This window comes from Streptomyces sp. NPDC037421 (assembly GCF_055602105.1).
The window spans coordinates 1-55,932 of the sequence record NZ_JBVJWV010000029.1 but is presented as its reverse complement, the minus strand read 5'-3'; the positions used below and the strand labels follow the sequence as shown (position 1 = coordinate 55,932).

Sequence of the window (55,932 nt, the reverse complement as noted above, 5' to 3'; positions counted from 1 at the left end):
CGCGCGCAGCACCCCCATCTGGCCCGGCCGCTCCGGCGGCCGGGCCTCCTGGGCCACCCCTCGACCACTCCACCCGGAGTTCCCTTTGGCCACAGGCACGGAACCACCCCAGCAGCGGCCCGGCGGGGTCCACGGCCCCTCGCGGGCCGCGATCGCGGCCCGGCACCTTCGCACCGACCGGTGGTGGCTGTCGCCCGCCGGCACCGCGGCCGGGCTGCTCGCCTTCATCGCGTACTCGACCTGGCGGGCCTTCGCCAACGACCACTACTACGCGGCCCCGTACGTCTCCCCCTTCTACTCCCCCTGCCTGGCGGAGAACTGCCAGACCATGCGCGGCGGCCCCAACCTCGACCTGTTCGGCAGCTGGTGGGGCCTGTCCCCCGCCCTGCTGATCCTGGTCTTCCCGCTCGGCTTCCGGCTGACCTGCTACTACTACCGCAAGGCCTACTACCGGGGCTTCTGGGCCTCGCCGCCCGCCTGCGCCGTCGCCGAGCCGCACGCCTCGTACACGGGTGAGACCCGCTTCCCGCTGATCCTGCAGAACCTGCACCGGTACTTCTTCTACGCGGCGGTCCCGGTCGCGGGCATCCTCACGTACGACACCGTGCTGACCTTCCGCGACGAGCACTACGCCTGGGGCCACATGGGGCTGGGCACGCTGGTATTCCTGGCCAACATCGTGCTGATCTGGGCCTACACGCTGTCCTGCCACTCCTGCCGGCACATCATGGGCGGCCGCCTCAAGCACTTCTCCCGGCACCCGGTGCGCTACCGCCTGTGGGGCTGGGTCAGCCGGCTCAACGCCCGCCACATGCAGCTCGCGTGGGCTTCCCTGATCAGCGTGGCCCTGTGCGACTTCTACGTGTACCTGCTGGCCAGCGGCACCATCACCGACCCGAGGATCTTCTGAGATGGCTCAAGTGGAACGGCAGCAGTGGGACGTGGTCGTGGTCGGCGCGGGCGGTGCCGGGCTGCGGGCCGCGATCGAGGCCCGCGAGCGCGGCGCCCGTACGGCGGTGATCTGCAAGTCCCTCTTCGGCAAGGCCCACACGGTGATGGCGGAGGGCGGGATCGCCGCCTCCATGGGCAACGTCAACGAGGGCGACAACTGGCAGGTCCACTTCCGCGACACCATGCGCGGCGGCAAGTTCCTCAACCAGTGGCGGATGGCCGAACTGCACGCCAAGGAGGCCCCGGACCGGGTCTGGGAGCTGGAGACCTGGGGCGCCCTCTTCGACCGCACGCCCGACGGGCGGATCTCCCAGCGCAACTTCGGCGGGCACGAGTACCCGCGCCTCGCGCACGTCGGCGACCGGACGGGCCTGGAGCTGATCCGCACCCTCCAGCAGAAGATCGTCCAGCTCCAGCAGGAGGACTTCAAGGAGTACGGGGACCACGAGGCCCGGCTCAAGGTCTTCCAGGAGTGCACGGTCACCAGGGTCCTGAAGGACGGGGAGAAGGTCTCGGGCGCCTTCTGCTACGAGCGCGAGACCGGCCGCTTCTTCGTCCTGGAGGCCCCGGCGGTGGTGCTGGCCACGGGCGGGATCGGCAAGTCCTTCAAGACCACCTCCAACTCCTGGGAGTACACCGGCGACGGTCACGCGCTGGCCCTGCTCGCCGGCGCCCCGCTGCTGAACATGGAGTTCGTCCAGTTCCACCCCACCGGCATGGTCTGGCCGCCCTCGGTGAAGGGGATCCTCGTCACCGAATCCGTGCGCGGCGACGGCGGGGTGCTGCGCAACTCCGAGGGCGAGCGGTTCATGTTCGGCTACGTCCCGGACGTCTTCAAGGAGAAGTACGCCGAGTCGGAGGAGGAGGGCGACCGCTGGTACGAGGACCCGGACCACAACCGGCGCCCGCCCGAGCTGCTGCCCCGCGACGAGGTGGCCCGCGCCATCAACGCGGAGGTGAAGGCCGGCCGCGGCTCCCCGCACGGCGGGGTCTTCCTCGACGTGTCCACCCGGATGCCGGCCGAGAAGATCAAACGCCGGCTGCCCTCCATGTACCACCAGTTCAAGGAGCTGGCGGACGTGGACATCACCGCCGAGCCCATGGAGGTCGGCCCGACCTGCCACTACGTGATGGGCGGGATCGCGGTCGACTCCGACACCGCCGCCACCGTCGGCGTACCGGGCCTGTTCGCCGCCGGCGAGGTCGCGGGCGGCATGCACGGCTCGAACCGGCTCGGCGGCAATTCCCTCTCCGACCTGCTGGTCTTCGGCCGGCGGGCCGGGCTGCACGCGGCGGAGCACGCGGCCGGGTACGCGGCGGTGCCGGGACAGCGCCCCGCGGTCTCGCAGCAGCAGATCGACGGAGCGGCCGCCGAGGCGCTCGCCCCGTTCCACGCCGACGAGGGCGCGGAGAACCCGTACACCCTCCACCAGGAGCTCCAGACCGCGATGAACGACCTGGTCGGCATCATCCGCCGCGAGGGCGAGATGGCCGAGGCCCTGGAGCGGCTGGCGGCCCTGCGCGTACGGGCGGCCCGCGCCGGGGTCGAGGGGCACCGGCAGTTCAACCCGGGCTGGCACCTGGCGCTGGACCTGCGCAACATGCTGCTGGTCAGCGAGTGCGTGGCCCGCGCCGCACTGGAGCGCACCGAGAGCCGGGGCGGGCACACCCGCGAGGACTGCCCGGCGATGGAACGGCAGTGGCGGCCGGTCAACCTGCTGTGCCGCCCCGTGGATCCGGCCCCCGCCGATCCCGCCGCGGCGCGGATCGCGCTGGAGCGGGTCCGTACCGAGCCGATCCGCCCCGACCTGCTCGCGCTCTTCGAGAAGGAAGAGCTGGCCAAGTACCTCGCCGAAGAGGAGCTGTACGGGTGACCACATACGACGCACGCTTCCGGGTCTGGCGGGGCGACGCGGAGGGCGGCGAGCTGCGGGACTTCACCGTCGAGGTGCACGACGGCGAGGTGGTCCTGGACATCGTGCACCGGCTCCAGGCGACCCAGGCGTCCGACCTCGCGGTCCGCTGGAACTGCAAGGCGGGCAAGTGCGGCTCGTGCAGCGCGGAGATCAACGGCCGGCCGCGGCTGATGTGCATGACGCGGATGTCCGTCTTCGGGCGGGACGAGACCGTCACGATCACCCCGCTGCGCGCCTTCCCGGTGATCCGCGACCTGGTCACGGACGTGTCCTTCAACTACGCCAAGGCCCGCGAGGTCCCGGCCTTCGTGCCCCCGCCGGGGGTCGCGGCGGGCGACTACCGGATGCAGCAGGTGGACGTGGAACGCTCGCAGGAGTTCCGCAAGTGCATCGAGTGCTTCCTGTGCCAGGACACCTGCCACGTGGTGCGCGACCACGAGGAGAACAAGACCGCCTTCGCCGGCCCCCGCTTCCTGATGCGGGTCGCCGAGCTGGACATGCACCCGCTGGACGCGGCCGCGGACTCCGGCCTGGACCGCAAGCGCACCGCCCAGGAGGAACACGGGCTGGGCTACTGCAACATCACCAAGTGCTGCACGGAGGTCTGCCCCGAGGGCATCAAGATCACCGACAACGCCCTGATCCCGCTGAAGGAGCGGGCCGTGGACCGCAAGTACGACCCCCTGGTGTGGCTGGGGAACAAGATCCGGCGCCGTTCGGCTTCCGACCCCCGTTAGTTCACTCGGCGGTGGACAATGCCCCCTGGATGACCGTCGGACGACGTGATCTCAGGGGGCTTCGCGGTGCGGGTGGGGGAAGTACTGGCGGACCGGTACCGGCTGGACCAGCGGCTCGGCGCCGGCGGCATGGGCGAGGTGTGGCGCGGCCACGACCAGGCCCTGCACCGGGCCGTGGCGGTCAAGGTGCTGCTGGACGCGGCGACCAACGACGAACTGATCGCCCGGTTCCGGCGGGAGGCCACCATCGGGGCGCGCCTCCAGCACCCGGGCATCACCGTCGTGCACGACGTGGGGCAGCACGAGGGGCGGCTGTTCATCGTGATGGAGCTGCTCTCCGGGGAGGACCTGGGGGCGCGGCTGGCCCGTTCCCCCGGCGGACTGCCGGTGGCCGAGGCGGTCGGGCTGGCCGCGCAGACGGCGGATGCCCTGGCCGCCGCGCACGAACAGGCCGTGGTCCACCGGGACCTGAAGCCCCAGAACCTCTTCCTGCTGCCCGGCGGCCGCCTCAAGATCTGCGACTTCGGCATAGCCCACTCCGCCGACGCCACGGCCGGCTGGACGGTGACCGGGCGGATGTTCGGCACCCCGCCGTACATGGCGCCCGAGCAGTGGCGCGGCGAGCACGTGGACGCCCGCTGCGACCTGTACGCGCTGGGGTGCGTGCTGTACGCCCTGCTGAGCGGGGAGCCGCCCTTCGGGTCGGCGGAGCCGATGTACGTCCTGATGCGCCGCCACGTGGAGGACGCGCCGGCGCCGCTGGAGGTACCGGGGATGTCCGGGGAGCTCGGCCGGCTGGTGCTGGCCCTGCTGGCGAAGGACCCGCGGGACCGGCCGGTTTCGGCGCAGTGGGTGGCGGGGGCACTGCGGGGGCTGGACGGCGGGGTTCCGGAGGAGGGCTCCGGCGGGGTGCGGGGTGCGGGTGCGGGTGCGGGTGCGGATCCCGTCGCGGACGACGCGCCGCGGGAGCCGCGGCCGCGGGCCGAGCCGGGGCCGAGGGCCGAGCCGGAGGCGGGTGTCGTTCCCGCCCCGGTACGGGAGTTCGTACGGGAACTGCTGCTGGAGGCCGAGGAGACGCTGACCTCCCTGCCGCCCGGAGCCGGGGAGGCGCGCACCGAGGGGCTCGCCCTGGCGGCGGAGGCCGCGGCGCGCTTCGACGCGGGCCTCGCGGGCCGGCTGCTGGCGGACGCCGAGCTCTGGGCCTGGACCGACGGGGACGGCGACGGCGCCCGGGTGGCCGCTCTGCTGACCGGGCTGGCCCGGCGGATCTCGCGGGACGCCCCCGCCCGCACCGAACGGGTGCTGACCGACGCGCAGCAGGCCCTCTTCACGGTGCCCGACCCGAAGCGGACGGCCCGGCTGCGCAAGGTCGCGGAGGAACTCGCGGCGGTCGCCCCCGAACGCGGGGTCCGGCTGGCCCGGCGCTACCTCGCCGGCAGCTCGGCGGAGGAGGCCGTACTGGCGCGGGCCGTACTGGCGAGCGCCCCGGCCGACCTCCCCCGGGCCGAGGGGTACCTGTCCCTGATCCAGAGCCCGGTGGTCCGGGCGGCCACCGAGTCCAAGGCCGTCACCGCCGTCGCCCGGCAGGACCTGGCCGCCGCGCTCCGGCTGGCCGCGCGGATCCCGGGCGGCGGGGCCCGGGTTCGGGCGCTGTGCCGGGTGGCGGGCGAACGGTCCGCCGTCGGGGACCGGGCGGGCGCGGCCGAGGCACTGGCCCTGGCGGAACAGGCGCTGGCCGACACCGGGGACGAGGAGCAGGACGCGGCCCGCGCCGCCCTGGACGCCGCCCGGGACCTGAGCGCGCAGGGCCACCGGTCCGTGCTGGATCCGGCCGTCGCCCGGGAGCGGGCGGCCGCGGCGCGGGGGCTCGGCGAACCCGCCGAGCGGGGCCGGGAGCTGGCCTGGATCGCCCGGGACTGCACGGCGGGAGCGCCCTGGCTGGCGTCCGCCGCGGCGGACCCCGGCACGCCGCCCCCGCGCGGGGTGACGCTGCGCCCCGACGCGGCCGGATCCCGGCCGTCGGCGGGCTGGCACACCGGGGACCGGCCGGACGCGCTGTACGCCGCCGGGGAGCGGGTGGTGTGGACGGCGGGGGCCGAGGTGGGCTGCGTGGGCGCCGCGACGGGGGCCGGGCGCTGGACGGCCTACGCCGACGAGGGGGTGCGGGCCCGGCCGCTGCCGGAGCCGGAGCGGGTGTGGTGCGCGGCCGACGCGGACACCGTGTGCGTGGTCGTGGGGTCGGGCGGCGGGTCGCGCGGGCGGCTGGTGGTCCGGGATCCGGCGGACGGGCGGGTGCGGTGGTGGCGGGAACTGGCGGAGCCGGCGTCGCTGACCCCGGCGCCGGGGCTGGTGCTGCACGCGGCGGAGGGCGAGCTGACCGCCCTGGACAAGGCCGCCGGGGAACCGGTGTGGCGGCATCCGCTGCCGGGCGGGGCGGCGTTGACCGTCGCGGGCGAGTGCCTGGTCCTCGGGGACGGCGGCCGGCTGCGGGCGCTGCACCTGCCGAGCGGGACCCCGCTGTGGTCGTGGCCGCGCGGCTACGACGCCGCCGCGCGGCCCGCCCCCGACCACCTGCCGGGCGGGCCGGTGCACGTGCTGGACGGCGGTGTCCTGCGCGGCCTGGACCGGCGCAAGGGCTACGAGCTGTGGCGCTTCGAGCCGGGGGCGCCGGCGGCGGGGCTGCTCGTCGAGGACGGGGTGGTGTACGTGGCCGCGTACCGCTCGGAGCAGGGCTGGGACGTGGTGTTCGCCCTCGACGCGGAGAGCGGCGCGGTGCGGTGGCAGCGGCCGGTGACGCGTCGGGAGGGCACGGCGTGCGTGCTGGAGCTGCTGGGGGTGCGGCGCGGGGTGCTGTACGTGAGGTCCTCCCACGGCGGGCGGCGGGGGCTGCTGGGGCGCACGGCCCTGCCGTTCGTGACGGGCCTGGACGTCACCACGGGCAAACCGCGCGGCCACTGGGACCACCCGGCCGACGGCCCGTCCCCGCTGGTCGCGTCCGACGCCCTGGTCCTCCCCCACCCGTCCCTGACGGGCGTGCCGCTGCTTTCCTCCTGACGCGGGCTTCGGACCGGTGGGTCGGCTGCGGGTGGGGGGCCGCTGCGCGGAGCGGAGTCCCCTGCCCGCCCTTCCACCCTTCCTCCCCCGGCTACCGCTGGGAGGTGCCCCCGTCGCGGTCCGGGGCGGAGCCCCGGGATCCTGGAGCCGCGCCGGCGGTTGAGGCGGGAACGGAGGAAGGGCGGGCAGGGGACGGCACCGCGCAGCGGCGACCACCCGCGGACGGGCCACCGGACGGGCGCGGCCGGACTTCCAGGTGCGGGGGCGCACAGGGGCCCATAGCCTCCCAGATGTGTATCCGCTGAGAGGCACCGCCGCCCTCCGGGCCCTGCTCATCGCCGCCGTGCTGCTCGCCCTCGGCGGGCCGCCGGCGCCGGCCCGCGCCGAGGATCCCGTCACGCTCTCGCGGCAGGGGCAGGTCACCGACCGCGTCGGCGCCCTCGGCGACCGGGGGCCCGCCGTGGCCGCCGCCCTCGACCGGCTCTACGCCGACCGGAAGGTCCAGCTCTTCGTGGCGTACGTCCGCGACTTCTCCGGCCGTGCCGCGCAGAGCTGGGCCGACGCCACCGCCCAGAAGAACGGCCTCGGCCAGGACGACGTCCTGCTCGCGGTGGCCACCGGCGACCGGCAGTACGCCTATTCGGCCGATGTGGACTCCGGTTTCACCGAGGCGCAGCTCGCGGACGTCGCCCGTACCGCCATCGAGCCCGCCCTGCGCCAGAACGACTGGGCGGGTGCCGCCATCGGCGCGGCGAACGGCTACGACGCCGTGCTCGGCGGAAAGCCGGTGCCCGTGCCCGCCGTCACCCCCGGCACCGCCGACCCCGGCGGCGCGCCGGAAGGGGCGAGCGGAGCCGGGGACTTCGTGCTGCCGGTGGTCGCCGTCGGCGCGGCCGGGGCGCTCGGGGCGTACGCGTACCGGCGCCGCAGGAAGCGCGACGGGACGGGCCGGGGCACCACCACCGCCCACGCCGGCTGGGACGGGGCGCGGGCCGAGCCCACCCCGCTGCCCGAGCTCGACGCCAGGGCGAAGGCCCTGCTCGTGGAGACCGACGACGCCGTCCGCACCAGCACCGAGGAGCTCGGCTTCGCCACCGCGCAGTTCGGCGATGACGCGGTCGGCACCTTCACCGCGGCGGTGGCGCACGCCAAGGACGAGCTGACGCACGCGTTCCGGCTGCGCCAGCAGCTGGACGACGCCTACCCGGAGGACGACGCGGCCCGGCGGCGGATGCTGGAGGAGATCGTGGCCCGCTGCGCGGAGGCGAACCGCAGGCTCGACGCCGAGTCGGCGGACTTCGACCGGCTGCGGGACCTGGAGAAGAACGCCTCGCAGGCCCTGGCCACGGTGGAGGCGCACTTCCGTGCGCTGACCGGCCGGACGACGACCGCCCGGGCGACCCTCACCGCGCTGGCGGGCCGCTACGCGGACTCCGCGGCCGCGCCGGTGGCCTCCAACCCGGAGCAGGCCGAGGACCGGCTGCTCTTCGCGACGACCAGCCTCGGTGAGGCGCGGGCCGCCCTCGGTGCCGGGGACAACGGCCGGGCCGCCGTGCACGTACGGGCCGCCGAGGGGGCGGTGGACCAGGCGGCGACCCTGGTGGACGCTGTCGAGCGGCGGGCGCAGGAGCTGGCGGAGGCGGCCGGGAAGCTGCCGGGCGCGCTCACCGAGACGGAGACGGACCTCGCCGACGCGCGCGGCCTGCTCACCGGTACCCAGGCGGGCTCCGCCACGGGCGACCTGCGGGGCCGGATCGGCCGGGCCGAGTCCGTACTGGCCGACGTGCGGCGGGAGCTGGCGGCCGGCCGGTACGACCCGATCGACGCGCTGCGCCGGGTCGAGGAGGCGGACGCGGCCCTGGACGAGGCCCTGGCGGGGGCGCGGGAGCAGGAGTCGGGGCGGCGGCGGGCGGCGGCGCTGCTGGACCAGGCCCGGCTGTCGGCCCGCAGCGCGATCGGCGCGGCGACGGACTACGTGACCACCAGCCGGGGCGCGGTCGGCAGCCAGGCCCGGACCCGGCTGGCGGAGGCACAGCGGCACCTGGAGCGGTCGGCGTCGCTGGCCGGCCAGGATCCGGCGGGCGCGCTGGCGGAGGCGCAGCAGGCGGACTCGCTGGCCCGGCAGGCGCAGCAGCTGGCGGAGGAGGACGTACGGGCGTACCGGAACCCGTACGCGGGCCGGCGCGCCGGCGGCGGCCGGGGCGGTGCCGTACTCGGCGGGATCATCCTCGGCGAGATCCTCCGGGGCGGCGGGGGCCGGGGCGGCTTCGGCGGCGGAGGCGGCTTCGGCGGAGGCGGCTTCGGCGGGGGCGGGTTCGGCGGCGGGCCCGGCTCCTACGGGGGCGGCGGCACCCGCGGCCGCATGGGCGGCGGCGGCCGCTTCTGAACGACGAGGCACCAGACCCCACCAGGAGGGACCCCGATGAGCAAGCAGACCGTCCTCGGCCGTGTCACCCAGCTCGCGAAGGCCAACGTCAACGCGCTGCTGGACCAGGCCGAGGACCCGCAGAAGATGCTCGACCAGCTGATCCGCGACTACTCGAACAACATCTCGGAGGCCGAGCAGGCGGTGGCCACGACCATCGGCAACCTGCGGATGCTGGAGGCCGATCACAAGGAGGACGTGGACGCCGCCGCCGAGTGGGGCGGCAAGGCCCTCGCGGCCAGCCGCAAGGCGGACGGGCTGCGCGCGTCCGGCGCGGCGGCGGACGCGGACCGCTTCGACAACCTGGCGAAGGTGGCCCTGGGCCGGCAGTTGCAGTCGGAGAAGGAGGCGGCGACGGCGGAGCCGGTGATCGCCGCTCAGACGGAGGTCGTCGACAGGCTCAAGGCGGGCCTGGGTTCGATGAAGGACAAGCTGACGGAGCTCCAGGCCAAGCGGGACGAGCTGGTGTCGCGGGTGAAGACGGCTCGGGCTCAGAACACGATGCTGGACGCGGTCAAGAACATCGACGTGCTGGACCCGACGAGCGACCTGAACCGCTTCGAGGAGAAGGTGCGGCGGGAGGAGGCGATGGCCATGGGCAAGTCGGAGCTGGCGGCCTCCTCCCTGGACTCCCAGTTCGAGGCGCTGGACGACCTGGGCAAGGCCTCGGAGATCGAAGCCCGCCTGGCCGCCCTCAAGGCGCGGGCGGCTTGAATCCCCCTCAGCCGTACATGCTCAGCAGCTGTTCCGCCGACAGCTCGGTGACCGCCTCTCCCGGTGTGCCGCCCGGCATCGGGAGCGGGAGTTCGAACCAGACGGTCTTGCCCCGGTGGGTGCGGCGGGTGCCCCAGCCGGCCGAGAGCAGGCCGACGAGCTGGAGGCCGCGGCCGCCCTCGTCGGTGTCCCGGGCGCGGCGGCGCCTCGGCTGGGCGAGGTTGCCGTCCCAGACCTCGCACACCAGGGTCCGGTCCAGCAGCAGCCGCAGCCGGATCTCGCCCTCCCCGTACCGCAGGGCGTTGGTGACGAGTTCGCTGACCAGCAGTTCCGTGGTGTCGAGCAGGCCTTCCAGGCCCCAGCCGGGCAGCTTGGCCCGGGCCAGTTCCCGGGCCCGGCCCACCGAGCGGGCCTCGCGGGGCAGCTGCCAGTCGCCGACGGCGCCGGCGGGCAGCCCCTGGACCCGCGCCATGAGCAGGGCGATGTCGTCCTCGCCGTGCCGGGTGTGGAGGGTGTTCAGGACGTGGTCGCAGACCTCCTCCAGGGGGCGGGACGGATCGGCGACCGCCCCGCGCAGCCCGCGCAGGCCCTCCTCCAGGGGGTGGTCGCGGGATTCGACCAGCCCGTCGGTGTAGAGGGCGAGCAGCGCGCCCTCGGGGAGTTCGACCTCGACCTCCTCGAAAGGTTCGCCGCCCACCCCGAGCGGCATTCCGGTCGGGATCTCCAGCAGCAGCCCGGGGCGCGGCCCGGCGCCGTCCTCGGCGGGTTCGACGAGTACGGGCGGCATGTGGCCAGCGTTGGCGATGGTGCAGCGCCGGGTGACCGGGTCGTAGACGGCGTACACGCAGGTGGCGAGGTAGACCTCGGAGCGGTCGGCGTCGCGGGAGTGCAGGGCGGCGCGCGAGGCCTGCTGGGCCCCTCCGGGGGCGCCGAGGCCGCGGGCGACCTCGTCGAGTGCGGTGAGCACCTCGGCCGGTTCCAGGTCCAGCAGGGCGAGGGTGCGTACGGCGGTGCGCAGTTCGCCCATGGCGACGGCGGCGCGCAGGCCGCGGCCCATGACGTCGCCGACGACGAGGGCGGTGCGGTGCCCGGGGAGTTCGATGACGTCGAACCAGTCGCCGCCGACCTCGGTGGCGGCGTTGCCCGGCAGGTAGCGGCAGGCGATGTCGAGGCCGGCGGCCTCGGGGTCGCCGGGCGGGAGCAGGCTGCGCTGGAGGATCAGCGCCCGTTCGTGCTCGCGCCGGTAGAGGCGGGCGTTGTCGATGCAGACGGCGGCCCGTGCGGCGAGTTCCACGGCGACGGCCCGGTCGCGTTCCCCGAAGGGCTCGCTGCCCTTCGTACGGGAGAACTGGGCGAGGCCGACCACGGTGTCGTGGGCGACCATGGGGACGATCAGCGTGGACTGGACGAGGTCGTCGGGACCTGCGGCGTCGACCAGCCGGGGCCGTGCGGTGCGCAGGACCATCGCCCCGGGGGAGGCGGCGGGGTAGCGGTGGGTCTCCCCCACGGCGACCAGTGCGCCGGGCCCGGACAGGGGGGCGTCGGAGACGGCGGAGGCGAAGGCCACCCTGCGCAGTTTCGCGGAGGGGGCGCGGTGGGCGCCCTGGCCGGGCAGCGGGGGCACGCCGGGCCCTCCCCCGGCTGCCCCCAGGGGGCGGCCGGCGGGGCGGTCGTCGTCGCCGAGCAGCAGCCCCTGGTAGAGGTCGACGGCGGCCAGGTCGCAGAAGCCGGGGACGGTGACGTCGAGGAGTTCGCGGGCGGTGGTCTCCAGGTCGAGGGAGTTGCCGATGCGGTGCCCGGCCTCGTTGAGGAGGGCGAGGTTGCGGCGGACCCCGGCGGCCTCGCGGGCGGCGAGGTGGCGGCGGGTGACGTCGGTGCCGAGGCCGGCGACGCCGATGGGGCGGCCGGTGCCGTCGTGCACCCGGTAGAGGTTGATGGACCAGTGGCGGTCGTCGCGGCTGCGGGGGGTGGCGCCGGTGATCCGCAGGTCGGTGACGGATTCGCCGGTCTCCAGTACCCGGCGCAGGGCTTCGGCCATCCGGTCGGCCTCGTGGGGCGGCAGGTAGTCGTGCACGGTCCGGCCGCGGTGCTCCTCGACCGCTCCTCCGAAGACGGTCGCGAAGCGCCGGTTGGCCCGCTGCACGGTGAGGTCGGTGCCGAAGAGCAGGAACCCGAAGGGAGATTGACCGAATATGGCCTGTGATGCGGCGAGGTCGGATTCGATGCGGCGCAGCGCGCGTACGTCGACGACGACGCACAGTGCGGCCCGCTCGGCGCTCTCGGTCTGGGTGGGCATCACATAGATCTCGGCCACCCCGTGGGCCCCCTTGCCGCCCGGGATGCGGAAGGGGATCAGGCCGGTCCACTCCTTGCCGTCGAGGATCTCGGCGACCTTGCGGTGCCCGCCCTCGCGCAGCTCGGGCGGCATGAAGGCCTCGACCGGATCGCGCCCGACGGCTTGCGCGGCGCCGAGCCCGAACAGTTCTTCGGCGCGCAGGCTCCACTGGTCGATGAGCCCGTCAGGGCCGATCGAGAAGGAGGCGACCTTTATGTAGTCGTATATCGAGCCAGGCGGACTGCTGTGCCACAGGGAGTCGTGCAAAGGCTCCCCGGGCACACGGGCCTGATGTGTCTGCGCAGGTATCTCGCTCACGCGACCGTCCCCTCCAGCTCACCGCAACCGGACCGGCCATGACCGAAGTATTCAGCACCACGGCCCCGTACGGCACGGCGTTCACGATCACAAAAGGGTCCCGTTGTTTTCCGGCCATGTCCGGTGGTCTCCCCAGACGCCGTCCGGGAGACCCACTGCCGCCCTTCTCCTTGTTACTCACCAGGAAGAGCCAACTCGAACCACACGGTTTTCCCCGTCTTCCCGTGCCGGGTCCCCCAGCGGCGCGCGGAGACGGCGACGAGGTGCAGGCCGCGCCCTCCTTCGTCGTCCGGCTGCGCTACGCGCTCGCGGGGCGGATCCGGAAGCGGATCGGAGACCTCCACGAGCAGGGCCGGGCCGCCGGCCAGGTCCGGCGCGGCCGGATTGCGCCGTACCAGGCGGACCCCGATCGGGCCGGACGCGTACCGCAGGGAGTTGGTGACCAGCTCGCTGACCAGCAGGACGGTCACATCGCCGACGGATTCCAGGCCCCAGGAGCGGAGGGTGCCGCGCACGGCGTGGCGTGCGGTGCGGACGGCACCGGGCTCGGCGGGAAAGGCCCACTCGGCGCATTCACCGTCTGTGTCGATCACGCCGATCACTTCCCGGGCCACCAGCGACCCCAGTCAGGTTCGTCGGGACGAAAGGGGGACGAGACAGGGACTAATAGCGACATACCCGATATTTGGGGCGCCGTACCACCCGATCCCCCACGCACCGGCGCACTGTGGCGCAGACGGCCTAGAGCGGGAGCGTCACGCGCCCCGGTGCGCCCCGCCGTGCGACTCGGCGCCCGCCCCGCCGCCTTCCCCGCGGCCCGCCCCGCTCCTACCCCGCGCCCGCTCCGGCACGCAGCCGGCGGGCGGCCTCCTCGACGAAGGGCCGGTCCTGGTCGAGCCAGTCCACCGAGTCCAGCTCGTGCGGGGCGAGCCAGCGCAGCTCGTCGTGGTCCTCCAGCGGCTCGGGCTCCCCCGAGACCAGCCGGGCGGTCCACACGTGCAGGACCAGGCCGGGCTTCAGCTGCCACTCACCCGGGATCCGCTCCAGCGCCTCGGTCTCCACGCCGAGCTCCTCGCGAAGTTCGCGCACCAGCGCCTCGGGCACGGTCTCGCCCGGCTCGGCCTTGCCGCCCGGGAGCTCCCACCGGCCGGCCAGCTCGGGCGGCGCGCTGCGCCGGGCGGCCAGCAGGCGCCCGTCATGACAGAGGGCTCCGCCCACGACCACTCGTACAGTCATGGACGGAGCCTATGCCAGCGCCTTCAGCCGATTCAGTTGGTGGTGGCGGTCTGGCTTTCCTGTCCGATCCGCTCGACCCAGTAGAGCTGCTTGTGTCCCCGGTCGTCGAGGCTGTCGACGACCTTCTGGGCCTCGGCCCGGGTGGGGTAGCGCCCCACCCGGTAGCGGTTGCCGTTGTCGTCCTGACGTATGACCAGCCATGGAAGCAGGGCACCGCTGTCGGTCATCGCGCTTCACCCTCCGCCGCTGTACCTGCCCAGGAAACCGCATTGCGCATATGCCCGAGCTTACGCCCGACCTTTACTGAGCGGATACGGTTTTTCACGAAGAGGTACCTGGGGGGCGTACGCATCCGGCCAGGCGTACGAGCGGGCCGTGCGCGCCGGTCCGGACCCGGCGCACGGAGCGCACCGGCGGGTGGGCGACGTGGGAGCGGCGGCCGCGCCCTCCGGGCGCGACTCGAACAAGGGTCCGGGGTGCGCCCCGGACCCTTGCGAAACGGCTGAAAACCCCGCGCGTGCCCTGTTACCGGACAGGCAGGTGGTACGAGAGGCGGTAGCGGTCCGCCGGCACGACCACGTCCGCGGTCTCCACGGCGCGGCCCGACGCGAAGTACGTACGGCTCACCACCAGCACCACGTGCCCCGGGACCCCGCCCAGCGACATGATCTCCTCGGCCAGGCCCGGGCGGGCCCCGACCTCCTCGACGACGTTGTCCACGACCACGTCGATGGCGGCCATCCGGTCCACCACCCCCGAGCCGCCCAGGGGCCCCTCCTCCGGAAGCATCACCGGGGTCCGGCCGGTCACGGCCAGCGGCTCCCAGGAGGTGGAGAGCATCATGGCCTCCCCCGCGTCGCGGAAGACGTACCGGGTGCGCATGACCCGGTCCCCCGGCTCGATGCCGAGGCGCTCCGCGATCCGGTCCGGCGCGGCCGTCTGCTCGCTGCTGGACTCCCACGTGCCGCGCGTGCCCGCCTCCGCCTGCTCCTGGCGGAACGGCGTCGAGGCCCCGGACGAGCGGTAGCCGGAGCGGGCGACCCGGCGGGGCACGGGCTGCTCGCGCACGTACGTGCCCGACCCGGAGCGGCCCTCCACCAGCCCCTCGGCCATGAGGACCTTGCGCGCCTCCAGCGCCACGGTGTCGGACACCCCGTACTCCTCGCGGATCCGGGCCTGGGAAGGGAGCCGGGCGTGCGGGGGCAGGGAGCCATCGACGATCTTCCGTCGCAGATCCCCGGCGACGCGGAGATAGGCCGGCTGCTCACCGAAAGTCACGAGCCACTCCCATCAGGTTGACAGACAGCTACACCCTGGCAACCGACGGTTGAGCAGCGCAAGCACGGGCCAGAGTTTCACTCGATGTGATGAACCCAGGTCACTCAAACCCCTTACCGCGCGTTACCCACAGGACCTCAGACGGACTCCGACGAAGGCCCCCGCCCGGACCCCGCCCCCGGCCCGCCCGGACCCGGCTCCAGCCACTCCGGCACCCGCGTCGAGAGCCCGTACGACCCGCGCAGCGCCTTCTCCGTCTCCACCGACAGCGCCGCCAGCGCAGCGTCCCACGCCCGCTGGAAGTCGGCCGGCCGGGTCGCCCGGGCCGCCCGCTGCCACTCCCTGCGCGCGGCGGCGACCTCCTTGAGCTGGGCGCCCGCCGCCGGGCCCGCGCCCTGGCGCGAGGTGACGCCCTGGAGCATCCGCTCCTCCGCCGCCAGCGCCTCGTCCACGCCCCGCGCCCACTTCTGGTGCTCGGGCAGCGCCTCGTCGAGGTCCCGGTCGGGGGCGCGCCCCAGCGCCTGGTCCACCGTGTTCAGTGCGCTCAGCAGGGTCACCTGGTCGGGCGTCAGCATGCCCGCATCCTTGCGCAGACTGCCCTTGTGCTCCTCCGTCGACGTGCCGATGAGGCACAGGAGCCGCCGGTCGCCGGTCTGCCAGCTCTCCGGCGAGGGGGTGAAGTAGAACATCTCCGCGTACCCGGGCAGCGCCCACGAGTCCATCGCGTACGCGTCCTGCGCCTTCCAGCAGGTGTCCGTGGCGGTCACCTTCAGCCACCCCTTGCTGGGGTAGGCGCCCGGCCCGAGCGTCGTCGCGGACGTCACCTCGGCGTCGTGCACCCGGTCGCAGCCGACCCGGTAGGTGAAGCGGGCCTCGTCCAGGAGGTCGCCGCCGGGGACGTTGAAGCAGTCGCCCACGCGCAGCTCGTCCATCCCCGTCAGCTGGCCCTCGACCTCCTCCGGCTCCCGCGCCCCGGCCAGCGCGCCGGTGAAGTGCTCCGCGTACCGGGTGACACCGGTGACCAGGACCGCGGTCGTCAGCAGCGAGACCACCAGGCCCACGACGGCCAGGGCGCGGCCCCGCTCCCCCTTGCGCGCGATCTGCACCAGCGCCACGACGCCGAAGACGATCCCGAGCGGCGGGAAGCACAGCAGCCCGACCAGCAGGGAGGCCAGCGCGAATCCGTTGAGCGCGGGCGGGTGCCCGTACGCGGGCGGCGGTCCCCACACCGGCGGCGGCGACGGCGGGGGCCAGGAGTGGCCCGGGCCGGCGGGGGGATGTTGCGGGGGCGGGGTGCTCACAGGGTGAGTGCTCCATCGGGGCGGCGCGAACGAATGCGCGAAATAGTACGCAGCGGGGGCGACCGACTAGTCGGTCGCCCCCGCGTTCATCGCGCGATCCAGCCTGTTATCGCGCCCCTCGCCACCCGGTCGCCCGGGCGGAGGACCTCGGTGCCGTGCCCGGCTTCAGGGGCGTCAGAACTGCAGCGCCCAGGAGTCGATCTTGCCGGTGTCGATGTTGGCGTTGTCGTTCACCCGCAGCTTCCACACCCCGTTGGCCACCTCGGACGAGGCGTTGACCGAGTAGGAGCGGATGATGTTGTCGGCGCTGCCGCCGCTGCGGTTGTGCAGGTTGTAGAGCGTGCCGTCGGGGGCGACGAGGTCGACCTTCAGGTCGCCGATGTAGGTGTGCTTGATGTCGACCGAGACGTTCAGCGCGGCCGGGGCGTTGCCGGAGATCCCGCTGACGGTGACCGGCGACTCGACGGTGGCGTTGTCGTTGACCGCGTAGTCGGCGGTGTTCTCGAACTTGGTGCCCGGGTTCGGCGGCGTGGTGCTCGCGCCCACGTTCAGCAGGCGGTTGGGGGATCCGGTGCCGGGGCTGGTCACCACGTTCGGGGTGGCCGCCGCGACGAGGCCGTCGCGGACCTGCGCCGGGGTGCTCGCCGGGTTCTGCGAGAGGTAGAGGGCCGCCGCGCCGACGACGTGCGGGGTGGCCATCGAGGTGCCCGAGATGGTGTTCGTCGCGGTGTCCCCGGTGCCCCAGGCGGAGGTGATGGAGGAGCCCGGCGCGAAGATGTCCAGGATGCTGCCGTAGTTGGAGAAGCTGGACTTCGCGTCGGTGTTGGTGGTCGAGCCGACGGTGATGGCCTCGGCCACGCGCGCCGGGGACTTGCTGGAGGCGTCCGTGGACTCGTTGCCGGCCGCGACGCCGTAGGTGATGCCGGCGGCTATGGAGTTGCGCACGGCGGTGTCGAGCGCGGAGTCCGCGCCGCCGCCGAGCGACATGTTGGCCACGGCCGGCTTGACGGCGTTGCGGGTGACCCAGTCGATGCCGGCGACCACCTGGGCCGTCGTGCCGGAGCCGTTGTTGTCGAGGACGCGGACGCCGACGATCTTCGCCTTCTTGGCCACGCCGTACGCACCGCCGGCGACGGTGCCGGCGACGTGCGTGCCGTGGCCGTGGCCGTCCTGGGCGGTGTTGTCGTTGTCGACGGCGTCGTAGCCGTCGGAGGCGCGGCCGCCGAAGTCCTGGTGCGTCTTGCGGACGCCGGTGTCGATGATGTACGCGGTGACGCCCTCACCCGCCTTGTCGGGGTAGGTGTAGCTCTGGTCCAGCGGGAGGGCCCGCTGGTCGATGCGGTCCAGGCCCCAGGACGGCGGGTTGGGCTGGGTGGCGTCGACGGTGAAGGTGCGGTTCTGCACGACGGACTGGACCGCCGGGTCGGCGGCGAGCTTTCTGGCCTGCGCCTCGGAGACCTCGACCGAGTAGCCGTTGAGGGCCGCGCTGTAGGTCCGGTCGATCTTCGCGCCGTACCGCTTGGCGACGGCCTTGCCGCTGTCCGCGGTCGAGCGGGCGGCGGAGTCCTTCAGGGTCACGATGTAGCTGCCGGGGACGGCCCCGGCGACGCCGGCGTTCTCGATGACGCCCTGGGGGCCGCCGTCGGCCGCGGAGGCGGGTAGGGCGGCGGCCGCGCCGAGCGCGAGGGCCACGACGGCGGTCGCGCTGACGCCGGCGATCCTCCGGCGGGTGTGACGCATCACGGACATGTGGGGGGTCCTCCTCGTAGGGGTGGTTTTTGCGGGTGCCGAGCGACGGTGCGCGGACACGCGGAAGAACTTGTTTTAAGCATGTCCATGACAACGAATCCCGCCCCAACGGGCCGTCGTCCCCGAAAGGTTGACCCACCCCCGCGCCATCCCACAAGAGCACAACGGACGCACAACGGACGCGTAACATCCGTGGCATACAACGGCCATGAACGAGCAAAGGTGCTCAGCACATGACGCACGCACTTCCTGGTTACGTCTGCCCCGAGGACGGCACGCGCGCGGACGTGCGGACCGCGCCGTGGTGCTGCCCCCTGTGCGGCGGCCCCTGGGACCTCGACTTCACACCCGATCCGGCCATCCCCCTCGAACCGGCGGCGGGACCCCACTCGCTGTGGCGGTACGCGCCCGCGCTGCCGCTGCCGGGGGCGTTCTCGGTCTCGCTCTCGGAGGGGCACACCCCGCTGGTGCCGCTGGCGGAGCGGATTCACGCCAAGCTCGACTTCCTGATGCCGACGCTGTCCTTCAAGGACCGGGGCGCGGTCATGCTCGCCGAACTGGCCCGGCGGCTGGCCCCGGAGCGGGTGATCGCCGACAGCAGCGGCAACGCGGGGACGTCCGTGGCGGCGTACTGCGCGCGGGCCGGGCTGAGTTGTGAAGTTTTCGTGCCGGAGGGCACCTCGGAGAAGAAGACGGAGCAGATGCGGGCGCACGGGGCGGCCGTACGCGTGGTCGCGGGCGGCCGCGAGGCCACGGCGCGGGCCGCGCGGACGGCGGCGGACGAGCCGGGGGTCTTCTACGCCAGCCACGTCTTCAACCCGTACTTCCTGCACGGCACCAAGACGTACGCGTACGAGATCTGGGAGGCCCTCGGCGGGCGGCTGCCGGAGGCGCTGGTCGTACCGGTCGGCAACGGCACCCTGCTGCTGGGCGCCGCGCTGGCGGTGGAGGAGCTGGCCCGGCACGGGGTACGGCCGCCCGCGCTGATCGGGGTGCAGGCGGAGGCGGTGTCCCCGCTGGCGGCGGCCTTCGCGGCCGGCGCCGAGGACGCCGCGGCGGTGCCGCAGCTGCCGACGGCGGCGGAGGGCATCGCGATCCCGGCCCCGCCGCGGGCCCGGCAGATCCTGGCGGCGGTCCGCAAGTCCGGCGGCACCTTCGTCACGGTCCCGGACGACCGGCTGCGCGAGGCGCAGCGGGACCTGGCGCGGCGCGGCCTGTTCGTGGAGCCGACGGCGGCGGCGTGCTGGGCGGCGGTGGCCCCCACCGCCCCCGGCGACCCCCTCCGCGGCCGCACGGCGGTCATCCCCCTGTGCGGCGCGGGCGCGAAGGCGGGGTAGGTGTCGGAAAACCGCCAGCCGGACGGGGCCCGGTCTGATCAACTTGCCTCATGACCACCAACGTTGACCGCGCCGCCCAGGCCACCGCCTTCACCGCGCTGCACACCCCCGCCGCCCCCCTCGCCCTCGCCAACGCCTGGGACGTCGCCAGTGCCCGGCTCGTCGAGGCGGCCGGGGCGGCGGCCGTCGCCACCACCAGTGCCGGGGTCGCCTGGTCGCTCGGGGCGCCCGACGGGGACGCGCTCGCGCGGGAGCGGGCGCTGGAGCTGATCGCCCGGGTGGTCTCGGCCGTCTCCGTGCCCGTCACCGCCGACATCGAGGGCGGCTTCGCCACCGACGCCGCCGGGGTCGGCGAGACCGTCACCGGGGTCCTGGCCGCCGGGGCGGTCGGCATCAACATCGAGGACGGCCGCCGCGCCCCCGCCGAGCACGCGGAGCGCCTCGCCGCGGCCCGGGCCGCCGCCGACGCGGCCGGGGTCCCGCTGTACATCAACGCCCGCGTGGACACGTACCTCTTCGGCCTCGGCGAGAGTTCCGCCCGCCTCGACGAGACGCTCGCCCGCGCCGCCGCCTACCTCGCAGCAGGCGCCACCGGCGTCTTCGTGCCCGGCGTCACCGACCCGGCCACCGTCGCGGAGCTCGCCAAGGGCATCGGCGGCCCGCTCAACGTCCTCGTCGGCCCGGACGCCCCTTCCGTCGCCGAGCTCGGTGCCCTCGGCGTGGCCCGCGTCAGCCTCGGCTCCTGGGTGGCCGAGGCCGCGTACGCCGTGGTCCGCCGCGCCACCGAGGAACTGCTGGCCGGCGGCACGTACGGCTCCCTCGCCGGGGCCCTGCCGTACGGGGAGCTGAACGCCCTGCTCAAGGGCTGAGAAATCGAGAAGCGTGCATGCGGCACCGACCGTAGGATCCGGCCATGGGTACCTCGACTCCGATAGACAGCACGGGCGCGGCGACGGACACGTCCCGCCGCAGGACCACCGGGGCCGTGTGGTTCGCGCTCGCGCTCGTGTACGTGGTCTGGGGCTCGACCTACCTCGGCATCCGGATCGTCGTCCAGACCATGCCGCCCTTCCTGTCCGCGGGGGCCCGCTTCATCACCGCCGGCCTGGTGCTGGCCGGCATCGTCGCCTGGCGGTACGGGCCGGCCGCGCTCAGGATCACGGCCGCGCAGGCCCGCTCGGTGGTGCTGGTCGGCCTGCTGCTGATCCTCGGCGGCAACGGCCTGGTGGTGCTGGCCGAGACCTCCATCCCGTCCGGGCTGGCCGCGCTGCTGGTCGCGTCGGTGCCGATGTGGGTGGTGGTGCTGCGGGCGGCCACCGGGGACCGGCCGCCGCTGCGCACCCTGGCCGGGGTGCTGGTGGGCCTCGCCGGGCTGGCGGTGCTGACCAGCCCGGGGCTGAGCGGGGACGTCCACCTGGGCGGGGTGCTGCTGGTGGTGGGCGCCGCGCTGCTGTGGTCGCTGGGCTCGTTCTCGGCCGGGCGGCTGCCGATGCCGGAGAACCCCTTCACCGGCTCCGCGTACCAGATGCTGGCGGGCGGGGTCGCCGGTGTGGTGGTGGGGCTGCTGCGCGGCGAACAGCACGGCCTGGACGTCGGCTCCTTCTCCACCTCTTCGTGGGTGGCCCTGGGCTACCTCGTGCTGATCGGGTCGGTCGTCGGCTTCACCGCGTACGCGTGGCTGCTCCAGGCGGCGCCGCTGTCGCTGGTGGCCACGTACGCGTACGTCAATCCGGTGGTGGCCGTCGCGCTGGGGGCGCTGATCCTGGACGAGCCGCTGACCCTGCCGATCGTGCTGGGCGGCGCGATCGTGGTGGCGGCGGTCGGCGTGATCGTCAGCACCGAACGCCGGAAGAAGTAGCTCCGCTCAGCCCCTGGCCGCCCGCTCGTACAGGGCCTTGGCCTTCTCGTCGTACAGCGCGGCCGTGGAGTCCACGTCCGTGTCCCCGCCGCTGAGCACCCCGATCAGCCGGCCGGGCTGCCCCGTGCCGCCGCGGTCGGCGATCCAGGGGCTGCCGCTGGTGCCGGTCCAGAAGCCCGAGCAGCTGATGTACAGCATGTCGGGGTCGTCGAGGTCGTGGCGGGTCTGGGTGGTGCAGGACACCGGCTTGTTCTGCGGGTTGTGCTCGGACTCCGGGTAGCCGACGACGGTGACCTCGCGCTCGTACCCGGAGGTCCAGTCGGGCACGGGCGCCTCGCCCTTGCCGCCGACGGCGTCCTGCACGCTGCGGCCGTCCTCGTCGGGCTCGATGGTGAGGAAGGCGAAGTCGGCGGTGTCGTCGCCCCACTTCGTCCAGCGTTCGTCGACGTGGATCGAGCGGACCTTCCACATGCCGAGGGGCTGGGTGCCGGAGCCCTCCCCGGAGAAGGCGGGCGCGAAGGAGAGCTCGCCGATGGCGAGGCCGTCGTGGGCGACCTCGCCGGGCACTCCGTCCTCGCCCGCCGGGGCGACGCAGTGGGCGGCGGTCGCGACGACGTTGCCCCTGGGGCTGTCGACCACGCTCGCCGTGCACCAGTGCTCCCCGTTGGCCATGAGCACGCCGACGGTGGGGAAGGGGTGCACCGGGCGCTCGCCGGGCGCCTTGAGGAACGCGACGGCGCACACCATCGCGATCCCCGCGGCGGCGGCCGCCGTGGCCCCCTTCACCGCCGGGCTCATCGCACGGCGGGGTCGGGTGTCGGTCCCTGCATCACCTTGCTGATCCACTCCAGGGAGCCCTCCCTCATTCCGCGTACGTACGACTTCCCGTTGTGCTCACCATCCTGGATCACCTGGAGCCGGGTGTGCACGGGGCCCCTGCCGTACTCGCGCATGAACCGCTCGGCCAGGTCGCGGCCGCTCTCCTTGGTGCCGATCTGGAAGTTGATCCAGACCTCCGGACCACCCTCCCTGATCAGCTTCTCGGCGAGCTTCTCGGGGTTGTTCTCGTCCATGGCCTGCCGGTTCCCCCTCCACAGCGGGGAGTCGGGGACGAAGTCGACGCCGCTGGCGATGACCGCCTTGAAGCGCTCGGGGTACTTCAGGACGTGCTTGAAGGCACCGAAGCCGCCCGAGGAGGAACCCATGAAGGCCCAGCCGTCGCGGGAGGTGAAGGTGCGGAAATTGGCCTTCGTGAAATCCGGGATGTCATCGGCCATCCAGGTGCCCATCTTCGGCTGGCCGGGGATGTCCGATCCGTCGAAGTGGTGCTTGGTGTCCGCGTTGATCACCGGCATGACGAGGATGAAGGGCAGGCTGGTGCCCGCCTTGACCCCGTCGATCACGGCCTGCTGGAGCCCGAGGCCGGGACCGGTGCCCCAGTAGTTCTTGGGGTAGCCGCGGCCGCCGGGCAGGGAGATCAGCACGGGGAAGGCGCTCTTGGCGTACTTCGGTTCGTCGTACTCCTTGGGCACCCACACCCACACGTCGCCCGTGAAGCCGGACTTCTGGCCGGTCAGGGTGGTCATCGCGATCTGCGTGCCGTCCGGCAGCCGGCTCGTGCGGGTGAACTCGGCCTTGGGGCCGGTGGGCATCAGCACCCCCGGGCGGATGTCCTCGGCGGCGGCCGACTCCTGGATCTTGCCGAAGGAGACCGGATCCCCCATGTCCGAGAAGAGGCCCGCCTTGTACGCCGCGCCGCCCCCGGCGGCGAGGGCGAGCGCGAGTCCGCCGCCGATCAGGATCTGGCGCCTGCGCGGGCGCCGGGGGCGACGGCCGCCCTTGGTCGTGGGGCCGCCGTCGCCTTGGTGGTCATACTGCACTGATTTGTTCCCGTTCCTTCTCCGGCGCCCTGGTTGGGCGCGGGTCGGACCGATTGGTCCCCCTTAACACCTGTACAGAGGTGTGAACGACCGTATGGGTTGCCTGGGACCGGGGCGACGTGGCGAGGGCCACGTGGCGGAGTCCGGCGACGGGCCGGGGGGCGGGTCCTGCCTGCGGGAACGGGAGGTGTTCGAACGTACGGGCCCCGGTCAGCCGGCCTCGGGCCTGGGGCCCTTCAGCACCTTGCTGACCCACTCCAGCGAGCCTTCCTTCATGCCGCGCACGTAGTGCCAGCCGTTGTGCTCGCCGTTCTGGATGTCGCGGATGGTCGTCTTGACCGGGCCGTTGCCGTACTGCTGCACGAACTTCGTCATCCGGTCCTTGCCGGACTCCTTCGTGCCGACCTGGAAGTTGATGTAGACGTCCGGGCCGCCGCTCGCGATCAGCTTCTCGGCGAGCTTCTCGGGGTTGTTGGCGTCCATCTCCGCCTGGTGGCCCTTCCAGAGCGGGGAGTCGGGGGTGATCTCTCCGCCGCTGGCGATCACGGCCTTGAACTTGTCCGGGTGCTGGAGGACCGTCTTCATGCCGACGAAGGCGCCCGAGGAGGAGCCCATGAAGGCCCAGCCGTCGCGGGACTTGTACGTACGGAAGTTGGCGCGGGCGAAGTCCGGGACGTCCTCGGCGATCCAGGTGCCCATCTTGGGCTGGCCGGGTATGTCGGCGCCGTCGTAGTAGTACTTGTTGTCCGGGTTGAGCACGGGCATGACCAGGACGAAGGGCAGGCTGGTGCCGGCCTGGACGCCCTCGGACACGGCCTTCTGGAGGCCGAGGCTGCGGTCGGCCCAGTAGTTGGTGGGGAAGCCGTTGCCGCCGGGGAGGGCGATGAGGACCGGGAAGGCGCTCTTGGCGTACTTCGGGTCGTCGTACTCCTTGGGGGCCCAGACCCAGACGTCGCCCTCGAACCCGGACTTGGCGCCGGCCAGGCGGGTCTTGGCGACGACCGTGCCGTCGTCGAGCCTGGTGGTCTGCTTGAAGTCGGACTTCGGGCCGGCCGGCATCTGCACGTCCGGGTCGCCGCTGGGCTTGGGCGGGGCGGAGGGCTCCGCCTGCTTCGCGCCGCCGCCGGAGACGCCGCCGGAGTCCGTGCCGCCGGCCGCGGGCGGGCTGGGCGTGCCGAAGCTGACGGCCTCGCCGTTGCCGGAGAACCAGTCCTTCTCGTAGGCGACGAAGCCGCCCCCGCCGAGGAGCAGCGCGCAGGCGACGCCCGCGCCGGTCCACATCGCGCGCCGGGACTTCCTGCGGCCCTGCCCCCGCTCGGGCTCGGGGCCGGACGACTGCTGCGGGTACTCGTGCACGGACTTCGCTCCGAACGATCGTGCCTGCCCCGGGCGGGACAGTGCGGGTGGGCATCCCCCTGCTTCTGATGCGCGGATCCTGCGAGAAGTTCCGGGCGCTCGCGAAAACCCGGCCGGAACATCAGGTTTCCGGCAGCTCACCTCAGGGTGTCGAGCACCTCGGCGCAGCGCCCCAGCAGCTCGATGAGCTGCGCCCGCTCCTGCTCCGTGAGGGCGGCGGCCAGGGCGGTCTCGACGCGGACGGCGCCGGTGTCGGCCAGCTCCATCGCGGCGCGGCCCTCCGGGGTGAGCCGGGTCTCCAGCACGTTGCGGTGCCACTCGTGGGGGGTCCGCTCGATGAGGCCGCGCTCGTGGAGGTTCTTCAGGACGGTGTTCATGGTGGGCGGTGTGACCCCGCAGAGCCGGGCGAGGGCGGCCGCCGAGATGCCCGGCTTCTCCGCCAGCCAGAGCAGGGCGGCGTACTGCGGAACCGTTACTGCCGCCGGCTTGCATGCGGCGTTCTTCGCCGCGAGGAGCGCCTGCTCGGCGCGCTTGATGTGCGCGCCGATGCGCTCCTCGGGAGGCATGGAGGTCATTGCGGCATCCTACGACCCTTGCCAGATATTAGAACTCTAATTACTCTGCGAACACGCCGATCAAGAAGGGTTCACCCATGCGCAAGCCCTCTCATGCCCTCGTCACCGCGGCGGCCGTCGCCCTGGCCGCGGCCCTGACCACGGCGGCCGCCCCCGCCCCCGCCGCCGCTCCCTCCGTCGGGACGGCGTTCACCCTCCCCGGCTCGAAGGTCTACCCGGAGGGCATAGCCTCCGACCCCCGCACCGGCACGGTGTACGTCGGCTCGTACGCGGACGGCACGGTGTACCGCGCCCGCCCGGGGGCCCGTACGGCCGAGGTGTTCCTCCCCTCCGGCACCGACGGCCGGCGCACGGCGAACGGGCTGCGCGTCGACGCGCGGGGCCGCCTGTGGGTCACGGACTCCACGGCCGGGGTGGCGGTGTACGACACGGCGACGGGCGCCCGCCTGGCCCGCTTCGACGCGGACGCCGCCGTCCCCCACTTCGTCAACGACCTGGTCATCACCCCGGACGGCACCGCCTACCTGACGGACAGCGTCCGCGCGGTGGTCTACCGGGTCACCCCCGGGCAGCTGCGCGCCGGCTCCGGCCCACTGACCGTGGCGTACGACCTGGGCCGGCACGTCACCCCGCCGCCGCCCGGCCGCTTCACGCTCAACGGCATCACCGCCGACCGGTCGGGCCGCTACCTGCTGACGGTCGACATGACCGCGGGCGAACTCCACCGCGTCGACCTGCGCACCGGCGCCCTGAGCCGGGTCGCCCTGACGGGCGGCGACCTGAAGGCCGCCGACGGCCTCCAGCTCTCCCCCACGGGCACCCTCCGGGCGGCCCACAACATCACCAACACCCTGACCCGCTGGCAGCTCACCCCGGACGGCACCCGGGCCCGCCTGACCCGCACCCTCACGGACCCGTCGCTCCAGATACCCACCACCCTGGCCCACACCCCGGGCCGCACCCTGGTGGTCCGCTCCCAGTTCGACAAGGACGGCCCGCTGACCCCCTCCACGGGCACCCCCACCACCTTCTCGGTGGCCGCGGTCCAGGGGTGGTGAACCCTCAGAGCCCCGTCAGGTGCTCCGGGCGGACCGGGGTCTTGTCCAGCTCCAGGCCCGTCGCGGCGCGGATGGCCGCGAGGACGGCCGGGGTGGACGACAGGGTCGGGGCCTCGCCGATGCCGCGGACGCCGTACGGGGCCTCCGGGTCGGCCAGTTCGAGGTAGTCGACCGGGATCGTCGGGGTGTCGAGGATGGTCGGGAGCAGGTAGTCGGTGAAGGAGGGGTTGCGCACCTTCGCGGTCTTCGGGTCCACGATGATCTCCTCCATCACCGCGACGCCCAGCCCCTGGACGGTGCCGCCCTGGATCTGGCCGACGACGGACAGCGGGTTGAGCGCCTTGCCCACGTCCTGCGCGACGGCCAGCTCCACGACCTTGACCAGGCCGAGTTCGGTGTCCACCTCCACCACCGCCCGGTGCGCGGCGAAGGCGTACTGCACGTGGCCCTTGCCCTGGCCGGTGACCCGGTCGAAGGGCTCGGTGGGGAAGTGCCGCCACTCCGCCTCGACCTCGACGGCCGCGTCCTCCAGGACGTCGGCGAGGGCCGCGAGTACCTCCCCGCCGGCGGTGACCACCTTGCCGCCCTCCAGGAGCAGCCCGTCGGACGCCCACGCCGGCTGCCGGGCGCCGAACTTGCGCCGGCCGATCTCCAGGACCCTCTCCCGGACGAGCTCGCAGGAGTTCTTCACCGAACCGCCGGTCATGTACGTCTGGCGGCCCGCCGAGGTCGAACCCGCCGAGCCCACCTGGGTGTCGGCGGGGTGGATGGTGACCTGCTGGACGCCGAGTTCGGTACGGGCGATCTGCGCGTGGATGGTGACACCGCCCTGGCCGACCTCCGCCATGGCCGTGTGCACCATCGCGACGGGCTCGCCGCCCATGACCTCCAGGCGCACCTTGGCCGTCGAGTAGTCGTCGAACCCCTCGGAGAAGGCGACGTTCTTGATGCCGACCGCGTAGCCGACGCCACGGACGATGCCCTCGCCGTGCGTGGTGTTGGACAGGCCGCCCGGCAGCGCGCGCAGGTCGGCCGGGCCGCCGGCGGTCTCCCACTGGCGCTGGGGCGGCAGCGGACGCTCCTTGACCATGCGCAGCAGTTCGGCGACCGGGGCGGGGTGGTGCACGACCTGCCCGGTGGGCATGACCGTGCCCTGCTCCATCGCGTTGAGCCGGCGGAACTCGACCGGGTCCATGCCCAGCTTCGCCGCGAGCCTGTCCATCTGGGCCTCGTACGCGAAGCAGGCCTGGACGGCGCCGAAGCCGCGCATCGCGCCGCAGGGCGGGTTGTTGGTGTAGAGGCCGACCGCCTCGATGTCCACGTCGTCGATGACGTACGGACCGGCCGAGAGGGACGCGGCGTTGCCGACGACCGAGGCCGTGGAGGAGGCGTAGGCGCCGCCGTCGAGCACGATCTTGCAGCGCATGTGCGTCAGTTTGCCGTCGCGGGTGGCGCCGTGCTCGTAGTACAGCTTCGCCGGGTGCCGGTGGACGTGGCCGAAGAAGGACTCGAAGCGGTTGTAGACCATCTTCACCGGCTTGCCCGTGCGCAGCGCGAGCACGGAGGCGAGGATCTGCATGGAGATGTCCTCGCGGCCGCCGAACGCGCCGCCGACGCCGGCCATCGTCATGCGGACCTTCTCCTCGGGCAGGCCGAGGACGGGGGCGATCTGCCGGAGGTCCGAGTGCAGCCACTGGGTGGCGACGTACAGGTCGACGCCCCCGTCCTCGGCGGGCACGGCGAGGCCGGACTCGGGGCCGAGGAAGGCCTGGTCCTGCATGCCGAAGGTGTACTCCCCGGTGACGATGACGTCGGCCCGCGCGGCGGCCGCGTCGGCGTCGCCGCGGACGATCGGCTGGCGGTGGACGATGTTGGGGTGCGGGACGTGGGCGCTGTGGTGGTCGTCGCGGTGCTCGTGGACGAGTACGGCGTCCGGGGCGAGCGCGGAGGCCTCGTCGGTGATGAGCGGCAGCTCCCGGTACTCGACCTTGATCTTCCCGGCGGCGCGGCGGGCGGTCTCGGGGTGGTCGGCGGCCACCAGGGCGACCGGCTCGCCGTGGTGGCGGACCTTGCCGTGGGCCAGCACCGGGGTGTCCTGGAACTCCATGCCGTAGTACTTCACGGGAGCCGGCAGGTCGTCGTACGTCATGACCGCGTGCACACCGGGGACGGCCAGGGCCTCGGCGACGTCGATGGAGACGATCTCGGCGTGCGCGACCGTGGACCGCAGGGTCTGGCCCCACAGCATGTCCTCGTGCCACATGTCCGAGGAGTACGCGAACTCGCCGGTGACCTTCAGGGTGCCGTCCGGGCGCAGCGTCGACTCGCCGATGCCGCCCCTGGTCCGGGAGCCCTGGGTGACGTTGGTGGGGATACCGCTGGTGGTGCCGGCCATCTTCGGACCGCCTCTCTCTGCGTGACGTGCCGGTGCCGCGACCCCCGTGCGCGGCATCCGGCTCCCGCGTGGCCGAAACCGCTGTCGGCCGCACGCAGAGCAGTAGACACAGGGCCCGAGGACGCGAGGCAGTCACCGATCCGTCAGAACCGGCCTCCCGGCCGCCTGTGGACGACCGTGCGTTCTTACCGCGCTGCCCCTGTGAACTGCGGTGATCCGGCCCCGGGAAGGGGCACCGCGTGAAAGGGTGGAGATCATGCGGCTGCGCGAACTCCTCGACAGCACCGACCTCGGGCTCCGTCTGCTCGTGGGCCGGGACTCCGGTGACGGCGTGCTGGACCGGGCCGTCCGCTCCGTCCCGACCATCGACCTGGCCGACCCCGGCCGTTTCCTCACCGGCGGGGAGCTGGTGCTCACCGGGCTCGCCTGGTGGCGGGGCGCCGGGGACGCCGAGGCGTTCGTGGGCGTCCTCGCGCGGGCGGGCGTCACGGCCCTGGCGGCCGGCGAGGTCGAGCACCGGCTCGTCCCGCACGACCTCGTACGGGCCTGCCGGCTGCACGGCCTGCCGCTCGTGGCGGTGCCGCCGGAGACCTCGTTCGCCGCGATCACCGAGCACGTCCTGCACCGTCTGCACCGCCGGGACGTCGGCAGCCTCGCCGCCGTGGTCGAACGCCACCGGCGGCTGCTCGCCGACCGGGCCGCGCCGGACTCCGTACTGGAGCTGCTGCGGCACAGCCTCGGCCTCGACGTGCGCGTGCTGTCGGCGACCGGGCGCCAGATCGCCGGCGCCCACCCCGCGCCGCACCCCAGGACGGCGGCCGCGCTGGCCGCCCGGTACCTCGCGGCCCGCCGTGCCCGCGAGGCGGCTCCGTACCGGGTCGAGGTCGGGGAGCGGAGCTACTCCCTCGTCCCGGTCCCGGGCGGCGCCGGGGACGCCGCCGAGCTGGGCGACTGGATGGCCGTGGTGGAGGCCGGCGTGTCCGGCCGGCCCGCGTGGGACGGGGAGCTCCTCGACCGGGTCGCCGAACTGCTCACCGACGCGCGCTGCGCGCACGAGAAGGCGAAGGCGGCCCGCCGCGACCTCGCCCGCCGCTCCCTCGACCTGGTGCGCAGCAGCATCCCGGCCGAAGAGATCCCGGTGCGGCTGCGCAGTACCGCGCAGGCCGTCATCAGCGGGGTCGGCCACTGGCCGCGCTGCCAGTACGTGGTGGCCCGCGGCGTCCCCGCCCCGGCGCTGCGCGTCCTCCTGGAGGAGGCGCTGGTCCAGGAGGACGGCCCGGTGGCGGTGTCCGCGGAGGACATCGCCGCCACCGTCGACGGCGACGAAGCCGTGCTCCTGGTCCTGGTCCCGGAGGCGGCCCTCGACTGCGGGGCCCTCCAGCGGCGGCTCTCGGCGGCTCTCGGGCGCTGGCTCGCCCCGTCGGAGGGGGTCGGCGTCGGCGTCAGCTCCCCGGTGGACGACCCCGGCGACGCCCGCCGGGCCCTGGGCGAGGCCCACAACGCGATGCGGGTCGCCTTCGAGGGGCCGGACCGGGTGACCGTACGCGGTCCCGGCGACCTGACCGCGCACGTCCTGTCGCTGCTGCCGCTCATCCCGGCGGACGCCCGCCGGGCCTTCGCGGCCCGCCACCTGGGGCCGCTGCGCGACCACGACCGCCGCCACCGGACGGAGCTGCTGGCCACGCTGGAGGCGTTCCTGGACCGCGACGCGTCCTGGACCAGGACGGCCGCCGAACTCCGCCTGCACGTGAACTCGTTGCGCCACCGCATCACCCGCATCGAGCAGCTGACGGGCACCGACCTGAGCCGGCTGGAGACCCGGCTGGACTTCCTGGCGGCCCTGCGGGCCGGCTGAGGCGCCGCCGGGCCGTCGGGCCGTCGGGCCGATGGGCCGTCGGGCCGATGGGCCGTCGGGCCGTCGGGCCGTCGGCGGAGCGGTCAGGCGGCGGCCACGCGCAGGACCACCGACAGGGAGCTGACGACCAGCAGGCCGAGGACGACCCGGCGGAAGCGCTCGGCGTTCAGGCGGTGGAAGGCCTTCTCTCCGACGAATATCCCGATGAGCAGGGCCGGCACCCCCACGAGGAGCATCTGCCCGACGGTCGCGGTGAGCTGGCCGCTGATGCCGAAACCGGCGAGCGCGGCCAGGCTGGTGCCGGAGAACACCACGCCCAGGGTGGCGCGCTGGACCCTGGGCTCCAGCTTCATGCTCTGGAACGCGGCGACCATCGGCGGGCCGTCGATGCCGGTGGCGGCGAAGGAGGCCCCGGAGAACATGCCCACGGCCATCACCGTCTTCAGGCCGCCGCCCAGCGCGATCTTCCGCCACACGATGAACGTGCCCAGCAGGACCACCGCCGTGATGACGAACAGCAGCACCCGCGAGGGGAGCGTGGCCAGCAGCCACACGCCGAACGGCACGCCGGCCAGCCCGGACAGCAGGGTGGCCGTCATCACGCGGCGGTCGACGTACCGCCAGTCGCGGACGGCGATCCACAGGCTGAGCGGGGCGGCCGTGATCCCGGCCACCACCACCGCGCTCGCCGGGTCGATGAGCAGCGCCAGGGGCGGGACGGCCACCAGGGAGAAGCCGAAGCCCGCCGTGGTGCGTACGACGGAGGCGGCGGCCAGCACCAGGAAGGCGCCGAGGAGGATCAGCATGGCGGCACCAGATCGTTCTCGCTGATGGTGTACGTCAGCGGGGGGTAGGTGAAGTCCGTCTCGTTGTTCTCACGGCGCCGCAGTCGGTAGAACTCGCGCCTCTGCTCGTCATCGGCCGGCACGAGGCGCGCACCCTGTGGGAGGTAGGGGTGTCCGTCGCGGAACCGGACGAGGGTCTTCGACGTTCGGAAGGTCACGCCGAGCCACTCGTTGTCCGCCGCCGGGACGGGCGCGTCCAGGACGATCCTGTGCCTGAACCGCCGGTTCGAGTCGACGGAGAACGCGACGACGCTGTTGTGGGCGAGGGGTACCTCGAACTTCTCCCCACCGTCCCCCTTCGGTTCGAAGACCAGTTTCCGCGGCGGACCCGCTTCGGGATGCCGGTAGCAGGAGAAGACGGCGATGAACGACTCGTCTGCCAGGTCGAGGGCCTGGTCGCAGTGGCCGCCCATGGTCCGGTAGGCGTTCGTGTAGCTCTCGATGAGGGCGTTGTTGAAGCCGGCCGGAAGCGCCGCGGATTCTTGGACCCGCCGCGCCAGCCGTTCGTGCACCGCCCGGAAACGCTGCGCCGGGGTGCCGTACCGGGTGGTGGTACGCACGAGGGGCACGCCGCCCGCCTCGTCGGCCCTGGTGAGCACGGCGCCGCGCCGGCCCTTCCCCACGTCTTCCCACCGGACCGACGCGGACAGTTCCGCGAAGAGGTCCTCCTCGGCCGGCAGGGCACACGAGAGGATCTCGTCCGGGATCCTAGATCCGAGGGGCAACGTAGTCTCCCGTGTTCATGCTGAAGAGGAATGCGTCGCCGTAGTCGACGAAGGACGAGGTCCTGTTCTCCTCCGCGTACAGCCTCCGCAGCTCGTCCATGCCCTCCGGTGTGGGCGGTCCCAGCCTCACCGGATCTCCGGCCGTCTTGAGGAACGTGTGCCCGTCCTTGTGAACGGCTTCGGCGCTCGAACAGCGCACCACGTATCCCAGCCGGGTCGGCAGCAGTCCGGCGTCCAGCCCCGAGGGCCGGATCTCGTGCGTGTACAGGCGGTTGGTGGACAGCGGCATGAAGAACACGGAGCCGGGATAGAGGGTCACGGTGAACTGCGGGGGCAGCGCGAGCCCGTCGCGTTCCCCGACCGGCTCCTTGAGGCGGAACCGGAGGCTGGTCAGCCCGCTGGCACCCTTCGCGCCGTAGTCGAAGGCGTCTTCGTCCAGGGGCTGCAGCTCGTCGAGCCGGTCGTAGAAGGTGCAGAAGGCCATGACCCCGTTGACGGGCATGTCCTTGGTCTTGTCCGCATGGGCCGAGATCTTCGCCTTGGACTGCTTGCGCCCGGCCGCGGCAAGGGTGTTGTGGTAGATCTGGGCGAGGACGTGGTTCAGCGGCGCCGGATTCCGGAAGACGACGGCGGCCTCACGGTTCAGGGCCTCGACGATCTCCGTGTCCGTCGGGCGGAAGCCCTCGGTCGGCCCCGAGAGGTTCGTGGAGCACCGGAGCAGGCGGAAGTGCAGTTCGTCGCCGTCCCGCGTGACGGGCGTCAGATAGATTCCGCTGCGATGGGCCGTTCCGGGCTTGGTGGACTCCGTCAGGGACTGGAACTCGTGCTCCGAGCTGATCCGCCCGAAGTGACCGGCGCCGGGGTCGAAGAACCGGCGGTAGTACACGCCGGCGCCGTGCACGCGGACGGGTACCCGGCCGAGGCCGACGGGGGTCCAGGGCCCGCCGGCGTCCCCGCGGTGGCCGTGCGACAGCTCCCGGACGACGAACACCCGGTCCGCCCCGTCCAGTCGGCGGGCGTTGACCGCGGATACGTCACCACACAGGTAGACGGTCCTCCGCCCGGGGTCGAACGAACCCGAGGCAAGGTCCTCCGGCGTGATCACGGACCCGAAGAACTCCCTGACCAGGCCACCGTCCCGCAGCGCCGAAGGCGCGACCAGGACATTGCCCGCGTCCTCGATCCGGGCTTCCGCGGTCTCTGCCGTAATCATCACAGCCCCTCCCCACTGCGGACGTGAACGATCAAGCTAACCCACGAATACGGCGACCGGTCCAGACGGTGCGAGTTCATCCAGACCGAGTGGAGAGCCAGGGGTGTCCACGTGGGACACCGGTTCACCGTCCACGAGACCTGATTGCCGTGGGTGGCCGGTTACGGCGCGGCCGGTTGCCGAAAATCCTCCGGCCGGGATCGCTGGCTCTCAGGCTTGAGCTGTGGGCCGCTACCGTGAAGCCATGACCGCACTGCCCGACTGGATGCGCCCGCCGCGCGCGGAAGGCTGGTTCGCGGAGGACCTCGACCGCCTCCCCGAGGCACCCCGCCACACCGAGCTGATCGATGGAGCCCTCGTCTTCACGATGTCGCCCCAGCGGTGGTGGCACGGCCACCTCGTCACCATGCTCACCGTCGCACTCATGGAGCAGGTGCCCGCCGACACCAGGGTCGGCCGCGAGATGACCATCAAGCTCGACCCGCGCAACCGTCCCGAAGCGGACCTGCTGGTGACGACGGCCGATTTCGACGGCGATCGCACCTGGTTCGCACCGGAGGACGTCCAGCTCGTCATCGAGGTCGTCTCTCCGGAGTCCGCCCATCGCGCTCGCACAGTAAAGCTCCGCAAGTACGCCGAGGCCGGCATCCCCCACTACTGGTGCATCGAGGACGAGGACGGCGCACCCGTCGTCCACGTCTACGAGCTCGACGAACCCACCGGCGCATACGCGCCCGCCGGGATCTTCCGGGGCACCCTCCAGCGCCCGGTCCCCTTCGAGGTCACCCTGGACCTCGACAAGCTCACGCCGCCCCGAAGCAGCTGAAAAGCCGGCACGGGGATGCGGACCGGGTCGGACTCCCCAGAGTCCGACCCCTTCTGACCTGCACGTTTGACGAAGCGACTACACCTTCACCTGAATGCCCCTGCCGCGTTGCACCCCATCCGCCCCGGTCATCGCATGGAGTGGGAACCCGAGCCCGCGCGGGGCCACCGGAAGGCAGGAAAGGGCGCTATGTACGTTCGCAGCATCTATGCAACGGGTGATCCGGCCGAGCTCGACGGGGTCGCCGAGGCGCTCCGGACCGATGGGCGTGCGCTGCTGTCGGCGCAACCGGGCTTTCGCGGGATGGGGCTGTTCGCCGACCGCGAGCTCGGCAAGCTCCTGGTGGGATCGTGGTGGGAGGACGAGGCCTCCCGGCAGGCCAGCTACGAGAACCTGAGCAAGCGGCGGGCCGAGATGATGGCCCCCTTCGCGCAGACCGTGACGGTCGACAACTGGGAAGCGGCGGTCGCCCGGCGCGCAGAGGAACTCGGCACGGGCGCGGGGTTCCGGCTGGTCCACATGGACGTCGAGCCGGCCGACATCGACCTGCTGGTGGACACGTTCCGCGACACCTCACTGCCCAAGGTCCAGAAGATCCCCGGACTGGCCGGCATCTCCCTGCTCATCGATCGCGACCGGGGCAGAGCCGCCGTCGGTGCGCTCTACGCCGACGGCGACGCACTCGTGGCATCCCGTGGCGCCGTCGCGGCGGTCCGCGGAGAGGCCACGGCGAAGGCTCGCGCAACCACCCGCAGCCTCGAGGAATTCGAGGTGGTCCTGGCCACGGCGGTACCCCACGCCTGAGCCTGCCTCCGCTTCCGCGATCGCGAGTCAGCACCAAGTCGGCATGGGCATGCAGAAGGGGTCGAACTCGACGAGTCCGGCCCCTTCTGACCTGCACGCTTGCGAAATCAGTCCATCGGCCGGGGGCGTGGCTCGTACGCGGATGCCCCTGCACGCCGCAGGGCCTCGGGATCTCCGTCCCCGGAATCAGCCACCCAATCGGCGGCTCATCCCAACGAGTGCACGCAACCCACGTTGTGTACACATGGCACACTCGGTACCTTTGAGGCATGACTCAGCCGCTGCCCATAGAGTCCATTCGCGACGTACGCGCCCACTTGGCCGAAGTCGTCGAACGGGCCGACCGTGACGACGTGCCCACTGTCATCACCCGCCGCGGCAAGCAAGTCGCCGCCGTGGTCTCGATCGAGGTGCTGCGCAAGTACCAGGAGTGGGAAGAACGCGAGATCAACCGCATCATCGACGAGCGCATGGCGAACCCGGCCGCCGGCGTCCCGATCGAGGACGTGATGAGGGAGACCCTGGCGCGCAGTGAGTGACTACCACACGGTGTTCCGACCCGAGGCCCAGGCCGAGCTGCGCAAGATCCCGCGTGACATGGCGCTTCGCACCCTGGCCAAACTGACAGAGCTGGAGAGCGACCCCTTCGGCTTCAACACCACGGCACTCGTATCCCAGCCTGAGCGCCGCCGCCTACGGGTCGGCGACTACCGTGTCATCTACACGATCGACAACGGGGAGCTGGTGGTGTGGGTCGTACACGTCGGACACCGCTCCACGGTCCACGACACTTAGCTGCTCCCGGTCCTGCGGACTGTTGCGGACAGCAGAAGGGCCTGACCTGCATCCTCGCAGGTCAGGCCGCATCTGGATACGCGATCAGACGTTGAAGCGGAACTCCACCACGTCGCCGTCCTGCATGACGTAGTCCTTGCCCTCCATGCGGGCCTTGCCCTTGGCGCGGGCCTCGGTGACCGAGCCGCAGTCGACCAGGTCCGCGAAGGAGATGACCTCGGCCTTGATGAAGCCGCGCTGGAAGTCGGTGTGGATCACGCCGGCCGCCTCGGGGGCGGTGGCGCCCTGCTTGATGGTCCAGGCGCGGGTTTCCTTCGGGCCGGCCGTCAGGTACGTCTGGAGGCCCAGGGTGGCGAAGCCGACGCGGCCGAGGGTGGCGAGGCCGGGCTCCTCCTGGCCGACCGACTGGAGGAGTTCGAGGGCCTCCTCGTCGTCCAGCTCCGCGAGGTCCGCCTCCAGCTTCGCGTTCAGGAAGATCGCCTCGGCCGGGGCGACCAGGGCGGCCTGCTCCGCCTTGAAGGCCTCGTCCGTCAGCTCGTCCTCGTCCACGTTGAAGACGTAGAGGAAGGGCTTGGTCGTGAGCAGGTGGAGCTCGTGGAGGAGGTCGCCCTGCTCCGTTCCCTTGGTGATGCCCTTGGAGAAGAGGGTGTCGCCGGCTTCGAGGATCTTCTTGGCCTCGACGACCGCCGCCAGGACCGCGACCTTCTCCTTCTGGAGACGGGATTCCTTCGTCAGGCGCGGCTCGGCCTTCTCGATGGACTGGAGGTCGGCGAGGATCAGCTCGGTGTTGATCGTCTCGATGTCGTCCTTGGGCGAGACCTTGCCGTCGACGTGGACGACGTTCTCGTCCTTGAAGGCGCGGATGACCTGGCAGATCGCGTCCGACTCGCGGATGTTCGCCAGGAACTTGTTGCCCAGGCCCTCGCCCTCCGAGGCGCCGCGCACGATGCCCGCGATGTCGACGAAGTCGACCGTGGCGGGCAGAACGCGCTGCGAGCCGAAGATCTCGGCCAGCTTGGCCAGGCGGGGGTCCGGGACGCCCACCACGCCGATGTTCGGCTCGATGGTGGCGAACGGGTAGTTGGCCGCCAGCACGTCGTTCTTGGTCAGGGCGTTGAACAGGGTCGACTTGCCGACATTCGGCAGGCCGACGATTCCGATCGTGAGCGACACGTTGGCGACTTCCCGTAGCTGGAGGGGGCGGCGGCCCGGAGGTGGGCCACCGGACAGTTTACTTTCCGATGAGCGGCACTGGTTGTACGCGTGTCCGGGCGGGGATCCGGGGCCCTTCCCGCCTAGTTTGGTGGGGTGGAGCAATACAGGACGCGTTCGGTACGTCACCCGCAGGTGCCCGCCCGGGTGCCCGCCCAGTCGCGGCGCCCCGCCGCGCCCCGCCGGCTGCCCCGGCCCATGCTGACCGGGCTCGGCGGCGGGCTGTTCGCCTGCCTCGCGATGCTGCTGGTGGCGGGCGTCTGCCGGCTGCTCTTCGGCTCCTCGCTCTTCGCGTACGGGCTGCTCTTCCTGCCCGTCGCCGCCGCGATCGGCGTGTGGGTGCGGCCGGCGGACCTGGTCACCGCGCCGATCTCGGCCCCCATCGCCTTCGCCGCCGGAGTGTGGCCCGTCTCGGGCGGCTCCGGCGGCTTCGGCGGGCAGCTCATGGGGGTGGTCTCCGCGCTGTCCCTGCACGCCGGGTGGCTGTACGCGGGCACGCTGGCCGCCGGGCTGATCGCGCTGGTGCGCAGGGCGGCCCTGAGCGGGCGCAAGCGGGCCGCCCGGCAGCAGCGCAGGACCGCCGGCGCCGCCTACTGAGCCCCGTCCGCCCGGTCGCGCGCGGCCATCGCCGCGCCGACGATCCCCGCGTTGTTCTGGAGCTTCGCGGGGACGATCTCCGCCCGGATCCCCTTGATCAGCGGCAGGAACTTCTCCGGCTTGCGGCTGACGCCGCCGCCCAGGATGAACAGGTCCGGGGAGAAGAGCATCTCCACGTGGGCCAGGTACTTCTGCACCCGGTGCGCCCAGCGCTCCCAGGTGAGGTCCCCGTCCTCCTTGGCCTTCACCGAGGCCCGGGTCTCCGCGTCGTGGCCCTTGAGCTCCAGGTGGCCCAGCTCCGTGTTCGGCACGAGCCGGCCGTCGAGGAAGAGCGCGCTGCCGATGCCCGTGCCCAGGGTGAGCAGGAGCACCGTGCCGGCCACCCCGCGCCCCGCGCCGTACGTCATCTCGGCGACGCCCGCCGCGTCCGCGTCGTTGAGGACCGTGACCGGCCTGCCGTCCAGTTCGGCTGAGAGCAGGGACGCCGCGTCGGCCCCGACCCAGCCCTTGTCCATGTTGGCCGCCGTCCGGGTGACGCCCCCCGTGACCACGCCCGGGAAGGTGACCCCGACCGGGCCGTCCCAGGAGAAGGCGCCGACCACCTCCGCGACACAGCCGGCCACCCCCTCGGGGGTGGCCGGCTGTGGGGTGAGTACCTTGTGGCGCTCCTGTGCCAGCTCGCCGCGGGCCAGGTCCACGGGAGCGCCCTTGATGCCGGAACCGCCGATGTCCACACCGAAGATCTGCATGGACATACGGTACGAAAGGACTTACTTCTCGGCGACCAGTTCCGCGGCCTCCGCGCGCAGGTCGCGGCGCAGCTCCTTGGGCAGGGAGAAGACGATCGACTCCTCGGCCGTCTTGACGATCTCCACGTCGGCGAAGCCGCGCTCCGCCAGCCACTCCAGCACCTGCTCGACCAGTACCTCCGGGACCGAGGCGCCCGAGGTCAGGCCGACGGTGGTGACGCCGTCCAGCCAGGCCTCGTCGATCTCGCTCGCGAAGTCGACCAGGTGGGCGGCCTTCGCGCCGGCGTCGAGGGCGACCTCGACGAGGCGGATGGAGTTCGAGGAGTTCTTGGAGCCGACGACGATGACCAGGTCGGAGTCGGCGCCCATCACCTTGACGGCGGCCTGCCGGTTCGAGGTGGCGTAGCAGATGTCGTCGCTGGGCGGGGAGACGAGCAGCGGGAACTTCGTCTTCAGCGCGTCGACGGTCTCCATGGTCTCGTCGACCGAGAGGGTGGTCTGGGAGAGCCAGACGACCTTGGACTCGTCGCGGACCTCGACCTTGGCCACGTCGTCGGGGCCGTCGACGATGGTGATGTGGTCCGGGGCCTCGCCGGAGGTGCCGATGACCTCCTCGTGGCCCTCGTGGCCGATGAGGAGGATGTCGAAGTCCTCGTTGGCGTAGCGGATGGCTTCCTTGTGGACCTTGGTGACCAGCGGGCAGGTCGCGTCGATGGTCGCGAGCCGGCCGCTCGCCGCCTCCTCGTGCACCACCGGCGCCACGCCGTGCGCGGAGAACATCACGATGTTGCCGGGCGGGACCTCCTCCGTCTTCTCGACGAAGATTGCGCCCTTCTTCTGCAGCGTCTGGACGACGTACTTGTTGTGCACGATCTCGTGGCGGACGTAGACCGGAGCACCGTACTGCTCCAGGGCCTTCTCGACGGCGATCACGGCACGGTCCACACCCGCGCAGTAACCGCGGGGGGCGGCGAGCAGGACGCGGCGGGAGGCGGGAGCAGGGGCGGCAGCAGTCATGTGCTCCATCGTACGGGGGTCTCCAGCAGGCCGGACGTCGCCCGTTCGGCACAGACTTGGTCGAACGTACGTACCGACCGTCCCCCGGAGGATCGATGGCATCCGCTACGGATTCCAGCACGGCGGCCCCCGCGGCGCTGCGCCGGAACCTGGGCTTCCGGGACCTGGTGGTCTACGGGCTGCTCTTCATCGCCCCCATGGCCCCGGTGGGGGTCTTCGGCACCCTCGACGCGAAGTCGCACGGCGCGGTCGCCCTCGTGTACGTCGTCGCGACCGTCGCGATGGCCTTCACGGCCTTCTCCTACGCGCAGATGGTGCGGGTGGCCCCGCAGGCCGGCTCGGTCTTCACGTACGCCCGCAAGGGGCTCGGCGAGGGGGCGGGGCTGATCGCGGGCTGGATGGCGATGCTCGACTACCTGCTGATCCCGGCGGTGGCGTACCTGTTCTCCGGGATCGCGATGAACGCGCTGGTGCCGGAGGTGTCCCGGTGGGTGTGGACGGCGCTGGCGGTGGTGGTCACCACCGCGCTGAACCTGTGGGGCGTACGGGCGGCCGCGCGGGTGGGCTTCGCCGTGCTGGCCATGGAGATCGTGGTGCTGCTGGTGTTCCTGGTGGCGGCGGTGACCGTGCTGGTCCAGGGCGGGGCCCGGCGCGGCTGGCTCTCTCCGCTGACCGGGGACGGTTCGCTGGGCTTCTCGGCGGGGGCCGTGCTGGGCGCGGTGTCCGTCGCCGTCCTGTCGTACCTGGGCTTCGACGCCATCGCCTCCTTCGCGGAGGAGGTCACCGGGGGCAGCGCCCGGGTGGCCCGGGCGGTGCTGTTCTGCCTGGCGCTGACCGGGGTGCTGTTCGTCGCGCAGACCTACCTGGCGGCGCTGCTGGCCCCGGTGTCCTCGGCGGAGCTGGCGGCCGACCCGGGGCGGCAGGGGCCGGCCTTCTACGACGCGGTCGAGGCCTCGGTCGGGCCCTGGCTGCACGACCTGGTGGCGGCGAGCAAGGCCGTCGGGGCGGCCTTCGCGGCGCTGGCCGGGCAGGCCGCGGCCGGGCGGCTGCTGTTCGCGATGGCCCGGGAGCGGCGGTTGCCGCGGGCGCTGGCGCGCACCTCGGGCGGCACCCCGAGGGCGGCGCTGCTGGTGGCGGCCGCGGTGACGCTGGTGGCGGCGGTGTGGGCGGCCCGGCGCGACGACGGCCTCGACCACCTGGTCTCCGTGGTGGACGTGGGGGCCCTGGTGGCGTTCACCCTGCTGCACGCCTCGGTGGTGGGGTGGTTCGTGGTCCGGCGGCGCGAGGGGGCCCCGGTCTGGTGGAAGCACCTGGTGGTGCCCGTGCTGGGGGCGGCGGTGACGGTGGCCGTGATCGTGGAGGCCTCCTGGACCGCGCAGCTGGTGGGGGCGGTGTGGCTGCTGGCGGGTCTGGGGGTGCTCCTCGTACAGCGCGGACGGCCACGCGGGGGCGCCGACACCGGGCACGCGGCCTGAGACTCTGTCAGCGGCGGCGGTTAGCCTGCGTGCATGGGTCTCAATACGTCGGCTGATGCGCCGCTGCCGGTCGGTCAGGTGTCCCGGCTCATCGGGGGCTGGATCGACCGCCTGGGCCAGGTGTGGGTGGAGGGGCAGATCACGCAGCTGTCCCGGCGGCCGGGAGCCGGGGTGGTGTTCCTGACGCTGCGCGACCCGTCGCACGACATCTCCGTCAGCGTGACCTGCTTCCGCCAGGTCTGGGACGAGGTCGCGGACGTGGTCTCCGAGGGCGCGCGGATCGTCGTACTGGCCAAGCCGGAGTGGTACGCCCCGCGCGGGCAGCTGTCCCTGCGGGTGACCGAGATCCGCCCGGTCGGCATCGGGGAGCTGCTGGCCCGCCTGGAGCGGCTGAAGCGGTCGCTGGCCGCCGAGGGGCTCTTCGCCCTGGACCGCAAGAAGCCGCTGCCGTTCCTGCCGCAGCTGATCGGCCTGGTGGTCGGGCGGGCCTCGGCGGCCGAGCGTGACGTGCTGGAGAACGCCCGGCGCCGCTGGCCGGCGGTCCGCTTCGAAGTGCGCAACGTGGCCGTGCAGGGGGTCCACGCGGTGCCCCAGGTGGTGCAGGCGGTCAAGGAGCTCGACGCGCGGCCCGACGTGGACGTGATCATCGTGGCGCGGGGCGGCGGCAGCGTGGAGGACCTGCTGCCCTTCTCCGACGAGGAGGTCGTACGGACGGTCGCGGCCGCCCGCACCCCGGTGGTCTCGGCGATCGGGCACGAGCCGGACTCCCCGCTGCTGGACCTGGTCGCGGACCTGCGGGCCTCCACGCCCACGGACGCGGCCAAGAAGGTGGTCCCGGACGTCGGCGAGGAGCTGGAGCGGGTGCGCCAGCTCCAGGGCCGGGGGCTGCGGGCGCTGCGCGGGCTGCTGGACCGGGAGGAGCGGGGGCTGGCGCACGCCCTCGCGCGCCCGGTGTTCGTACACCCGCAGCGGATGGTGGAGACGCGGGAGGCCGAGCTGGAGGCGCTGCTGGCCCGCAGCCGGCGCACGCTCGGGCACCTGCTGGACCGGGCCGACTCCGAGCTCGAACACACCCGCGCCCGGGTGGTCGCGCTGTCGCCGGCGGCCACCCTGGAGCGCGGGTACGCGGTGCTCCAGCGGGCCGACGGGCACGTGGTGCGGGCGCCCGGGGAGGTCGTGGCGGGCGATGTGCTGCGCGCCCGGGTGGCGGCGGGCGAGTTCACGGTGTCGGTCGCGGAGTCCGGCCCCGGAACGGCCCCGTCGCAGGTCCGGGAAGCGGCGGTGGAAGCCGGCTCGACCACCGGTCCAGACCCCCTCGAAAACTGACACATTCCACGCTAATCAGACGCACCGCACTCCTACGATGGGACCCAAGGAATGACCGACACCGATACGGCGCTGGGGTACGAACAGGCACGGGACGAGCTCGTCGAGGTCGTCCGCAAGCTGGAGGCCGGCGGCACCTCCCTGGAGGAGTCCCTGGCGCTCTGGGAGCGCGGCGAGGAGCTGGCGAAGGTCTGCCGGCACTGGCTCGAAGGGGCCCGCGCCCGGCTGGACTCGGCACTGGCCGCCCGCGAAGCGGCGGCCGGGGGCGACGGGGACGGCCGCGAGGAGTGACCCGCACCACCCGCCCAGTTAGTAGTTGAAATTTCATCTACTTTGGCCGTAGAGTCGGAGCCACCGCTCGAACCTCCGCATAGAAGAAGGCTTACCGATGTCTCTCGTGCTCGACGCCGCTGCCCAGGACCTGCTGTTCCGCGAGGCCCGCACCGCCAACTCGTTCTCCGACGAGCCGGTGACCGAGGAGCAGGTCCAGGCCATCTACGACCTCGTGAAGTTCGGCCCCACCGCCTTCAACCAGACCCCGCTGCGCATCACCCTCGTCCGCTCCCCCGAGGCCCGCGAGCGCCTCGTCAAGCACATGGCCGAGGGCAACCAGGCCAAGACCGCCTCCGCCCCGCTGGTCGCGATCCTCTCCGCGGACAACGAGTTCCACGAGGAGCTCCCCCAGCTGCTGCCGCACTTCCCGCAGGCCAAGGACGCCTTCTTCTCCGAGCGCCCGGTCCGCGAGCAGGCCGCCCTGCTGAACGGCGCCCTCCAGGCCGCCTACTTCATCATCGGCGTCCGCGCCGCCGGCCTGGCCGCCGGCCCGATGACCGGTCTGGACTTCGCCGGCGTGCAGAAGGAGTTCCTGGACGCCGACCACACCCCGCTGATGGTCATCAACATCGGCAAGCCGGGCGAGAACGCCTGGTTCCCGCGCTCCCCGCGCCTGGACTTCGACCAGGTCATCACCACCGTCTGAGCCGCCCGCGCCGCCTGAGCACCGGCACGGACACGACGTACGACGAAAGGCCGCCCGCCCCGGGATCCCGGGGCGGGCGGCCTTCGTCATGCCTTCCGCCGTACGCGCGCGGCGCGGCCGCTACGGGACCTGCGGCCCCTGCTTGAACTCCAGCGCCGCCGCCATCGCGCCGAGCCGCTCGAAGCCGGCCGTGCCCGTCACCACGGTCACGTAGCCCTGCTCCTGCCGGACGAGCGCGTCGTACTTCTCGCCGTCCCACCGCTCCCACGCCCGGTCGCCGACCTGCTGGGTCTGCCCGGTGGCCTTCGCCTGCTGGGTGAGCTTGGCCACGTTCTTGGCGGAGGCGTCGGTGGACTGCTCCACCGCCACGTACTGCTTGTCCGGGTCCTGGAAGCCCAGGTGCCAGGCGTTCGCGTTCTTGCGCTCGAAGGTCACCGAGGTGGCCCTCCACTGCTCCGGAAGGCCCACCGGGGCCGCCACCGGGTACGGCGCCGCGCGCCGGGCCGTGATGGTCTCCACCCGGTAGTCCACCGTGCGCGTCGGGTCGGCATCGTCGTCATGGGGGATGAATATGTAGATGCCCGCCACGACCACGCCGATCACCGCCAGCGACCGGACCATGTCCCAGACCGTCTGCTTGCCTTTCATACCTGCCACCGCACCATCGTCCCGCATCGCCCTCGGCGATCAGCGGCGGGGGTGGGCGTGGCGGGCCGGGCGGGCGTCCCGCCAGAGGCACACGATGTCCGCTCAGCCGTACGGCATGACCGATATACCGCTCATACGTGACCCGGTCTGCTCAATATGTCGATGAACCGATAGAGTTCCAGCACCCTCACATCCCGGCCGTCGTCGTACAGAAAGGTGCGCTCCGATGACCGAGCACAACCTGCCGCCCCAGCTCGAAGTCGCCCCCGATTCGCCTGACCGCAACCTCGCCCTGGAACTCGTACGGGTCACCGAGGCCGCGGCCCTCGCCGCGGGCCGGTGGGTCGGCCGCGGCGACAAGCTCGGCGCCGACGGCGCCGCGGTCAACGCGATGCGCACCCTGATCTCCACCGTCTCGATGAACGGCGTCGTCGTCATCGGCGAGGGCGAGAAGGACGAAGCCCCGATGCTCTTCAACGGCGAGCGCGTCGGCGACGGCACCGGTGCCGAGGTCGACATCGCCGTGGACCCGATCGACGGCACCACGCTCAACGCCAAGGGCATGCCCAACGCCATCGCCGTCCTGGCCGCCGCCGACCGCGGCACCATGTTCGACCCGTCCGCGGTCTTCTACATGGACAAGCTGGTCACCGGCCCCGAGGCCGCCGACTTCGTCGACATCAACGCCCCCGTCTCGGTGAACATCCGCCGCGTCGCCAAGGCCAAGAACATCGCCCCCGAGGACGTCACGGTCGTCATCCTGGACCGTCCCCGCCACGAGGGCATCGTCAAGGAGATCCGCGAGACCGGCGCCCGGATCAAGTTCATCTCCGACGGCGACGTCGCCGGCTCGGTCATGGCCGTCCGCGAGGGCACCGGCGTCGACCTGCTCATGGGCATCGGCGGCACCCCCGAGGGCATCATCTCGGCCTGCGCCATAAAGTGCCTCGGCGGCGTCATCCAGGGCAAGCTGTGGCCCAAGGACGAGGCCGAGCGCCAGAAGGCCATCGACGCGGGCCACGACCTGGACCGGGTCCTGACCACGAACGACCTGGTGTCCGGCGAGAACGTCTTCTTCGTCGCCACCGGCATCACGGACGGCGAGCTGCTGCGCGGCGTCCACTACCGCTCGGAGACCGCGACCACGTCCTCGCTGGTCATGCGCTCGAAGTCGGGCACGATCCGGCAGATCGACTCCACGCACCGCCTGTCGAAGCTGCGCGCCTACAGCGACATCGACTTCGACCGCGCCCAGTAGGAGCGGTCCGGCCGGCGACGGCACGGCGAAGGGGCGGCCCCTGTGCGGGGGGCCGCCCCTTCGGCACGTCCACGACGCGGCGCGCGCCGGTCAGCCCGCCGCGGCGACCGGCCCGGGCGCGCCGGGGAGCAGCTCGGCGGCCCGGCGCCGCCTGCGCCCCAGCACCACCCGGCGCTCGGCGGCGGTGAGCCCGCCCCAGACCCCGTACGGCTCCGGCTGGAGCAGGGCGTGCTCGCGGCAGGCGACCATCACCGGACAGCGGGCGCACACCCTTTTGGCGGCCTCCTCGCGGGCGAGCCGGGCCGCGGTCGGCTCCTTGGACGGTGCGAAGAAGAGTCCCGCCTCATCCCTGCGGCAGACGGCCTCTGCGTGCCATGGGCCGTCCTCTTCCCTGGCCGGAACCCGCGGCTTCGGCACGGCGGCCGGGCGCGTCGGAAGACTCTGGACGGCGGCTGCCTGCAGGGACTGATGCGGCGGATGCGGCACGGTCTACTCCTGACGACGTATACGCGAGCGAGAGACGATGCACCAGTCCCTACCCGCTGCGCGTGCCGCTATGCACCGTGCGCCACCGGGGCGACCCGGTTCGTCCGAAACCGGCCGCCGCGCGGTCGGGTTTCAGTCCAGCTTCTCGCGGAGCTTCGCGGCCAGGTCGACGAGGCGGGCGCCGCGCTTGGGCCGGGCCTCGATGTTGCCGAGCAGGGCGAAGCCGCGGACGATCACCACGGGGGCCTGCGGGTCGGCGGCGACGCCCTCGCCGCGCACTTCGAAGTTGCCGAGGACGCCGCTGCCGTAGCCGCGCAGGGTGACGTTCTCGGGGACGAGGACCTCGACGTTGCCGAGGACGCTGGTCACCGTGATCTCGGTGACCTGCTGCTCGAAGACGGCCTCGGTGAGGTCGATGGTGATGTCGCCCATGACCGATACCGCACGGGTGCGGGAGCCGGGGCGCCAGCGGCCCTTGCGGGCGGAGCTGCTGCACACCGCGACCACCGTCTCGCCGGGCCCGCCGGCGGCCGCGACGGCGGCGGGCGCGGCCGGCCGGTGGCCGCCCGTGGCCGCCGGGAGGTCGCGCACCAGCCGGTCCAGCTCCCCGACCGTCTTGACCGCGTACAGGGTGTCCAGGCGCTCGGAGTGCTCCTCGGAGGTCAGCCGGCCCTCCGCGAGGGCGTCGGAGAGGATCTGCGCGATCCGGTCCCGGTCGGCGTCGGAGGCGCGCAGCCCGGAGGGCCCGGCGGCAGGCGCGCCGGGGGCGGGCGCAGGGGCAGGGGCGGCGGAGTGCTTTTCCAGGTCCACGCCCCTCAGCATAGCGAGACACGATAGATCGCGATACTGCTGGGTGAGCCTTACCTCACAGACACAGCCGGCGCGAGAGGTCCTACGCTTGATGTCCGCGCTGCCAATTGGTCGCCAGCGCTGTCTGCCGAGTGAGGAATGGCTACCCAAATGCCGGAGTTCGCGTACACCGACCTGCTGCCCCTGGGCGAGGACACCACCCCCTACCGGCTGGTGACGTCGGAGGGCGTCTCGACGTTCGAGGCCGACGGCCGTACGTTCCTCAAGGTCGAGCCCGAGGCACTGCGCAAGCTCGCCGCGGAGGCCATCCACGACATCCAGCACTTCCTGCGCCCCGCGCACCTCGCGCAGCTCCGCCGGATCATCGACGACCCGGAGGCGAGCTCGAACGACAAGTTCGTCGCGCTCGACCTCCTGAAGAACGCGAACATCGCGGCGGCCGGCGTCCTGCCCATGTGCCAGGACACGGGCACGGCGATCGTCATGGGCAAGCGCGGCCAGAACGTCCTCACGCGGGGCGGCGACGAGGAAGCCCTCTCGCGCGGCATCTACGACGCCTACACCAAGCTGAACCTGCGCTACTCGCAGATGGCCCCGCTGACCATGTGGGAGGAGAAGAACACCGGCTCGAACCTGCCCGCGCAGATCGAGCTGTACGCGACCGACGGCGGCGCGTACAAGTTCCTCTTCATGGCCAAGGGCGGCGGCTCCGCCAACAAGTCCTTCCTCTACCAGGAGACGAAGGCGGTCCTCAACGAGGCCTCCATGATGAAGTTCCTGGAGGAGAAGATCCGCTCGCTCGGCACGGCGGCCTGCCCGCCGTACCACCTGGCGATCGTGGTCGGCGGCACCTCGGCCGAGCACGCGCTCAAGACCGCGAAGTACGCCTCCGCGCACTACCTGGACGAGCTGCCGCGCGAGGGCTCCGCCCTCGGCCACGGCTTCCGCGACGAGGCCCTCGAACAGCAGGTCTTCGAGCTCACCCAGAAGATCGGCATCGGCGCGCAGTTCGGCGGCAAGTACTTCTGCCACGACGTCCGCGTCGTCCGCCTCCCCCGCCACGGCGCCTCCCTGCCGGTCGCTATCGCCGTCTCCTGCTCGGCGGACCGCCAGGCGGTCGCGAAGATCACCGCCGAGGGCGTCTTCCTGGAACAGCTGGAGACGGACCCGGCCCGCTTCCTGCCCGACACCACGGACTCCCACCTGGACGAGTCCTCGGACGTGGTCTCCATCGACCTGAACCAGCCGATGGACGAGATCCTCGCGACCCTGACCAAGCACCCGGTCAAGACCCGCCTGTCCCTCACCGGACCCCTGGTCGTGGCCCGCGACATCGCGCACGCCAAGATCAAGGAGCTGCTGGACTCGGGCGCGGAGATGCCGCAGTACCTGAAGGACCACCCGGTCTACTACGCCGGCCCGGCGAAGACCCCCGAGGGCTACGCCTCCGGCTCCTTCGGCCCGACGACGGCCGGCCGCATGGACAGCTACGTCGAGCAGTTCCAGGCGGCGGGCGGCTCCAAGGTCATGCTGGCCAAGGGCAACCGCTCGCAGCAGGTGACGGACGCGTGCGGCGCGCACGGCGGCTTCTACCTCGGCTCGATCGGCGGCCCGGCGGCGCGCCTGGCGCAGGACTGCATCAAGAAGGTCGAGGTCCTGGAGTACGAGGAGCTCGGCATGGAGGCGGTCTGGAAGATCGAGGTCGAGGACTTCCCGGCCTTCATCGTCGTCGACGACAAGGGCAACGACTTCTTCCAGAACCCGGCCCCGGAGCCGACGTTCACCCACATCCCGGTGCGCGGCCCGGGCCTGTAGCCCGTGGCGCACGGCTGAGGGCCCCTCCCCCGATCGGGGGAGGGGCCCTCGCCCATCTCCGCCCATCGGCAGATGGCAGGCGGGCGGGCTCCCGGCGAGGCTGGTTCCGCACCCAAACGGCCCACCCGAAAAGGGAGTTCACCATGAAGACCCGCACGCGCGCCCTCGCCTTCGCCGGAACCGCCGCCCTGCTCGCGGCCCTGGCCCTCGCGAGCCCCGCCCCGGCGGCACCGGTCGCCCCGAAGACCGCCTCGGTGCACGGGGGCGGCGCGATCCACTTCCCCTACTCCCCCAAGGACGACATCCGCTTCACGGTCGACGCCGAGTCGGCCCCGTGGACCAAGCCGTATCCGGTGCCGGGCCTGGAGAAGGGCCTGCCGACGGATGCGCGGGGCCGGGTGACGATCTCCCACCACTTCACGGAGAACGGCTTCACCGGCACCGCCGAGGCGGAGGTGGACTGCCTGGTCACGGGCGGCAAGACCGCCACGCTGACCGCCGTGGTCAAGACCTCGAACGTCGGCTGGGAGGGCAAGCGGATCGGGATCAGCGTCCAGGACGGCGAGCACGGCGCCCCTGACCGGGTCGGCTTCTCCTGGGGCGTCGCCAACACCGATGTGAAGGCCGACGGCTCGGTGCCGGAGCCCCGGGTGGGCACCTGCATGGCCCCGGCCCCCTTCACGGAGGTCGTCAAGGGCGGCTTCAAGGTAACTCCGGCCCCCCTGTCGCCGCTGCCGCGCTGACGCGGGTTAACGTCGGGGACGCAGCTGAGCGGCAAGACGTTCACCCCGGTTCGCAAGGATCCCCGTATGACAGCGACGACTCCCTCCCTCCGCACCGCCCGCGCCACCCGGGTCGTCGCGCACCGCGGGGCCTCTCACGAGCACCCCGAGCACACCATCGAGGCCTACCGCAAGGCCATCGCCGACGGGGCCGACGCCCTGGAGTGCGATGTCCGCCTCAGTCGTGACGGGCGGCTGGTGTGCGTGCACGACCGGACGGTGGAGCGGACCTCCGACGGGCGCGGGGTGGTCTCCGCGATGACGTACGAGGAGCTGTGCGCGTTCGACTTCGGCGGGTGGAAGGGCGCGGAGCACCGGGGGGCGCGGGTGCTGCTCTTCGAGGACCTGCTCAAGGAGGCGCTGGCGGCGGACCGGCCCGTCGGGCTGGCCGTGGAGACCAAGCACCCCACCCGGGCCGGCGGGCGGCTGGAGGCCGAGCTGGTGCGGGTGCTGAAGGAGCACGGGCTCGCCGACGGCTCCGACGGCCGCGTCGAGGTGATGAGCTTCTCCCGCAGCGCGCTGACCCGGATGCACCGGCTGGCGCCCGGCCTGCCCGCCGTGTACCTGATCGAGCGGGATCTGCGGCCCCCGCGCCCGCCGTTCGCGGGGCACGCCGGTCCCGGCATCGACCTGGTGCGCAGGGATCCTGGGCTGGTGGGGCGGCTGAGGGCCAAGGGGCTGCGGGTGCGGGTGTGGACCGTGGACGAGCCCGAGGACGTGGAGCTGTGCGTGCGGCTCGGGGTGGAGACGATCATCACCAACCGGCCCCGGCAGGTGCGGGAGCAGCTGGAGGGCCTCCTGCGGGCCCGCTGACGTGGGAACACCCGGCCGGGAGGGTCCGGCCGGGTGTGGGGGGTGCGGTGGCGGCGGGGGATGCCGTCGGGGTTACGCGAAGCGCTGGTTCGCCGAGCCGTTGCAGGGCTGGAGGCGCAGCTGCTCGTGGGCGGCGGCGACGGTGAGGCACATGCCGGTGGCGGCGGCGGGGCGCAGGGTGGCGCCGTCGCGGACGAACTGCTGGTTGGCGCCGCCGTGGCAGTTGTAGAGGATCAGCCCGGTGCCGGCGCCGTAGTTGGCGCCCGGGGCGTCGAGGCAGCGGTCGTGGGTGAGCTCGACGTGGAGGGACTTCTTCGCGGAGTCGTACCACCAGCCCTGGTTGCGGCCACCGTGGCAGTCCCAGCCGACCACCTTGGTGTCGTTGGCGCTGGAGCCGCCGAAGGAGTCGAGGCAGTTGCCGGTGGCCTCGTTCTTCAGGGGCTTGTAGAGGGAGTCCCAGGCTCCGGCCTGGAGTACGGGGGTGCCGGTGCTGGCGGGGTCGGCGCAGGAGGCCTCGCGCAGGCCGGAGTCGTAGAGCTGGGTCAGGCAGGACGCGAAGGCGCCGTGGCCCCGGTAGTTGGGGTGGAAGGACTGGCGGGCGGTGTTCTCGTCCCAGGGGAAGTGGTCCCCGAGGTCGAGGTAGAGGCCGCGGGCCCAGGCGTCCTCCATGCAGACCTCGTGGCCGTGGAAGAGCCGCGAGTTGTCGAGGTAGACCGCGCCGGAGGCGAGCGCGGCGGCGCGCATGCCCTTCTCGAAGGCGGGCACGGCGTGGTTGCGGCCCCAGGTGGCGTCGGAGTCGTAGCCGGCGCAGCCGCCGGGGAGCTTGCCGGGGAAGTTCGGGTTGTCGTTGAAGTCGGGGCCGATCGGGCTGGGGTAGCCCATGACGACGAGCTTGTAGTCGGAGTCGGCGTAGCCGGCGTCGCGCATGACCGTCTTGAGGTCGGCGACGGTGGCCTCGACCTTGGGCCTCAGGCCGTCGACGCGGGCCTGCCAGCCGGGGCCGTACTTGGGTTCGCAGGTGCCCTGGCTGAGTACCCAGCGGGTGACGCAGTCGGTCATGACGGGGCCGAACTGGAGGTCGTCGTTGGCTCCGGCGACCAGCAGCACCATCTTGATCTTCGTGTTGCGGGCCTTGATGGCGAGGCTGTCGCTCTGTACGAGCTCGTCGGCGTACTGCTTGCTGCCGCCGATGCGGATGTTGCCCGTGTAGCCGCCGGAGCAGGCGACGTTGAAGGTGAGGTCGGCGGGGATGCCGGTGCGGTGGATGGCCGCGTCGGGCGAGCGGTGGCACTGGTTGGACGGGGTGTTGGTGGCGGGGTCGTAGTTGCCGACCCCCTCGCCGGAGATCTCGCTGTCGCCGAGCGAGATGAGGCCGGTCTTGCGCTCGGCGGGCGGCCGGACCGCCGGGTCCCCGTAGATCTTGGTGGCCTCGGCGGCGCGTACGGCCTCCAGCTCCGGCGGGAGGGGTGCGATCGCGCCGGACGCGGCGGGTGCGGCCTGGGCCATGGGAGTGACGGCGGTGACGCCCCCGAGGGCGGCCGCGAACGCCGCGACGGCGGCGAAGGTACATCTGAGCCTGGGTTTCGTGCGGGCACGTGCCATGAACGCCTCCCCGATATCGGTGTTACCACCGGTATTTACTGGCCGGTAGGGGAGATGGGAACAGTTCGAACAAGACAATTGCTCAAGTTTCTGAGGAGGCTACAAAGATGACTGACGATCAGCAGCCGCAGGCGTTCCGGACCGAGCACGACTCCATGGGCGAGGTACGGGTCCCCGCGCACGCGAAGTGGCGCGCGCAGACCCAGCGCGCGGTGGAGAACTTCCCGCTCTCCGGGCAGCGCATCGAGCGCGCCCACATCGAGGCACTCGCCCGGATCAAGGCCGCCGCCGCCCTGGTCAACGCCGGGCTGGGGGTGGTGGACGAGGACGTGGCGCAGGCGATCCGGTCCGCCGCCGCCGAGGTCGCCGAAGGACGCTGGGACGAGCACTTCCCCGTCGACGTGTTCCAGACCGGGTCCGGGACCTCGTCCAACATGAACACCAACGAGGTGATCGCCACCCTGGCCACCGAGCGGCTCGGGCGCGAGGTCCACCCCAACGACCACGTCAACGCCTCGCAGAGCTCCAACGACGTCTTCCCCTCGTCGATCCACATCGCCGCCACCGCCGCCGTCTCCCGCGAGCTGATCCCGGCCCTGGAGCACCTCGCCGCCGCCCTGGAGCGCAAGGCGGCCGAGTTCGCCGAGGTGGTCAAGGCCGGGCGCACGCACCTGATGGACGCCACCCCGGTCACCCTGGGCCAGGAGTTCGGCGGGTACGCCGCCCAGGTCCGCTACGGGGTCGAGCGGCTGCGGTCCGCCCTGCCGAGGCTGGCCGAGCTGCCGCTGGGCGGTACGGCGGTGGGCACCGGCATCAACACCCCGCCCGGGTTCTCGGCGGCCGTGATCGCCGAGGTGGCCGACGCGACGGGGCTGCCGCTGACCGAGGCCCGCGACCACTTCGAGGCCCAGGGGGCGCGGGACGCGCTGGTGGAGACCTCGGGGGCGCTCCGTACGATCGCCGTCTCGCTCACCAAGATCTGCAACGACCTGCGCTGGATGGCCTCCGGCCCGCGCACCGGATTGGCCGAAATCAATCTGCCGGATCTCCAGCCGGGGTCCTCGATCATGCCGGGGAAGGTCAATCCGGTCGTCCCCGAGGCCGTGCTGATGATCGCCGCGCAGGTGATGGGGAACGACGCGACGGTCGCCGTGGCGGGCGCGGCCGGCAACTTCGAGCTCAATGTGATGCTCCCGGTGATGGCCCGGAACCTGCTCGAATCGATCCGCCTGCTCGGCAACGGGAGCCGGCTGCTGGCCGACCGCACCGTGGACGGGATCACCGCCAACTCCGAGCGGGCCAGGGAGTACGCCGAGTCCTCGCCCTCGGTGGTGACCCCGCTCAACCGGTACATCGGCTACGAGGAGGCGGCCAAGGTGGCCAAGCGGGCGCTCGCCGAGCGGAAGACGATCAGGGAGGTCGTGCTGGAGTCCGGCTACGTCGACCGGGGCGCGCTCACCCTCGCGCAGCTGGACGAGGCGCTCGACGTGCTGCGGATGACCCGGCCCTGAAATCGGTTCCGGACAGGGGCCGAATCCGGTCGTTTACCGTCCCCGGACACCTCCGTGACCTGCACCGCAGCATCTCGCGGGGCCGCCGCCCTAAGATCTGCGCATGACAGGTACCTACGGGGGGCCCGGGGGCCGCGCGGCGCGGCCCGCCGCGGGGGGCGCGGCGTTCGAGCGGCACTGGGCGCCCGGGGAGCAGATCCTCTGGCGCTACCGCGACCACGCCCCGGGAGCGGACGGCCAGTTCCACATCGCCCGCCCGGTGACGGTGGTGCGCGACACCGACGAACTGCTCGCCGTGTGGATGGCGCCCGGCACCGAGTGCGTCAAGCCGGTGCTGGCCGACGGAAGTCCGGTGCACCGGGAGCCGCTCGCCACCCGGTACACCGCGCCGCGCACCACCGCGCGCTCGCGCTGGTTCGGCGGGGGCGTGCTGAAGCTGGCCCGGCCCGGCCAGCCGTGGTCGGTCTGGCTGTTCTGGGACGACGACTGGCACCTGCGGAACTGGTACGTCAACCTGGAGGAGCCCCGCACCCGGTGGGCCGGCGGGGTCGACTCCGTGGACCACTTCCTCGACATCGCGGTCTACCCGGACCGCAGCTGGAAGTGGCTGGACGAGGACGAGTTCGCGCAGGCGCAGCGGATCGGGCTGATGGACCAGGACCAGGCGCGCCGGGTGGTGGACGCGGGGCGCGCGGCGGTGGAGGTCGTCAAGGCCTGGGGGGCTCCGTTCTGCGACGGATGGCAGGACTGGAGGCCCGATCCGGCCTGGGGAGTTCCGGTTCTGCCCGAGGACTGGGACCGCACCCCGGCGCATATGACCTCATGAGACCCTTGATGCGCCCCCGGGGGTCAAACGTAGGATCGTCCTCCGCAGGTCGTGCACGAGGGGCCCCGCCGGTCCCGCATCCGTAAATGACCTGCGGCGACCGGGACTTGACCGGAGGTCGACGCGAGCGAAAGGTAACGAGCGGGACGCGGTACCCGGGGGTGATGGTGCCCCCGCCGCTGAGCGGGTATACCGCGACTGACCGAGTTGAGTGCAGCGCACATCGAGCGCAAACGGACGGAATTCCACGCGTGACGGAGTACCCCACCTCCCAGGAGGGCCCGCAGCCCACCGTCGCCTCCGGCGGAGGTACGGATGAGCTCGGCCACGGCAAGGCCCCCATCGCGGCCGCCGAGGCCGTACGCACGCATGCCGACTTCCCGCGCCCGCGCGGCACCACCGGCGAGGGCTCCGGGCACGGCCCGGCGGACACCGCCGCGGCGTCCGCGCGCGGCCGGGACGGCGAGGCCGCGCGCAACGCGGGCCGGCGCAACCCGGCCGGCGGGCAGGCCGCGCCGGCATCGCCGGGGCCGGAGCCGGCCGGCGCGGGGGCCGTACGCGCGGTCCCGCTCGGGGGCTCCGGCGCGGGTGCCGGATCCGGCCCCGGCGAGGTCGGCGTGGCCCGCCGCGAGGGCGACCGGCTGCGCTTCGTCGGCGCCGCGACGCGCCGGATCGCGCGCGGCATCGACCTCGACGAGATCGTGCTCGGCCTGTGCCGGGCGACCGTGCCGACGTTCTCCGACGCCATCCTCGTCTACCTGCGCGACCCGCTGCCCGTCGGTGACGAGCGGCCCGTCGGCCCGGTCGTTTTAAGGCTGCGCCGCACCGACCGGCTCCGGCCGATCGACGACCTGACCGACGCCGCCGAGGGCGCCGGGGCCGCGGGGGCCGCCGGCGAGCTCGACTTCAGCCAGCTGCCGCTGGTCGGCCCGCAGGGTGACCTGCCCGCGGCCGAGCTGTGCGAGATCCGCCCCGGCGGGGCCCTCGCCGAGGTGCTGCGCGGCGTACGGCCGGTCTTCGGGTCGGCCGCCGGGGCCAAGGGCGCGCTCCCGGAGCTGCTGGGCACCGACCATCCCGTACCGCGCGGCCAGCGGGCCATCCTGGCCCCGCTGCGGGGCCGCCGGCGCGTGATCGGCGCGGCCGTGTTCCTGCGCACCCCCGACCGGGACGCGTTCGAGCAGAACGACCTGCTCGTCGCAGCGCAGCTGGCCACGCACACCGCGCTCGGCATCGACAAGGCGGTGCTCTACGGGCGCGAGGCGTACATCGCCGACGAGCTCCAGCGCACCATGCTGCCCGACGGCCTCCCCCAGCCCACCGGGGTCCGGCTGGCCTCCCGCTACCTGCCCGCCGCCGAGACGGCCCGGGTGGGCGGCGACTGGTACGACGCCATACCGCTGCCGGGCAGCCGGGTCGCGCTGGTCGTCGGCGACGTCATGGGCCACTCCATGACCTCGGCGGCGATCATGGGCCAGCTCCGCACCACCGCGCAGACCCTGGCCCAGCTGGACCTGCCGCCGGCCGAGGTGCTGCACCACCTGGACGAACAGGCCCAGCGGCTGGGCTCCGACCGCATGGCCACCTGCCTGTACGCGGTCTACGACCCGGTCTCGCACCGCATCACCATCGCCAACGCCGGCCACCCGCCGCCGGTGCTGCTGCACCTGGGCGGCCGCGCCGAGGTGCTGCGCGTCCCGCCGGGCGCCCCCATCGGGGTCGGCGGCGTGGACTTCGAGGCCGTGGAGCTGGACGCTCCGGCCGGGGCCACCCTGCTGCTGTACACGGACGGGCTGGTGGAGTCCCGGCTGCGGGACGTGTGGACGGGCATCGAGCAGCTGCGCGAGCGCCTCGCGACCACCGCGCAGCTGACCGGGCTGGACCACTCGCCGCCGCTGGAGGCCCTCTGCGACGACGTGCTGGACATGCTGGGCCCGGGCGACCGGGACGACGACATCGCGCTGCTCGCGGCCCGCTTCGAGGGCATCGCGCCCAGCGACGTGGCGTACTGGTTCCTGGACCCGGAGGAGACCGCGCCGGGCCGGGCCCGCCGGTTCGCCCGGCGTGCGCTGGCCCGCTGGGACCTGGAGGAGCTGAGCGACTCGCTGGAGCTGCTGGTCAGCGAGGTGGTCACCAATGCCGTCCGGTACGCCGAGCGGCCGGTGACGCTGCGCCTGCTGCGGACGGACGTGCTGCGCTGCGAAGTGGGCGACGACTCCCCGCAGCTGCCGCGCCAGCGGCGGGCCCGGGACACCGACGAGGGCGGGCGCGGCCTGTTCCTGGTCAACCGCCTCGCCCGGCGGTGGGGCGCGACCCGTCTGAGCAGCGGAAAGGTCGTCTGGTTCGAGCTCCCGCTGCCGGGGGCGCACGAGCGGCGCTGACCGGAACGGAGAACGGCCGCGGGGGGGGGGGGGGGGGGGGGGGGGGGGGGGGGGGGGGGGGGGGGGGGGGGGGGGGGGGGGGGGGGGGGGGGGGGGGGGGGGGGGGGGGGGG

49 protein-coding genes are annotated in these 55,932 nt (G+C 72.8%); 27 read left to right on the top strand and 22 right to left on the bottom strand.

Features of this window, described 5'->3' with window-relative positions:
* The first annotated feature begins 85 nt into the window (after positions 1 to 85).
* The 6 genes from ACZ7IF_RS30685 (at position 86) to ACZ7IF_RS30660 (ending at position 9,797) form a co-directional block, all read left to right on the top strand.
* Complete coding sequence (locus ACZ7IF_RS30685) at positions 86 to 910, top strand: hypothetical protein (protein WP_470978008.1); 825 nt, start codon at positions 86 to 88, stop codon at positions 908 to 910.
* A gap of 1 nt (position 911) precedes the next feature.
* Positions 912 to 2,825 carry a fumarate reductase/succinate dehydrogenase flavoprotein subunit gene (locus ACZ7IF_RS30680; protein WP_470978005.1) on the top strand — a complete coding sequence of 638 codons (1,914 nt, stop codon included), beginning with the start codon at positions 912 to 914 and terminating at the stop codon, positions 2,823 to 2,825.
* A complete protein-coding gene (locus ACZ7IF_RS30675; RefSeq protein WP_470978002.1) occupies positions 2,822 to 3,604 on the top strand; it encodes a succinate dehydrogenase/fumarate reductase iron-sulfur subunit in 783 nt (260 codons plus the stop codon). Before ACZ7IF_RS30680 ends, ACZ7IF_RS30675 begins: the two co-directional genes overlap by 4 nt.
* 45 nt (positions 3,605 to 3,649) lie before the next feature.
* Positions 3,650 to 6,658, top strand: coding sequence for a protein kinase domain-containing protein (locus tag ACZ7IF_RS30670; RefSeq protein WP_470977999.1), 3,009 nt, complete (start codon positions 3,650 to 3,652; stop codon positions 6,656 to 6,658).
* A gap of 292 nt (positions 6,659 to 6,950) precedes the next feature.
* Entirely contained in the window at positions 6,951 to 9,044 is a 2,094-nt protein-coding gene (locus ACZ7IF_RS30665) for a TPM domain-containing protein (protein WP_470977996.1), read from the top strand.
* A gap of 36 nt (positions 9,045 to 9,080) precedes the next feature.
* Positions 9,081 to 9,797, top strand: coding sequence for a PspA/IM30 family protein (locus ACZ7IF_RS30660; protein ID WP_470977995.1), 717 nt, complete (start codon positions 9,081 to 9,083; stop codon positions 9,795 to 9,797).
* Positions 9,798 to 9,804: 7 nt separating this feature from the next.
* Here ACZ7IF_RS30660 and ACZ7IF_RS30655 read toward each other — a convergent pair whose 3' ends face one another.
* From ACZ7IF_RS30655 to ACZ7IF_RS30625, 7 genes are all read right to left on the bottom strand, one after another.
* On the bottom strand, positions 9,805 to 12,441 hold the full coding sequence (locus ACZ7IF_RS30655; RefSeq protein WP_470978100.1) for a SpoIIE family protein phosphatase: 2,637 nt from the start codon (positions 12,439 to 12,441) through the stop codon (positions 9,805 to 9,807).
* Between the two features lie 182 nt (positions 12,442 to 12,623).
* A complete protein-coding gene (locus ACZ7IF_RS30650) occupies positions 12,624 to 13,052 on the bottom strand; it encodes an ATP-binding protein (RefSeq protein WP_470978098.1) in 429 nt (142 codons plus the stop codon).
* Between the two features lie 226 nt (positions 13,053 to 13,278).
* Positions 13,279 to 13,686, bottom strand: coding sequence for a (deoxy)nucleoside triphosphate pyrophosphohydrolase (locus ACZ7IF_RS30645; protein ID WP_470977993.1), 408 nt, complete (start codon positions 13,684 to 13,686; stop codon positions 13,279 to 13,281).
* Between the two features lie 32 nt (positions 13,687 to 13,718).
* Complete coding sequence (locus tag ACZ7IF_RS30640) at positions 13,719 to 13,913, bottom strand: SPOR domain-containing protein (RefSeq protein WP_125598320.1); 195 nt, start codon at positions 13,911 to 13,913, stop codon at positions 13,719 to 13,721.
* Positions 13,914 to 14,211: 298 nt separating this feature from the next.
* Positions 14,212 to 14,964 carry a GntR family transcriptional regulator gene (locus ACZ7IF_RS30635; RefSeq protein WP_470977990.1) on the bottom strand — a complete coding sequence of 251 codons (753 nt, stop codon included), beginning with the start codon at positions 14,962 to 14,964 and terminating at the stop codon, positions 14,212 to 14,214.
* Between the two features lie 137 nt (positions 14,965 to 15,101).
* Positions 15,102 to 16,265: a DUF4190 domain-containing protein gene (locus tag ACZ7IF_RS30630; RefSeq protein WP_470977987.1), complete on the bottom strand. Its 1,164-nt coding sequence runs from the start codon at positions 16,263 to 16,265 to the stop codon at positions 15,102 to 15,104.
* A 174-nt stretch (positions 16,266 to 16,439) separates the two neighbouring features.
* Entirely contained in the window at positions 16,440 to 18,014 is a 1,575-nt protein-coding gene (locus ACZ7IF_RS30625) for a S8 family peptidase (RefSeq protein WP_470977985.1), read from the bottom strand.
* Positions 18,015 to 18,247: 233 nt separating this feature from the next.
* Here ACZ7IF_RS30625 and ACZ7IF_RS30620 point away from each other — a divergent pair, with 233 nt between their 5' ends.
* Genes ACZ7IF_RS30620 through ACZ7IF_RS30610 form a run of 3 tightly spaced genes read left to right on the top strand, consistent with a single transcriptional unit; the run spans position 18,248 to position 21,209 of the window.
* Positions 18,248 to 19,351 carry a pyridoxal-phosphate dependent enzyme gene (locus tag ACZ7IF_RS30620; protein WP_470977982.1) on the top strand — a complete coding sequence of 368 codons (1,104 nt, stop codon included), beginning with the start codon at positions 18,248 to 18,250 and terminating at the stop codon, positions 19,349 to 19,351.
* A gap of 50 nt (positions 19,352 to 19,401) precedes the next feature.
* Positions 19,402 to 20,220, top strand: coding sequence for an isocitrate lyase/PEP mutase family protein (locus tag ACZ7IF_RS30615; protein ID WP_470977979.1), 819 nt, complete (start codon positions 19,402 to 19,404; stop codon positions 20,218 to 20,220).
* Between the two features lie 44 nt (positions 20,221 to 20,264).
* Complete coding sequence (locus tag ACZ7IF_RS30610; RefSeq protein WP_470977976.1) at positions 20,265 to 21,209, top strand: EamA family transporter; 945 nt, start codon at positions 20,265 to 20,267, stop codon at positions 21,207 to 21,209.
* 6 nt (positions 21,210 to 21,215) lie between these two features.
* Here ACZ7IF_RS30610 and ACZ7IF_RS30605 read toward each other — a convergent pair whose 3' ends face one another.
* The 4 genes from ACZ7IF_RS30605 to ACZ7IF_RS30590 all read right to left on the bottom strand — a co-directional run bounded on the left by ACZ7IF_RS30605 (position 21,216) and on the right by ACZ7IF_RS30590 (position 25,020).
* Entirely contained in the window at positions 21,216 to 21,995 is a 780-nt protein-coding gene (locus ACZ7IF_RS30605; RefSeq protein ID WP_470977973.1) for a trypsin-like serine peptidase, read from the bottom strand.
* An 8-nt stretch (positions 21,996 to 22,003) separates the two neighbouring features.
* Positions 22,004 to 23,089, bottom strand: a complete 1,086-nt coding sequence (locus tag ACZ7IF_RS30600; RefSeq protein WP_470977970.1) for an alpha/beta hydrolase — start codon at positions 23,087 to 23,089, stop codon at positions 22,004 to 22,006.
* Between the two features lie 210 nt (positions 23,090 to 23,299).
* Complete coding sequence (locus tag ACZ7IF_RS30595; RefSeq protein ID WP_470977969.1) at positions 23,300 to 24,445, bottom strand: alpha/beta hydrolase; 1,146 nt, start codon at positions 24,443 to 24,445, stop codon at positions 23,300 to 23,302.
* Positions 24,446 to 24,582: 137 nt separating this feature from the next.
* Entirely contained in the window at positions 24,583 to 25,020 is a 438-nt protein-coding gene (locus tag ACZ7IF_RS30590) for a MarR family winged helix-turn-helix transcriptional regulator (RefSeq protein WP_470977967.1), read from the bottom strand.
* A gap of 77 nt (positions 25,021 to 25,097) precedes the next feature.
* Between ACZ7IF_RS30590 and ACZ7IF_RS30585 the strand changes: the two genes are divergently transcribed.
* Positions 25,098 to 26,078, top strand: coding sequence for an SMP-30/gluconolactonase/LRE family protein (locus tag ACZ7IF_RS30585; RefSeq protein ID WP_470977964.1), 981 nt, complete (start codon positions 25,098 to 25,100; stop codon positions 26,076 to 26,078).
* Positions 26,079 to 26,082: 4 nt separating this feature from the next.
* On the opposite strand, the gene ACZ7IF_RS30580 is transcribed toward ACZ7IF_RS30585, so the two are convergent.
* On the bottom strand, positions 26,083 to 28,473 hold the full coding sequence (locus tag ACZ7IF_RS30580; RefSeq protein ID WP_470977961.1) for a xanthine dehydrogenase family protein molybdopterin-binding subunit: 2,391 nt from the start codon (positions 28,471 to 28,473) through the stop codon (positions 26,083 to 26,085).
* Positions 28,474 to 28,729: 256 nt separating this feature from the next.
* Between ACZ7IF_RS30580 and ACZ7IF_RS30575 the strand changes: the two genes are divergently transcribed.
* Positions 28,730 to 30,328, top strand: a complete 1,599-nt coding sequence (locus tag ACZ7IF_RS30575; protein WP_470978097.1) for a PucR family transcriptional regulator — start codon at positions 28,730 to 28,732, stop codon at positions 30,326 to 30,328.
* An 83-nt stretch (positions 30,329 to 30,411) separates the two neighbouring features.
* On the opposite strand, the gene ACZ7IF_RS30570 is transcribed toward ACZ7IF_RS30575, so the two are convergent.
* Genes ACZ7IF_RS30570 through ACZ7IF_RS30560 form a run of 3 tightly spaced genes read right to left on the bottom strand, consistent with a single transcriptional unit; the run spans position 30,412 to position 33,111 of the window.
* The gene (locus ACZ7IF_RS30570) at positions 30,412 to 31,134 is read right to left on the bottom strand and encodes a sulfite exporter TauE/SafE family protein (protein ID WP_470977958.1); all 723 of its coding nucleotides are present in this window, start codon (positions 31,132 to 31,134) and stop codon (positions 30,412 to 30,414) included.
* Positions 31,128 to 31,898 (bottom strand): alpha-ketoglutarate-dependent dioxygenase AlkB, encoded by a 771-nt coding sequence (locus ACZ7IF_RS30565; RefSeq protein ID WP_470977956.1) that lies wholly within the window; start codon positions 31,896 to 31,898, stop codon positions 31,128 to 31,130. Before ACZ7IF_RS30565 ends, ACZ7IF_RS30570 begins: the two co-directional genes overlap by 7 nt.
* The gene (locus ACZ7IF_RS30560; protein WP_470977954.1) at positions 31,882 to 33,111 is read right to left on the bottom strand and encodes a hypothetical protein; all 1,230 of its coding nucleotides are present in this window, start codon (positions 33,109 to 33,111) and stop codon (positions 31,882 to 31,884) included. Before ACZ7IF_RS30560 ends, ACZ7IF_RS30565 begins: the two co-directional genes overlap by 17 nt.
* 244 nt (positions 33,112 to 33,355) lie before the next feature.
* Here ACZ7IF_RS30560 and ACZ7IF_RS30555 point away from each other — a divergent pair, with 244 nt between their 5' ends.
* The 4 genes from ACZ7IF_RS30555 (at position 33,356) to ACZ7IF_RS30540 (ending at position 35,536) form a co-directional block, all read left to right on the top strand.
* On the top strand, positions 33,356 to 33,937 hold the full coding sequence (locus ACZ7IF_RS30555) for a Uma2 family endonuclease (protein WP_470977951.1): 582 nt from the start codon (positions 33,356 to 33,358) through the stop codon (positions 33,935 to 33,937).
* Positions 33,938 to 34,126: 189 nt separating this feature from the next.
* Positions 34,127 to 34,741 (top strand): antibiotic biosynthesis monooxygenase, encoded by a 615-nt coding sequence (locus ACZ7IF_RS30550; RefSeq protein ID WP_470977948.1) that lies wholly within the window; start codon positions 34,127 to 34,129, stop codon positions 34,739 to 34,741.
* 269 nt (positions 34,742 to 35,010) lie between these two features.
* Entirely contained in the window at positions 35,011 to 35,280 is a 270-nt protein-coding gene (locus tag ACZ7IF_RS30545; RefSeq protein ID WP_030207779.1) for a type II toxin-antitoxin system Phd/YefM family antitoxin, read from the top strand.
* Positions 35,273 to 35,536 (top strand): type II toxin-antitoxin system RelE family toxin, encoded by a 264-nt coding sequence (locus ACZ7IF_RS30540; RefSeq protein WP_470977945.1) that lies wholly within the window; start codon positions 35,273 to 35,275, stop codon positions 35,534 to 35,536. The genes ACZ7IF_RS30545 and ACZ7IF_RS30540 overlap by 8 nt, the downstream gene beginning before the upstream one ends.
* A gap of 84 nt (positions 35,537 to 35,620) precedes the next feature.
* Here the strand turns inward: ACZ7IF_RS30540 and ychF are convergent, their stop codons facing one another.
* On the bottom strand, positions 35,621 to 36,709 hold the full coding sequence (gene ychF, locus ACZ7IF_RS30535; protein WP_470977943.1) for a redox-regulated ATPase YchF: 1,089 nt from the start codon (positions 36,707 to 36,709) through the stop codon (positions 35,621 to 35,623).
* Between the two features lie 135 nt (positions 36,710 to 36,844).
* Here ychF and ACZ7IF_RS30530 point away from each other — a divergent pair, with 135 nt between their 5' ends.
* On the top strand, positions 36,845 to 37,345 hold the full coding sequence (locus tag ACZ7IF_RS30530) for a DUF6542 domain-containing protein (protein ID WP_470977940.1): 501 nt from the start codon (positions 36,845 to 36,847) through the stop codon (positions 37,343 to 37,345).
* Here ACZ7IF_RS30530 and ppgK read toward each other — a convergent pair.
* Both ppgK and ACZ7IF_RS30520 read right to left on the bottom strand, forming a co-directional pair.
* Positions 37,339 to 38,094 (bottom strand): polyphosphate--glucose phosphotransferase, encoded by a 756-nt coding sequence (gene ppgK, locus ACZ7IF_RS30525; protein WP_470977938.1) that lies wholly within the window; start codon positions 38,092 to 38,094, stop codon positions 37,339 to 37,341. The genes ACZ7IF_RS30530 and ppgK overlap by 7 nt on opposite strands.
* Positions 38,095 to 38,115: 21 nt before the next feature.
* The gene (locus ACZ7IF_RS30520; protein ID WP_470977935.1) at positions 38,116 to 39,120 is read right to left on the bottom strand and encodes a 4-hydroxy-3-methylbut-2-enyl diphosphate reductase; all 1,005 of its coding nucleotides are present in this window, start codon (positions 39,118 to 39,120) and stop codon (positions 38,116 to 38,118) included.
* A gap of 86 nt (positions 39,121 to 39,206) precedes the next feature.
* Here ACZ7IF_RS30520 and ACZ7IF_RS30515 point away from each other — a divergent pair, with 86 nt between their 5' ends.
* From ACZ7IF_RS30515 to ACZ7IF_RS30500, 4 genes are all read left to right on the top strand, one after another.
* Positions 39,207 to 40,586, top strand: a complete 1,380-nt coding sequence (locus ACZ7IF_RS30515; protein ID WP_470977933.1) for an APC family permease — start codon at positions 39,207 to 39,209, stop codon at positions 40,584 to 40,586.
* Positions 40,587 to 40,619: 33 nt separating this feature from the next.
* Complete coding sequence (gene xseA, locus ACZ7IF_RS30510; RefSeq protein WP_470977931.1) at positions 40,620 to 41,912, top strand: exodeoxyribonuclease VII large subunit; 1,293 nt, start codon at positions 40,620 to 40,622, stop codon at positions 41,910 to 41,912.
* Between the two features lie 51 nt (positions 41,913 to 41,963).
* Positions 41,964 to 42,203 (top strand): exodeoxyribonuclease VII small subunit, encoded by a 240-nt coding sequence (locus ACZ7IF_RS30505; protein ID WP_401244565.1) that lies wholly within the window; start codon positions 41,964 to 41,966, stop codon positions 42,201 to 42,203.
* A gap of 97 nt (positions 42,204 to 42,300) precedes the next feature.
* On the top strand, positions 42,301 to 42,891 hold the full coding sequence (locus ACZ7IF_RS30500; protein WP_470977928.1) for a malonic semialdehyde reductase: 591 nt from the start codon (positions 42,301 to 42,303) through the stop codon (positions 42,889 to 42,891).
* Positions 42,892 to 43,011: 120 nt separating this feature from the next.
* Here ACZ7IF_RS30500 and ACZ7IF_RS30495 read toward each other — a convergent pair whose 3' ends face one another.
* Entirely contained in the window at positions 43,012 to 43,539 is a 528-nt protein-coding gene (locus tag ACZ7IF_RS30495) for a DUF4245 domain-containing protein (RefSeq protein ID WP_470978095.1), read from the bottom strand.
* A gap of 226 nt (positions 43,540 to 43,765) precedes the next feature.
* Here ACZ7IF_RS30495 and glpX point away from each other — a divergent pair, with 226 nt between their 5' ends.
* Complete coding sequence (gene glpX / locus ACZ7IF_RS30490; protein ID WP_470977926.1) at positions 43,766 to 44,797, top strand: class II fructose-bisphosphatase; 1,032 nt, start codon at positions 43,766 to 43,768, stop codon at positions 44,795 to 44,797.
* 90 nt (positions 44,798 to 44,887) lie between these two features.
* Here the strand turns inward: glpX and ACZ7IF_RS30485 are convergent, their stop codons facing one another.
* A complete protein-coding gene (locus ACZ7IF_RS30485) occupies positions 44,888 to 45,283 on the bottom strand; it encodes a WhiB family transcriptional regulator (protein ID WP_386381584.1) in 396 nt (131 codons plus the stop codon).
* Positions 45,284 to 45,415: 132 nt separating this feature from the next.
* Entirely contained in the window at positions 45,416 to 46,093 is a 678-nt protein-coding gene (locus ACZ7IF_RS30480; protein ID WP_470977923.1) for a DUF1707 SHOCT-like domain-containing protein, read from the bottom strand.
* Positions 46,094 to 46,243: 150 nt separating this feature from the next.
* On the opposite strand from ACZ7IF_RS30480, the gene ACZ7IF_RS30475 reads away from it, so the two are divergent.
* The 3 genes from ACZ7IF_RS30475 to ACZ7IF_RS30465 all read left to right on the top strand — a co-directional run bounded on the left by ACZ7IF_RS30475 (position 46,244) and on the right by ACZ7IF_RS30465 (position 49,503).
* Positions 46,244 to 47,908 (top strand): fumarate hydratase, encoded by a 1,665-nt coding sequence (locus ACZ7IF_RS30475; protein ID WP_470977921.1) that lies wholly within the window; start codon positions 46,244 to 46,246, stop codon positions 47,906 to 47,908.
* Between the two features lie 143 nt (positions 47,909 to 48,051).
* On the top strand, positions 48,052 to 48,651 hold the full coding sequence (locus ACZ7IF_RS30470) for a hypothetical protein (protein ID WP_470977918.1): 600 nt from the start codon (positions 48,052 to 48,054) through the stop codon (positions 48,649 to 48,651).
* 66 nt (positions 48,652 to 48,717) lie between these two features.
* Positions 48,718 to 49,503 (top strand): glycerophosphodiester phosphodiesterase, encoded by a 786-nt coding sequence (locus ACZ7IF_RS30465; protein ID WP_470977917.1) that lies wholly within the window; start codon positions 48,718 to 48,720, stop codon positions 49,501 to 49,503.
* Between the two features lie 72 nt (positions 49,504 to 49,575).
* Here the strand turns inward: ACZ7IF_RS30465 and ACZ7IF_RS30460 are convergent, their stop codons facing one another.
* On the bottom strand, positions 49,576 to 51,105 hold the full coding sequence (locus ACZ7IF_RS30460; RefSeq protein WP_470977915.1) for a ricin-type beta-trefoil lectin domain protein: 1,530 nt from the start codon (positions 51,103 to 51,105) through the stop codon (positions 49,576 to 49,578).
* A 107-nt stretch (positions 51,106 to 51,212) separates the two neighbouring features.
* Between ACZ7IF_RS30460 and ACZ7IF_RS30455 the strand changes: the two genes are divergently transcribed.
* The 3 genes from ACZ7IF_RS30455 (at position 51,213) to ACZ7IF_RS30445 (ending at position 55,820) form a co-directional block, all read left to right on the top strand.
* A complete protein-coding gene (locus ACZ7IF_RS30455) occupies positions 51,213 to 52,616 on the top strand; it encodes a class II fumarate hydratase (RefSeq protein WP_470977913.1) in 1,404 nt (467 codons plus the stop codon).
* Between the two features lie 103 nt (positions 52,617 to 52,719).
* The gene (fomD, locus tag ACZ7IF_RS30450; RefSeq protein WP_470977911.1) at positions 52,720 to 53,442 is read left to right on the top strand and encodes a cytidylyl-2-hydroxypropylphosphonate hydrolase; all 723 of its coding nucleotides are present in this window, start codon (positions 52,720 to 52,722) and stop codon (positions 53,440 to 53,442) included.
* 251 nt (positions 53,443 to 53,693) lie between these two features.
* On the top strand, positions 53,694 to 55,820 hold the full coding sequence (locus ACZ7IF_RS30445; protein ID WP_470977908.1) for a SpoIIE family protein phosphatase: 2,127 nt from the start codon (positions 53,694 to 53,696) through the stop codon (positions 55,818 to 55,820).
* Positions 55,821 to 55,932 lie beyond the last annotated feature (112 nt).

Excerpts from the sequence above, each read along its gene's own strand:
- ACZ7IF_RS30475 (WP_470977921.1), top strand. The coding sequence starts at position 46,244 with ATGCCGGAGTTCGCGTACACCGACCTGCTGCCCCTGGGCGAGGACACC.
- ACZ7IF_RS30620 (WP_470977982.1), top strand. The coding sequence starts at position 18,248 with ATGACGCACGCACTTCCTGGTTACGTCTGCCCCGAGGACGGCACGCGC.
- ACZ7IF_RS30495 (WP_470978095.1), bottom strand. The coding sequence starts at position 43,539 with ATGAAAGGCAAGCAGACGGTCTGGGACATGGTCCGGTCGCTGGCGGTG.
- ACZ7IF_RS30645 (WP_470977993.1), bottom strand. The coding sequence starts at position 13,686 with ATGACTGTACGAGTGGTCGTGGGCGGAGCCCTCTGTCATGACGGGCGC.
- ppgK (WP_470977938.1), bottom strand. The coding sequence starts at position 38,094 with ATGCAGATCTTCGGTGTGGACATCGGCGGTTCCGGCATCAAGGGCGCT.
- ACZ7IF_RS30550 (WP_470977948.1), top strand. The coding sequence starts at position 34,127 with ATGTACGTTCGCAGCATCTATGCAACGGGTGATCCGGCCGAGCTCGAC.
- ACZ7IF_RS30570 (WP_470977958.1), bottom strand. The coding sequence starts at position 31,134 with ATGCTGATCCTCCTCGGCGCCTTCCTGGTGCTGGCCGCCGCCTCCGTC.
- ACZ7IF_RS30515 (WP_470977933.1), top strand. The coding sequence starts at position 39,207 with ATGGCATCCGCTACGGATTCCAGCACGGCGGCCCCCGCGGCGCTGCGC.
- ACZ7IF_RS30455 (WP_470977913.1), top strand. The coding sequence starts at position 51,213 with ATGACTGACGATCAGCAGCCGCAGGCGTTCCGGACCGAGCACGACTCC.
- ACZ7IF_RS30590 (WP_470977967.1), bottom strand. The coding sequence starts at position 25,020 with ATGACCTCCATGCCTCCCGAGGAGCGCATCGGCGCGCACATCAAGCGC.
- glpX (WP_470977926.1), top strand. The coding sequence starts at position 43,766 with ATGACCGAGCACAACCTGCCGCCCCAGCTCGAAGTCGCCCCCGATTCG.
- ACZ7IF_RS30610 (WP_470977976.1), top strand. The coding sequence starts at position 20,265 with ATGGGTACCTCGACTCCGATAGACAGCACGGGCGCGGCGACGGACACG.
- ACZ7IF_RS30640 (WP_125598320.1), bottom strand. The coding sequence starts at position 13,913 with ATGACCGACAGCGGTGCCCTGCTTCCATGGCTGGTCATACGTCAGGAC.
- fomD (WP_470977911.1), top strand. The coding sequence starts at position 52,720 with ATGACAGGTACCTACGGGGGGCCCGGGGGCCGCGCGGCGCGGCCCGCC.
- ACZ7IF_RS30505 (WP_401244565.1), top strand. The coding sequence starts at position 41,964 with ATGACCGACACCGATACGGCGCTGGGGTACGAACAGGCACGGGACGAG.
- ACZ7IF_RS30560 (WP_470977954.1), bottom strand. The coding sequence starts at position 33,111 with ATGATTACGGCAGAGACCGCGGAAGCCCGGATCGAGGACGCGGGCAAT.
- ACZ7IF_RS30500 (WP_470977928.1), top strand. The coding sequence starts at position 42,301 with ATGTCTCTCGTGCTCGACGCCGCTGCCCAGGACCTGCTGTTCCGCGAG.
- ACZ7IF_RS30520 (WP_470977935.1), bottom strand. The coding sequence starts at position 39,120 with ATGGAGCACATGACTGCTGCCGCCCCTGCTCCCGCCTCCCGCCGCGTC.
- ACZ7IF_RS30660 (WP_470977995.1), top strand. The coding sequence starts at position 9,081 with ATGAGCAAGCAGACCGTCCTCGGCCGTGTCACCCAGCTCGCGAAGGCC.
- ACZ7IF_RS30580 (WP_470977961.1), bottom strand. The coding sequence starts at position 28,473 with ATGGCCGGCACCACCAGCGGTATCCCCACCAACGTCACCCAGGGCTCC.
- ACZ7IF_RS30545 (WP_030207779.1), top strand. The coding sequence starts at position 35,011 with ATGACTCAGCCGCTGCCCATAGAGTCCATTCGCGACGTACGCGCCCAC.
- ACZ7IF_RS30465 (WP_470977917.1), top strand. The coding sequence starts at position 48,718 with ATGACAGCGACGACTCCCTCCCTCCGCACCGCCCGCGCCACCCGGGTC.
- ACZ7IF_RS30680 (WP_470978005.1), top strand. The coding sequence starts at position 912 with ATGGCTCAAGTGGAACGGCAGCAGTGGGACGTGGTCGTGGTCGGCGCG.
- ACZ7IF_RS30575 (WP_470978097.1), top strand. The coding sequence starts at position 28,730 with ATGCGGCTGCGCGAACTCCTCGACAGCACCGACCTCGGGCTCCGTCTG.
- ACZ7IF_RS30470 (WP_470977918.1), top strand. The coding sequence starts at position 48,052 with ATGAAGACCCGCACGCGCGCCCTCGCCTTCGCCGGAACCGCCGCCCTG.
- xseA (WP_470977931.1), top strand. The coding sequence starts at position 40,620 with ATGGGTCTCAATACGTCGGCTGATGCGCCGCTGCCGGTCGGTCAGGTG.
- ACZ7IF_RS30460 (WP_470977915.1), bottom strand. The coding sequence starts at position 51,105 with ATGGCACGTGCCCGCACGAAACCCAGGCTCAGATGTACCTTCGCCGCC.
- ACZ7IF_RS30625 (WP_470977985.1), bottom strand. The coding sequence starts at position 18,014 with ATGTCCGTGATGCGTCACACCCGCCGGAGGATCGCCGGCGTCAGCGCG.
- ACZ7IF_RS30585 (WP_470977964.1), top strand. The coding sequence starts at position 25,098 with ATGCGCAAGCCCTCTCATGCCCTCGTCACCGCGGCGGCCGTCGCCCTG.
- ACZ7IF_RS30555 (WP_470977951.1), top strand. The coding sequence starts at position 33,356 with ATGACCGCACTGCCCGACTGGATGCGCCCGCCGCGCGCGGAAGGCTGG.
- ACZ7IF_RS30615 (WP_470977979.1), top strand. The coding sequence starts at position 19,402 with ATGACCACCAACGTTGACCGCGCCGCCCAGGCCACCGCCTTCACCGCG.